This window comes from Aquimarina sp. AD1 (assembly GCF_003443695.1).
GTDB classification, from domain to species: domain Bacteria; phylum Bacteroidota; class Bacteroidia; order Flavobacteriales; family Flavobacteriaceae; genus Aquimarina; species Aquimarina latercula.
In genome coordinates this window covers 5169361-5227031 of the sequence record NZ_CP031966.1, presented here as the reverse complement: position 1 = coordinate 5227031, position 57671 = coordinate 5169361, and the positions used below count along the sequence as shown (strand labels likewise).

Below are 57671 nucleotides of genomic sequence, written 5' to 3'. Positions count from 1 at the left end.
AACCAAAAGGCCATATTAAGATAAATCACAAATCCTAATCCTGCCGTAGCAAAGGTTAAATAAATAAAGAACAAGCGTACATTTTTAGCACGCATTCCTAACCTATCTGCAAGCCTACTGGAAACATAAAATCCATTGCGCTCCAAAAAATGTCTTAAATTATAAAGCATAATGCAAAATAATTATATTATCCTAAACTACCTTCTCTATTCAATAAATAATTACCTATGGAACATTTTAAACAAGCTTTTTTATCACAATAATTGTTTTTAAGTTCAATCATAGATTGTGAATGTAATGCATCATCCATACGCACTCCCAAATCAATAAAATGATTCGTAATATTATTCTTTTCACAAGGTAGTTGTGACATTAATCCAAATATTTCCTCTTCTACATCTTTTCCAATATCCCTAGCATATAAAAATTTCAAAGGAATAATCGTATTTATCAAAATCAAGTTTATAAATGACTTTGTTATTTTTTTACCTCTCGAACTGGATTCCTTATCAAAAGTATAATGCGTTTCCCAGAACTCACTCGCACTTACATCAAATAGTTCATAAAACATATCGAGATTATTCATACTCATAACCTCACTAAAAAGTTGGTTATTTTTAAAATAAAGACTTGCTAATTGAGATATTCGAATTGTTGGAAAATTAGAAGGTCTTAATCTAAAAAACTTAAAAGGTATCACTCCTTTATTTTGTAATTTAAATTTATTTTTCAAAAAGGCATACTGTTTTAAAAGCTTCTGTACATATGGAACACTAGAGTCTACATCTAGCAAATTAGCTTGTCCAAAAAATAGCGCTTCTAATTGTTCTACATTTGTACTACATTTCCTTAAACAAGGGAACCCAAATGAATTAGCTAGACTTAAAAATGCATCACCATTAACTTTTAACCCAAAATTTTTTGCTAATAACTTAAAAAGCACCTCTTCCCAATCGTTTGATGATTTTTTTAATAATTTTCTAATTTCGGATGACTTATACTCCAAACGTTCTATATATAATCTTTCTTGCCAATTAGAAATTGTAAAACTTGACACTTCTGGAAGTTGTTTCTCACACTGAATCCAGTTGGTAGTTTTATTCTGAAAAATTTTTTGATACTGAATAAGTAAAGATGTACCTACATAATCTTTAAGTTGCAAAGTAGGTAAGCGAGAATTATCGTTTCTAAAAACTTCGATATCATCATCCCATACCACATGCAATATAACATTATCGTATGCCGGATCTATCTCATGATGATGCACATACCAATCACTAGACTTTATATGAATCTCTAAATTTCCTGCCCATTTCTGATCATTAATTATTAATTGTGCATTAAAAAAATCTGGCCCAGAATTCAATTGATTATGATCTCCAACCCTAAGAAGCACTAAAGATTGATTATCAGTAGTTTTTAGATTCGAAAAATTGATTTTTTTGTATTTCCAGATATAATGTAGAAAATCTTCATTCATAAATAAATCATTCATTTAAAAAATTATCACAGTTGATATAAACATTATCATTTGTTCATATACTGTAGATGTGTCTTAAAAAGATGAAATGTTACCCCGCTACGAATAACTTATAAAGAATATTATATAATTTTACTCTTTTATTGTAAGTGAATTAACGCTACTAAGACTACTCACAAAACAATCACATGAACGGTATATTAAAATCTATTTTCATTACGCTCCTACCCTTATCGGGCCTTTACTTTACCATACTTGGCGCAATACATATTATTAAACATGGGCTATCTGCTCCTCAACTCTTTGGACAAATAATAATAGCATCAACTATTACTCTGTTTTTTGTTTTACTTTTTCTAAAACCAGTAGCCAGAACCGACAAGAATTTAAAAACCCATACTACGTTAATTATTATTGGTCTTTTGATAAATCTTGGGTTTAGTATTCTTAGAGAAATAAATCTAGGTGAAATATTACCCAGTCTAGCTATGTTTTTAAGCTGGATTTTATATTTAAAATGGTATTCGATTTTTAATAACCGTTCCGAAAATGCCATATTAAAGAAAGGCGCACAATTTCCGAAACTTGATTTTTTAGATATTAATAAAAACAAAATCACTACAAGTACATTTTCGGGAAACCCTACTATATATCTATTTTATCGTGGTAACTGGTGTCCTCTTTGCATGATGCAAATCAAGGAAATTGCATTACAATATAAAGAACTGGAAAAAAGGAATGTACATGTTGTTTTAATAAGTCCGCAACCCCATACACTTTCTAAATCTTTAGCAGAAAAGTATGAACTAAACTTTCATTTCTTACAAGATTATAAAAGTGAAGCATCCAAAAAACTAAATATTTTAGCAAAAAATGGATTACCAATGGGCCTTCAGGTATTGGGGTATGATAATGATACAGTTTTACCAACAGTTATTATTACAGACTCTAATCAAAAAATCATCTTCGCAGATTTAACCGATAATTATAGAGTAAGGCCAGAACCGGATACTTTTATAAATATTATTGACAATATTAACTAGATAGCACACTAAAAAATAACAAAGTGCATAACACTAATAGACGAAATTGTCTCTTGAAAATTTCTTGAAATCACCTAAACACTCTTAAGTACTGACTAAAAACCTATTACGGGATATTTCAAACTAAAAAGTTAAAGAAATCTCAAAAAAATCACACTATTCACCTACCAATAGTACGGTTTTACCTTTGTTTTTCTTAAAAAAATCACAAAAATTACAAAAATGTACTATTGGTAAGATTTTATGTATTAATGGAAATTATTACAACCTTATCATTTCTTTTCTTTGTTAACGAAATAGGGAAGATAATTTCAAAAAAAATATATAAAGATTTCAAAATCCTAAGCTTAGTTGAGTTTGTGTTAGGTTATAGATGGTTGTCATTTTTTGACGACCATCTTTATTTTATATACTTTTTTTTCAAAAAAACTTATCGAATTTGTATATCTGGATAAACATCAAATTTATTGAAAAACGCCTTTTTAAATTTTGATGAATTCGAATAATTAAGATTATCCATAACTTCTTTGATAGATAACCCTTCTGTAAATATCATATTATAAGAACTTTCTAATTTTTTATTATTAAAAAATTCCAAAGGTGTTTGATCATGAATCTCTTTAAACATATTAAAGAAATTTGTACGACTCATATGAGCCATCGAAGCCAAATAATCTACCCCTACAAAAGGTTCATGGAGGTTATGTTCTAAATAATTACTTACCTTATAAATATTACCAACCTGAGCACTATTTATATTAAAAGGATTGCTTTCTGTCTCCCACATTAGGACATCTTTCCAGAATGTTTCTAGTAGGCGAATTCCTCTTGCAATAAAAAACAGGTAATTTTCAACTTTCTTTATATCCGGGGATACTATCTGGTCAAATAAAAGAGATTGTTTATACGAAAGGTAAAACTTATTAATATGCTGATGGGAGTATCTAATATATTGATCCACTTTATCAGCCATATTACTATTCTTGAGAAAATAAGGTTTTGTATACTTACTTTTCAATACTATCATAATTGATTTCACCTCTGCTCCCTTGGTTATGTAGACTCTCTCTCCCTGTTGCGCATCCATACATCTCATATTTCCGGGAGTATATCCATCAGAATATGAGCTTATTATTTCATTTTGTTCAATCTGATGATCTAATGAATATTTCCTAAAATGTAAGATAATATCTTTTTCTCCGATAGGTTCTCTTACATATTCTATATCTACGTGTGCTTTATAATTATTGATGAAAAGAAAAACCTCTGGAGATATTTTATAATAGCTAAGATATCCTTCTCCAATTTCTGAAGGAAAATAAATTCTATCGGTAGTACCATCAGGATCCAATTGGGATCTAAAATAGCTCCTTAATACATCTATATCAGAAAAGTCAAATGAATATTTTTGCATACACCCTCGATTTTATACGAATCTTTTCTTTATAGATTGTTTTTTTTGCATAAAGTTGCGCACAAAAATAAAGAAGTTCAGATTTTGGTATAAAAACAACCCCTAAATCAGTTTAAATACTAATAAAGGGGATACCTTATATGATATAAATATAAATAATTTATTTTATATGACTTATAACATCATATTTTGTAATGATATGATGCTTTCCATTCTCCAGTGCAACTAGAACAGCAGGATTACCATTTTTGATTAAACTTGATATCTCATCTAGTGATGTATTTGCTTCTACAATTGGGAAAGGGTCATTCATAATTTCTCTGATTGGAGTATCCGCAGTGTTTTTATCATCCAAAAACGCAGAAAATAAAGCACTTTCATCTACCGACCCTACAAAACCTTCGCTATCTAAAACTGGTATCTGCGAAATTTGAAATTTACGCATACGTTCTATTGCATGAGAAACCAACTCTTCAGTTTTTACTGTAACTAAAGGTTTCTCTTCATGATTTTTTACCAAATCCACTGCTGTCGACACTTCTTCTTCCAGAAAACCACGTTCTCTCATCCAATCATCATTAAACATCTTACCAACATATCTACTGCCGTGATCATGAAATAGTACAACTACTACATCATCCTTTTTAAAATGATCTTTTAATTGTAATAATCCTTTAATAGCTGCTCCAGCACTATTTCCAAGGAACATTCCCTCTTCTTTTGCAAGTCGTTGTGTATAAACTGCAGCATCTTTATCAGTTACTTTCGTAAAACCATCGATAATAGAAAAATTCACATTTTCTGGTAAAATGTCTTCTCCAATACCCTCTGTAATGTACGAGTACACCTCATTTTCATCAAATATTCCGGTTTCATGATATTTCTTAAATACCGAACCGTATGTATCAATACCCCAAATTTTGACATCTGGGTTTTTCTCTTTTAAATATTTACCAACACCAGAAATTGTTCCTCCTGTTCCAACTCCAACAATAAAATGTGTTACTTTACCTTCTGTCTGTTCCCATATTTCTGGACCCGTACTTTCGTAATGAGCCTTTGCGTTAGACGGATTATCATATTGATTAACATACCAAGAATTAGGTGTTTCTTCTGCCAACCTTTTAGAAACAGAATAGTAAGATCTAGGATCATCTGGTTCTACATTAGTTGGACACACCATTACTTTAGCTCCTACAGCTCTAAGGATATCCATTTTTTCTTTGGACTGTTTATCCGCCATAACGCAGATCAACTTATACCCTTTTACAATTGCAACAAGAGCAAGTCCCATCCCGGTATTCCCAGAGGTTCCCTCTATAATTGTTCCTCCAGGTTTTAATCTTCCATCAGCTTCAGCATCCTCGATCATTTTTAAAGCCATTCGGTCTTTTACAGAATTCCCAGGATTAAATGTCTCGTATTTAGCTAACACTAAAGCATCAACATCTTTTACCAGAGCATTCATTTTTACCATAGGTGTATCCCCAATGGTTTCCAAAATATTATTTGCGTACTTCACAAGCTTACTAATTTATTAGAGTCTCTTTAATTGTTTTTTATGCGGTGCAAAGATACAAATACAAAGCCATTAAGTTAGAGGAAGATGTACTAATTCATGCTACTGGAATCGAATAGCCTTAGAAGGCGATATTTTAGCAATCACATATGATGGAATAAGAAGCATGATAAGACATAAAACCATGGTCCCCAAATTAAGTAAAATTATATAACCAATATCTATATAAATAGGAGCTGTACTCACATAATATGTAGCAGGATTCAATCCAATTATACCATAATATTTCTGTAGAAACAACAATCCTACACCTATGAGATTACCCCAAAGCAATCCTATCAATATTAAATATCCCGCGTTATACAAAAATACTTTTCGAATACTCCAGTCATTTGTTCCTAACGATTTTAAGATACCAATCATAGGCGTTCTTTCTAAAATAAGAACCAGTAATGCCGTAATCATATTAATTCCAGCAACTAATATAATTATACTAATTATACCGATGATATTAAGATCAAAGAGTTTTAACCATTCGAAAATACTACCATATTTTAAAGTAATCGTTACGGCTTCTAGGTCCGAAGGAATATTTTCATAAATCTGTCTCCCTTTTTTGTCAATATCATCAAAGTCATCAATAAACACCTCAAAACCTCCGACTTGATTCTCTTTCCATTTATTCATTTTCTGAATATGCCGGATATCTGCAAAAATAAATTTCTCATCAAACTCTAGAAAACCAGAATCATAAATACCAACAATCTTAAAAGCTCTAATATTGGCCGGGATGTTAGAACTAGAGTTTTTCTTCAAAAAAACAGTATTTGCATTATCCCCAATCCCCAATCCTAACCTAGAGGCAGTATATGCGGATATTAATATTTGATTATTTCTAGGATCTGTAAAATCCGGTAAAGTACCCTCTATCAAATATTCTTCAAAATATGACCAATTATAATCTTCTCCAACTCCCTTAACTACAATTCCTTCAAAGTCATTCTCTGTTCTAATAAGTCCGCCCTTAGTAGCAAATCCTTGAACATGTTTAATTCCAGAAACGTCTGTAAAATTAGGATAGAAATGCTGATCTTTTTTAATAGGGATCATAGATTCTAAGCTGTTATTATTATCATAACTGGTAATAATAACATGACCATTAAATGCAGCAACTTTTTCTCTAATTTTACGTTGTAACCCTATACCAGTAGCTACAGTTATCAACATCATAACCATACCAATGGCTATAGCCAAAATGGCAATTTTTATGATTGCTGATGATATGCTACTTTTATGTTCCTTACCTTTGATAAGGCGTTTGGCAATAAAATATTCGAAATTCAAAGTTACTTATGGTTTTTATAAGAAATGCATTCAAAAATACGTTTTTATTCTTTTTTACACTGCTTATTTCTTGCGGAAGCGGAACAAAAACATCATCACAGACCACTTCTGATCAAGAAAAGTCTGAAATAAATAAGAAAAGTGTTATTTCAGAAAACCAACAACAAGACTCGCTAAATGTTTTAGAACCTGTTATAGTTGGAGCAAATCAAACTGAATTATACTTACCATTACTGCAAAATAAAAAAATTGCAATCGTAGGGAATCAAACTTCTGTAATTTTCAAATTTCCTAATATCAGTCCATTATTACAAACTGAAAAAGTTGCTACAAACACTTTAGGTCAATATACACATCTTGTAGATTCTTTATTATCCAAAAACATTGACATAAAAAAGGTATTTGCTCCTGAACATGGTTTTAGAGGAAAAGCAGATGCCGGAGAGCTCGTTGCTGACGAAAAAGATATAAAAACGGGATTACCGATCGTATCATTACATGGTAAAAGCAAAAAACCTTCTGCTGCCTCGCTTTCTGATATTGATATGGTTGTTTTTGACATTCAGGATGTAGGTGCTAGATTTTACACCTATATTTCTACACTTCATTATGTAATGCAAGCCTGTGCAGAAAATAATATTCCTTTATTAATTTTGGATAGACCGAATCCCAATGGGCATTATATAGATGGACCAACTTTAGAAATAGAACATAGCAGTTTTGTTGGGGTGCATCCAATTCCATTAGTTCATGGGATGACAATCGGAGAATACGCAAAAATGGTAAATGGAGAAGGTTGGTTAGGAAATGACCTAAAATGCGAAATCCAGATTATTCCTGTTAAAAATTACACACATCAAACTTATTATAGTTTAGCAATACGACCCTCACCTAATCTACCAAATGATAGATCGATAAACCTATATCCCAGTTTAGGTTTTTTCGAAGGTACTACTATTAATGCTGGTCGAGGTACGGAAATGCAATTTCAGATTTTTGGATCCCCAGATTTCCCAATTGATCAATACGATTTTGCTTACACTCCACAACCTAATTTCGGTGCTAAATACCCTAAACACAAAGGAGAAGTCTGTTATGGAAAAGATCTTAGAAAAATCAAAAGACTTGGCAGTATTAATATACAATGGCTCCTTAACGCATATAATAATTCTAAAAACAAAGAAGGTTTTTTCAACAATAAATCATTCACTATACATGCAGGAACAAAAAAGCTACAACAACAAATAGAACAAGGATATACTGCTCGGGAAATAAAAAAGACGTGGATAAAAGATCTAGAAAAATTTAAAAAAATAAGATCTCAATATCTTCTGTATAAATAACCCTAAAATAGAGATCTAAAGTTCCCTGTTTTCAGGGATATTGATGATTTTTGAAATTAATATCTTTGACTATAATAAATTATAAAACATTGTAAAATAGATATTTCAATATAATTTTAACTTTAAAAGTTATTTATTATAACGAAATAGAAAAATATTCTCCCCCAGAATAATTAAAGCAAAAATGAAGTTCGTCAATTACAATATATTATCTTATCTAAAAAACAGTATTGCCATAGTCACGCTACTGTTTTCTTTAAATATTCAAGGGCAAATTGACGTTAAAAAAACATTTCCTTATTCTTATAAAGGTGAAAGGGAAATTATAAATGAACTAAAAACTATATCTAATATACCAGATAGAAGAAAAGAAAGTTATCTTATTGCTAAAGAACAACTACATAAAAAAGCTGTTAAGAGTGATCGATTTAAAGCTGACTTGAGCTTAATTATAAGTTCTTATTTTAGAAGTATATCCCAGATTGATTCGGTAAAATACTATGGACAAAAAATACTTGAACTAAATAATTTCAAAAATGACACTCTTAAAAATAATATTTATGGTCTTGCATATTTCACTCTAGGCCAAGCTAATAGTTTTATTGGCCTGAACGAAAAATCCAAAAAATGGTATTTTAAAGGAATTAATATTTCACAACAACATAATGATGAACGTATTTATTATGTAAATTCTTTTGGTTTAGCTAATGTCTATATCGCCACGAGTGAGTATGATCTCGCTCTAGAGATCTTAGAAAAATGCCAAGAGTATAAGAAAAACCCAGAAATGGTATTTGGTTCCATTGTAAATATTGCCAACATATATGGCTATAAAGAAGAATTTGACAAAGCTATTGAATATTTCGAAAAAGCCAGAGAAATTTGTATAAAAGCTAATAGAACAAGCTGTATCGGGACAATTTCTATAAATATGGGTATTACCTATAAAAAAATTGGAGCTTTAGATAAATCACTGGTTTCTTTCGATAAGGCCTTAGAAATTGCTAAAGCCAATAATTTTGAACGAATGCAGATTATTGGTAGTGTAGAAAAAGGGCGACTTTTAAATGAATTAAAAAGATACCAAGAAGCAGAAGATATTACGCTTTCTGCGTTAGATATCGCAACAAAAATAGGTTTCTTAAATGAACAAGAAAAAATCTATTTCCGCTTAAAAGAAATTGCAGTTTCTAAAAATGATTATAAAAAAGCATTAAGCTATTACGAACATTATGATCAAATCTCTGATTCTGCCCGAACACTTGATAAAGATAAAGAGATTAACGAACTAGAAGTAAAATATAAAACATTACAAAAAGAAAAAGAAATAAGGTTTTTGCAAATTGAAAACACCAATAAACAACTGGAATTAGCGAATCAACAAGAAGCTATAAGTAACCTTAAACTTGTACAAGAGATAGAAAATAAAGAATATGAAATTCTTAGAAAAGAAAATGAAAACAAACTGTTAACTTTTCAAAACACTACCGAAAAAGCATTAAAGGATAATATTATTCTAAAGAAAAACCAAGAACTTAAGGATGCGCAATTAAAAATCCAACAAGACGAAACTGCAAAACAAAAAGTTTTTAAAAATATCATACTATATTCTTTTTTAATATTACTCGTACCAGTAATTGGGTTATTAGTGACTTACTATCAAAAAATTAAAGTACAAAGTGAGCTTAACCAAAAACAAAAAGAAATAAACGAAACAAAAATTTCATCCTTATTAAAGGATCAAGAATTAAAAGTAATCAAAGCTTCCGTAGAAGGGCAAGACAAAGAAAGAAAACGTATCGCTCAAGAATTACATGATAGTATCGGTGGAAATCTTGCTGCTATTAAACTTCAATTGAACAACTCTGATCAAAAAAACCAAAGCACATTAAAAGCTGTCAATACTCAAATTGATGACACGTATGAATTAGTCCGTGATCTTTCTCATAACTTAATTCCTAAAAAGTTTAGTAAAAACAATTTTTCTGATGTACTAGAAGAATATTTTAGTAATATTGGAGGGGCAAGTAAGCTAAAAACTGGATTTAGTGTGTACCCAAGAAGAAGAGTTGATCTTCTAGAAGAAACGTTACAAGTCGAAACTTTTAAGATCATACAAGAATTAGTCACTAATAGTATTAAGCACGCAAAAGCATCCTCTATTGCACTTCAAATTAATTTATTAGATAATGAATTGAATATTCTTTTTGAAGATGATGGAGTAGGATTTGATGTAAATAAAAATACCGAGGGTATTGGATTCAGAAATATAAGGAGTAGATTAGATAAAATTGATGGAACGATAGATATCGATTCTAGAATAAAAAGAGGGACAATTATTAATATAGCAATAACCAGCTTAACAACAACCACAGATGAAGTACAACCTAATTATAGCTGATGATCATAAAATGTTTTTAGATGGATTATTAAGCATCTTAAATTCTGAAAACGATTATAATATTCTTTTAACAGCTAAAAACGGCAAGCATATTGCTAAATACCTAGAAATCAACCCTGATGAAAAAATAGATTTAATCATCACTGATATTACTATGCCAGAAATGGACGGTATTGCTCTAAACAAGATCGTAAAAGAACGAAGTTCTACTATAAAAACACTTGTCGTAAGTATGCATAACAATCCAGATATGATTGATAACCTAATCGAACATGATGTGGATGGTTATGTTCCTAAAAACGCTGAAAAAGAAGAACTTCTAAAAGCAATACAAACTATATTGAGTGGAGAAAAATATTTTTCTCGTGAGATAAAGGATATTTATATGGAAAATAAGTTTTCCAAAAAGAAAGATGAAGAAATAAAACTTACTCAAAGAGAAATAGATGTTATTACATTAATTGCTCAAGAATTCACCACTCAGGAAATCGCGGATAAATTATTCTTAAGTAAACATACTATAGAAAGTTATCGAAAGAACTTAATTGCTAAACTTAATGTAAGAAACCTAGCAGGTCTTACAAAGTATGCTATAAAAATGAATTACGTAGAGCATTAAAATTCTTAAGACAAAAAGTTAAGTTACTCTCATACCAATCTCTATTTATTTAAATATTTCTTCCCCATTATTACGCCCATCCTATTGTTGGTGACACTAGGTGTGTACCCAAAACGGCACACACTTCTCTCCTATTTTCAGACTTAAAAAAGTAATACATCCCTGTTTTCAGGGTACTCATTTTCACCAGAAACTGTGTTTCTAACAGCTTATATAAATCACATCTTTGTACTGTAGTTATTGATAAACAAAATATCAAAACGTACAGCATTAAACTAATTACTAACCCTATAAAACCATAAAGACATGATCTGGGGAATCTCATTAATTTTATTAAGTATTTTAGCAGTACCATCACTATTGCTTTCAAAAAAACCAAACGCAAAAGAACTTTTAGAAAAAATAGAGCCTTATCAAGGATGGATTGGTCTAGTATTCTGTTTCTGGGGTGTTTGGGGAATTATTTCAGCAATCTTAAATCTAGGATGGCTTACTACCTATCCTATCTGGTGGGTGACTTTATTAGCCGGTAATATCATCTCTGCAGTACTTGGATTTATGTTAGGTTTCGGACTTATCAATAAATTTTTCTTATCCAAAAATGAAGCAGCAAAGGAAAAAGCAAACGAATTGAGAGCAAAACTAGCTCCTAAACAAGGTAAACTAGGAGTATTTGGATTGATCGTTGGTGGATGGATGATCGTAGCATCATTCCTTTTCTTTACATAAAATGTTAGTTAGTTGAAGAATGGGGAGAGAACATCGTGTTTAGAGATATCATTCTCTCCTCAATTCTGAACAACCAAAATTCATAAAAATAAATATCAAACTTATACTCGTACCATGATAATCTTCGGAACAAGTTCTTCTACAATTCATCCTGCAAAGCTTGATGGAGGTTGTTGTCCTTTTTGCAAAACAGAAAATCAGATGTGGATTCAAGGATATAGAAAATACTTTCACGTATTCTGGATTCCGTTCTTTCCACTGTGGAAAAAAGTATACTCTGTGTGTAGTCACTGCAAAGGTGCTTTTGAAAAACAAGAATTCGACAACGAAAAACTAATTAATAGCTTCGAACATTTTGAAAAAAATCGAATCAAAATTCCGTGGTATCATTTTACAGGTATAATCATCTTTTTATTACTAATTACACTAATAACAGTGTTACCATTATTTACTAATTAAACAAATTTAAATTACACAAATTACTACATTATGAAAACAAAAGTTTTATTTCTATTAAGCCTTATTGTTCTTGGAACTACAACCACTTTACAAGCTCAAAAGTTAAAAAAATTCGGAAGCTCTATTGAGAAAAAAATAGGTCCAAAAACAATTAAAGTACCTTATACAGATGTTGTATCATATCTTGGATATGCTGCTCCAGGAAATGAGGATGAAGTAAAAGATGGAAAAAAGTTCTATTATATTTATGTATGGGTTCCTGCAGTTGCTCCAGAACTTGGAGTAAGAATGATGTCTCCTGTAGGTAAAGCTAAAGTAAAAAAAGCAATCAAATCCGAAGCATATACTAAAAATGCAAAATCCGGAGATTATTTTGACACATACATTACATTAGAAAGATCCGATATCATTAGCACAGCCAATATCAGTCAAGATGCTGTAGATGGTGCCAACTGGACAATTTTAGAAAGAAATGATGATAGCGGTGAAATGCCAAAGCAACCAAGTGGTAGCTCTTACAACTCCCTATTGAGATATAAAAGCGATGTTAATGATCCTTTAAAAGCATTAACTGTTGGTTTATACCGTATCGGTTTCACTACTTACAAAACTGGAGAAGTAAAAGGTACTTTCTTGGCAGAAGTTGCTGCACCGGTAAAACTACCAGGTGTAGTAATGGCCAAAACTATTAAAGATTTAAAAGCCGGATTAAGCAAATAACATATTGTTATTAGATGATATAAGGAGCAGTTATTCCTACATGGATTTATAACAACCATGTAGGGATAACATCCTGAATTTAATCGCTTACCTATATGGAAGAAGACAACAATAAAGATGAAAAAAAGAAAAAAAATATTCTAGATGACATCTTAGGGAATGCTATTTCTTCTACAAAAAAATATGAAGAAACGAATGCTGGCTTAGAAACAAAAAAATGCATAAACTGTGGTGCTGCAAGACCAAGTGACACCGATCTCAAATATTGCGATTTCTGCGGAAATCAATTCTATTAAAACCTAACAAATTCAGATAATGTCTTTTATTTCTACGCAAAACAGATGGGATACTTTTCTTTTAAAAATAAAAGATAGATTTCACGAAGTACTTAGTAAAACAGAAGAAGCATTACCATTACTATTTGAAGCTACAGATTTTGAAACTATCACATTTCAAAATGCTTGGCAAGGAATATACTCGCAGGCATCTGATTTGATATCAAAAATAGATGATACCTGGTTTGATAAAGTAGAACAAACATTTTTAGATTCAGATTTAGAATATGGTTCAACTAAATTTATCAATGAACGAAATAAAGGATTTAAGTTACAGCACGATTTAAATCAAGAGCTAAAATCATATGAAGTACGAATTTTTGAAAAAGCTTCAAAAAAACTATTGTCATCTGTAAAAGAAACATTATCAGAAGATTTTTCGTGTACTCAATGTCAGGCAAAACTTCCTGTAAAAAGTAATTTTTTCAGATCTTATTATAGCACCTGTGATTATTGTCAAACTGTAAACACCTTCGAACCAGGAACCAAAGCAAGAAACATAGAACATTTTGCTGTTGATGCATTAGGACAAGCAGCAGCGCTTAAACATCACCTAACTTACGAAGATCTTAAGTTTCAAAACTACCTAAGTGATCGAGATATAATTAGTAAGGACGAATTAATCACTCAATATCGAAAATACATCGAAACCTTTCTAAAAAAAAGAATAGAAATCATTCCTGATTATCAAGATAGGTACGAAAAAGATCTCACGTCAAAAATGTCATTTCTAATCGATTATATATAATTCAAAAACAAAAAACATGTCAAACTCTTTTAGCAATCAACTGCGCTCAGTTATTGAATGGAATAATCCAAAATCTGATATACTTTTTGAAAAGTGGACACAAAGTGGAGATGAGATTAAAAATGCTTCAAAACTTATTGTCGGACCAGGACAGGGATGTCTTTTTGTATACGAAGGTAAAGTTGAAGGCTTTTTTGAAGAAGAGGGGCTTTATGATCTTAAAACAGGTAATATCCCATTTTGGACTACCATAAAAAATCTTATGTATAAGTTTGAATCTGCACATAAAGTAGGTATCTTTTTTTATCGAAAAGCAGAAATGCAAAACATACGTTGGGGTACACCTTCTCCTATAACCTATAAAGATCCTGTTTATAATTTTCCTGTAGGTTTAGGTGCATTTGGAAATTTTTCCTTTAGAATAACCAAAGCTGTTGATTTCTTTACCAATGTAATCGCAGGTGATGACTACTATCCGGTGAGATCCATACAAAAAGTAATTTTATCAAGGATTACACAACCAATTAGTGATTTTCTTGCCAAAGCATCTTTTAGCTATATTGATATTGATAAACATCGCAACGAGATTGCAGAATTTTCCAAAACAACCAGTAAAGAAATTTTTAATGCATTAGGATTCGAACTACTTGATTTTAGAATTGAGGGAACCAGTTTTGATCAAGAAACAAAAACTAGAATCGGTAGAATTTCGGACATGAGTGCCGAAGCACAAGCAATGAAAGAACTTGGTGTAAGTTATCAAGATTATCAACAGCTAGAGGCTCTTAAAAACATGGCAAAGAACGAAGGTGGTGGAAATTTAGGTATGCAAATGGGAGCTGGACTAGGAATGGGACAAATGATGGGAAATATGATGAACAGTCAGAATCATCATCAACAATCTTCACAACAGCAACAAAATACTACTCCTGCACAACCAAATCCAAACGATCCAATGGAAAAACTTGAAAAACTAAAAAAGATGTTTGACGCTGGATTTATTGACGAACAAGAATACAAGCAAAAAAAACAGGAAATCCTGTCTCAATTTTAATAAAAACCAATCACAAAAATTTAATAAAATGAGTAACATACACAAATTCACGGATCACGATAAAACAGAACAAGGTCAAAAAGCGATCGCCTTAGGAATAAAAAACAAACAATCTTCATCAGAGATTGATTATGATTATACTTCTCAGGAAGCTGCAGATTTTAACTGGCCAGATATCAATCCTGATCTTATTGGACATATAGAACCTTGGTTATGTTATGACAAGAAAAACGATGGAACTACTGGTGGATGGGTAGATCTCAATCAGTTTGCGAATGGACAAGAAAGAAAACTTAATGCATGTCTACAAACATTAGGTTTTCCAGAGGCTTTAAATACAGATTCTGATAGCGCAAGAAATATATTAGATGAAATTAATAATAGTGAGAACTTCGAAACTGTAGCGAAGCAATATGGATTCAAAAATAATCAGCACTTTTCGTTAGAAGATCACGTAGCATCTACTCTTATAAAAATAGAAAAAGCAGAAGGAAAAGCTTTTGACGCTGCAGACGATTTTTTAAAAGAACAAAAGGTAAAACTTGATGCGCAAATGGATGCTCATATAGAGGCTGCCACAGAAGGAGGCTTACTTGATCCAATTAAAGGGATCGATATGGAAACTTGGGCCGCTGCAAATGCAAAAATCGCGGGAGGTATGAATCTAGAAGAAATGCTAAAAGTAGTAGGAACCGAAAAACCTATTTGGGATGAAGTTTCTGCAGAATGGACTGCTAGAATGTCTCAAGATACTACATTTGCCATCTCAAAAGTATATGGAGATGCTTTTTTAAATTCTGATATCGGTAAGTTCGCATCGACAGCAACAAATGAAACTACAGAAGCAAATACTTCAAATGGTGGAAGCGCTCTTGATAAAGTTACCGAAGATTTTGAGCTTTATATAAAGATAATGTGCCATCAAAATATGGGAGCGTCACAAGGAAAAGATGCAGCTTCTATACTTGGTGAATATGGGCTTAGTGTAACCGATTGGAGTTCAGTTGGAGCACAATGGAGTACAAAAATGGCTACTGATACCCGTATGGCCTTAAAAATGGGAGAATTAATGGAAAAATACAACTCCGAGTTTGCTACTGCGGGTGCAGGAGATGATATAGATTTCTAGTAGTATTGATTTATAGAGAACAATGGCCTGATAATAATCAAGAGGGTTTCTTGACATTAGATATAGTTTATACTTGATAAAATCAGGTCATTTGTTTTATGAATTAGCAGTATATTTCTAATCCTTATAATTAACATTAGGAATTTTCTAAACGATCAATACAACAAACTCAAAAAATGAAATCAGTTCTTTTATTAATTCTACTATCTATTCAAGTGACATATTCTCAAAATGCCAAACCAAATAAAGAAGTCGAGCGATTAGTTAAATTAGGAAGAGAACATATTATTGAATCTGCACTAAAAGAAATAAATGAATCAGAGGTGCCGAAAATTAAAAAAGATGATTTTCATTTTATTACGGTAAAAGCAAGTGATCAGAGAATACTTGTAGAATTTGGGTATAACGTACTATATCTGCCCAAAAACACCAGCTATTACTCGAGTATTATTGTCGAATTGCCTTCAAAAAATGTATCTAAAAGCTCTGAAAGTAATGGAAGTCAAAATACTGCATTTTATAATCCAACGGCAGAACATCTTAGAGTAATTAATCTTATACTAAATCCAAACGGAAAGAATTCTGATATTTTTCATAAAGGAACGCCATATTCTCCAACGATTATTTATGAAGAAGAAAAACATTATAAAGTAGATTTTTCTTCTAGAGATCCTTATCTAGGTGGAAGTTTTTCTTCAGAAGAAATAGATAAGGAGACTGGAGAAATACTTTCTACTATCAGCGGACATTATGAACCTGCTCCAATATTTCCTGAAGATACAATCGATCAAGAAGAGTTTACAGAAATAAAAAATTAAAATATTACTAAGTAATGAAATTGAAACTTAAAACCTATAAATTTATTTTCTTCATACTTGCTAGTATAATTATTTATGGATTTAACACCTACCCATTAGATAATACTAATACTCCTATAAAATCAACTAGTATAACAGCTGAAAAATATCAAAATAAAATTCTCTACATAGAAGGTACTGGAGAAGGTACTGGTGCAGAAATACGTCTAAATGATATTCCTATTGGATATCTTTCTCCTAAAGGAGATTCTGAAATGAAACACATCCAGGTTGAATTGAATATAGTAACTGGAAAAAACAAACTATCTGTTTATCCTTCGTCAAATAAAGGGAATATTGCAGTACGACTAGTTAGGTATACTGAAGGAGATTGGATAGACGGTGTAGGAGGAGAAACTTTGCTATTGATCAAAACCAAAAATGATGATTCTCCAGTCCATAAAGAAATAACGTTATCAGGAAAGAAACCACATTGGTCCTGGTTAAATGCTGATGTCATATCTGATCCTAAAAGTCATAAGGAAGCCATTGCTTTTGCAAAATCATTCTATAATAATCTAAAAGATTTAGAAAATTTGGATGAAATTATTACTGCATTGAATCCAATATATTATGATATGTCAGCTATTGATCCAGAAATAACACTATCAATTAGAAATAAAGAGCTAAGAAAAAGTCTTTTAGAGAATTCTAAAAAGAACATCTGGCAATTTGATGATATTGACACCTTATCATTTATGGCAATTCCAGTTGGTAATGGTAGATTATATGATCTTCGAAGAACTGATGGATCTCCATTAATTCGTACAAGTCAAAATAGTAAATGGGATCGTATAACCTACAGAAATATAATAGGACGCAAAAATGGCATTTGGCAATTTTATAGATAATTATGCACGTCTATTACTTTTATGCTCTAAAGGCATAACTTCTTTCATCTTTTCTACAATATTATACGCTGCCGGGCAAACAGTAATATTTTGCATAGTTAAATCAGAAATTTGATGAAACTTTTTTCGATCTGTATGTGGAAACTCTTTACAAGCTTTCGGTCTTACATCATAAATCAAGCAATAATTATCAGAAGCCAAAAAAGCACAAGGCACTTCCTTAAGAACAAAATCACCGTCTTCATCCTTTTTTAGATACTGTTCTTCAAAATCATATGATTTCATTTTTAAATGCTTAGCGATTCGATCTACATCAATATCTGTAAATAAAGGTCCTGTAGTTTTACAACAATTAGCGCACTCTAGACAATCGGTTTTCTGAAACTCTTTAGTATGTAAATCTTGCATAAACCTATCCAAATTCTTTGGTGGTTTCTTTTTTAGCTTTGCAAAATACTTTTTATTCTCGTTCTGTGTATCTTTGGCCAGTTTCGGTAATTGATCTATGAATTCTTGCATAGCGCAAAATTACGAATTATGAATCACGAATTTCGAATTGAGAACTATAATGATGAACAAAGATATTTTTGGAGAAGCTATTAAAGATTTTTACAATAAAAAACATCAAGAAGATATTGTAGTCCAAGCTCCAGATTTTGATGATGATATCATACCTGTTTCTTATTTATTTAGAAATTATTCTGAAATGCCTAAAATCGAACAAAAAGCATTAGAACTTGCTTTTGGAGAAGTCCTCGATGTAGGTTGTGGTGCAGGAAGTCATAGCTTATTTTTATCAGAAGAGAAAAAACTAAAAGTACACGCAATTGATATTTCTGAAGGAGCCATAGAGATTTGTAAAAAAAGAGGAATCATAAATGCTAATGTTCAGGATATTTTTGATTTGAAAAAAACACAATATGATACCCTTTTGTTTTTAATGAATGGAAGTGGAATCATAGGGAAATTAGGAAGTATTGATCGTTTTTTTTTACACATTAAAAATTTATTAAAACCAAATGGTCAAATACTTATTGATTCTTCTGATATCTCTTATTTATTTGCAGAAGATGACGGAAGTTTTTGGGTAGATGCTTCTGCAGCATATTACGGAGAAATGCAGTACAAACTAAAATATAAAAATTTAGAATCTGATTGGTTCGATTGGTTATATGTCGATTACAATACCTTACAAAATGCTGCAAATGCTAATGGATTTATTTGCGAACTTTTACTAGAAGGAGAAAATAATGATTTTTTGGCTAAATTAACTATGGCATCTGATATCCTTTAGTCTTTAATTTCTTAATAGTCTCGGTATATAAATCTCTACTCCATAACTCACTAACCTCAGCAACCATTGTTCTTAATGAATCACCTTGATTCTGAACTTTTTGACCAACTTCGGAACTAAAAAAATCCGACAATGCTACTTTTTGACTATCGCTAAGCTGTGTTCTATCTTTTACCATCTGTTGTCCTGTTTCTGATTCGTAAAAAACGATAAGCTTTTTTATATCTTCATGAGAAAAATTACTGCGATATGCAGATACTAATAATGATTTAATATTTCTTAATGGCTCTGTTTTATCACCCATTAGTTCATTCCAAATATCGTCAGGAACATTCTGGGAGCTATATTGCTGTTTTAATAATGTAAACATTTGATCAATCGCTTGATCATATTGTTGTTCTGTTCCGTTTAAAGAAAAGTATCGCATCGCATCTTCATGGTACGATCTTTGTGCAAAATTTGCAGTAACTGTTAAAAATAACGTTAAAACAAAAACTAAGTTTCTCATAAATTCGTTTATTTACTAACCAACACCTCTGGAAAATCAAATTTTATGCAAATTACAAAATTCTTAAGTATTCTTTTATTCGCTTCTTTCATTCTTGTTGGATGTTCTGATGATGATGATAATACGCTTATTCCAGACGGCGAGTCACCTAACACACAGCCTTTAGGAACATCTGCCAATGATTTATTAAGTGATGCTAATTTTAGAGGATTAACAGTAGAGATTGTTTCTGTAGAAGGGTTTGCTCCAACAACTACTGCCGTAAATACTTTTAGAACTTTTTTAGAAGAACGTCTTTTTAAGCCAGATGGGATTACAATAAACCAACGTACTGTTTCTTCTTCTGGATTATCCCCATTTAATATTGATAAAATAAAAGAAATTGAAACTAATACAAGAACCGAATTTAATGAAGGTGATGAAATTACGGTTTATATCTATTTTGCAGATGGCACTAATGATAATGATGATGGATCTAGAGTTACCTTAGGTACCGCTTATTTAAACACTTCTATTGTTATTTATGAAAGCACACTTCGTAATCTAAGCAGTAATCCTAACGCTCCTATGTTATCTACCATAGAAGCCGCTACACTAAATCACGAATTTGCACATTTACTAGGACTTGTTAATATTGGAACCCCCTTACAATCGCAACACGAAAACACCGTGTCTAGAGGACATTGTAATGTACAAAACTGCCTTATGGAAGCAGCTATCGAGTTTGAAAGCGGTATGATGGACATGATGGGTAATGGAGTACCTGAACTTGATGCACAATGCATAGCAGACCTCCAAGGAAATGGAGGTCGTTAAAAGCTACACTAATTTTATCAATTATTAATATACTTTTTCTCCTCCTACATAGGTAGCATTCACCTTAATATTAGGGATTTTGTCTTCATTGATTTCCATAATATTTTCTTCTAAGATCACAAAATCGGCAAATTTACCAGTTGTAATGCTTCCTTTTTCAGATTCTTCAAAATTACTATAAGCAGCCCAGATAGTCATTCCTTTTAGGGTTTCTTCTCTGGTTAGGGCGTCTTCTTTTTGAAAACCATCTGCAGGGTATTGTTTTAGATCTTTACGAGCTACTGCTGCATAAAATGTATAAAATGGACTTACATTCTCTACAGGGTAATCAGTCCCTAATGCTAATTTACCTGTTTTATTAAGTAATTGTTTATACGCATATGCTCCTTTAATACGTTCCTTACCTAATCGTTCATCCGCCCAATACATATCGCTCGTAGCGTGTGTTGGCTGCACACTCATTACTAAATTATCGTTTAGTATTTTAAATTCTTCTGGAGCTACTACTTGTGCATGTTCCACGCGCCATCTTCTATCAGACTTATCTTTTAATACATCATAATAGGTGTTCATCACTACGGCATTAGCAGAATCTCCAATGGCGTGTGTATTCATCTGAAAAGGAGAAGCCGCTAATTTCACTGCTAATTCCTTAAATTCTTTTGTCCCAATAACCATTGCACCATAATGATCATGTTTATCTGAGTATGGTTTCTTCAATACTGCTCCTCGAGATCCCAATGCTCCATCTGCATATACCTTAAAAGAAGACACATTAAGCTTATCTGTTTTATGCACCCCCTGCATTAAATAATAATCTACATATGCAGGTACATTACTAACCATAGCATACATCCTTATTTTTAGTTCTTCAGCTTTTTGTAAACTGTCAATAACCTTAATAACATCTGGACTTAAACCTGCATCATCTACAGTTGTTAATCCATAACTAAAATTAATTTTTTCGGCATCTTTTAGCGCTGCTACTTGTTCTGCAACTGTAGGCTGTGGAAAAATTGCTTCTACTAATTCCATTGGATTATCAATCAACACACCTGTTAATTTTCCTTCTTTTTGGATAATTTCGCCACCAGCAATTTTTGTGTCAATAGTGATTTTTGCTAAATCTAATGCAGCTTGATTAGCAAGCATTGCGTGACCATCTACTCTGGTCACTGCTACAGGGATTTCTGGAAATAGACTATCTAGTTTCTCTTTGGTTGGAAATTCTTTAACTTCCCAATCATTTTGATCCCAACCTCGACCAGTTATAAATGATACTTTCTTTTTATCCTGAAAATCTATAATACGGGATAATACATCATCATAGCTAGTAGTACCTACTAAGTTTACTTTTTGCTGTTGCAGTCCTAACCCGTAAAAATGACAGTGAGCATCTATTAAACCGGGAACCACTGTCTTGCCTTTTGCATCTATAGAATCTGTAAAGGAATATGTTTTACTTACTTCTTCTAGACTCCCTACTGCTATAAATTTATCGTCTTTAATTACAAAGGCTTCTGCTTTAGGTTTTGATTCATCCACAGTATATACATTGGCATTAAAAACGAGTAAATCTGCTGTTTCCTTAGGTTGTTGACAAGAAATAAAAACAAGTGCACTAAGCGTACCTAAAAGTACTTTTTTCATGATATGTTGAGTTTGAAATGTGTTATCGGATAAAAATAAAGATAAAAAAGATGATATTCCTTTTTTTTCAAATTCTTAACTTTTGTAGAGCTATGGAAGTCATTGTTTAGTTAGTAGTACTGTTTATAAATTAACCACTCTTTTATAAATAATCCCTTCTGATCTATACACTATCATCAGAACATTAGTTCCTTGTCTATTATATAGCTCGGGACTACTCGTTGTTTTCCATTTTATTTTTCTTTTCTCAATTATATCATTCATCCAATCTTTATCATCTTTACTAGATAGAATCTTCTCCATTCCATCTGTCCATGTATTAACATCAGATGGATTTATCTTAATTACAAACTTATAATCCCAAGAAGATGCCCCTTGTAGTACAGTTCTACTATCTGAAAATCCATTTACATTAAATAATTCGAACTCTGCGTCTTCAAAATCGCTAAAATATTTAATTTCTTTTTTTAGAATTTCTACGCGTTCAATCTTAGAGTCATATTCATCACTATCTAATATAGTAGTATTAGGTTTTGAATTCGATGAATCAAAACAACTATTAAATATGAAAATTATTAGTAAAAGTAAAACAGTTAATTTCTTCATTACAATCAGAAGGTAAATCACTAGATGCTATGTGTTATGACAAATCATATATACTACAAAAATATTTAATAACTAATGGTTCAAAATATCATTGCGCAGTGAACGTATTTGAATGTTGTCATCAGCAAGATTTAGGAATTGAGTTTTATTCATGATGACTAAATTAATGTCGGTTAATCCATTTGGTCCATAATTATTTTCTGTAATAAACTTTCCATTATCCAATTCTAATATTGCGCTAGAATCGCTTATTTGCTCATCATCCAAGAATTTAAAATGTATATCTTTTATCTGTTTATTTCTAAACATTAGTCTAGATGTTAGACCGTATCTTTGAGCTTTTTCAAAACTGACACGTTTATTGTTTGAATAATCTTCTATTAAATCAAGATCATCGTCTGGATGCTTAGGCAATAAAACAACTTTACCACTGGATAATCTAATCTGAGACTGAAACTCTTGCATTCCCTGTTCGTTTTCGACTGTATAATTAAATCGAATTTTTGAGATTTTTTCATCAATTAAATCAGATAGTTTCATGGCTTAGTGTAGTATTAGTTAATGATTTGTGTTTTAACGTAGTAAGCTTAAATATAATAAATTTTCGAGTCAACGCATAACTCAATGCTGTGCACCTCTATTTTTATATATTATTCTAAAACATCAAATTAGAAATACTTCTCTAAATAATAGTTACAGATCTAGTAAATACAATCTTATTTTTATAATGCTTATAAAAAACTCTATTAGCTTTTGTAGTATTTCACAATATAAACATCCTCTATTCCAATTACGAGCTCTTTCTTTTCATTTTGAGTAAATTGAGCGTAGCTTTTCACACAAAGAATTAATAAGTTTTTAAATCACATCACGGACTTACTCCTAAAAAATTTCAACAGAAATTTTTTAGCTAGATCTCATTAAAAATTCTTTTGGACGCTATTAATTGGTTCAATTCTTTATAAAAATCAGATTTATTAATGAAATCCCCATGGTTGCTATAAATTCCTGTCATTGAATTTAATTCTTCCATTTCTTCATTGTACACATCTATATTATCCACAAAATTAAGATCTCCTTTTACAATTCTTTTAGAAGCAATAGCTATATGAATTCTTTTATTACACCTACATTTATTAGCAATATTATAAACACCACAATTAGAATTTAAAAAACTACCAATTAGTTTCCTAGATTTTTGGAGTCGTTTCCTAAAATTTTCGGGAGAAATTTCGATTATCTCACAGGCAACATTACTTTTTATTTTAAGAATACTGCCTAGTATAAAAACTATTCTCAATTCTCTGGATAAACATTGAAGCATCGCTAAAGTGCACCCTGTTTTCATCTCCTTTTCTAACAAACCACTATCAGGCAAGTCATAACTCACAGGGTCATTAATCGAGTTTAATTCTTCTGAGAACTGACTAAATGAGATAGGTCTTTTTTCGAACGAAGTTTTCTTTTGATTAATTAAATAGTTTGTTGCAATTCTATAAACCCAAGTATTAAACTTACTTTTCCCTTGATATTTACTCAAATTAGTAATTACTTTTAATAAAATTTCCTGAGTAGCATCTTCAGCATCAGCCTTATTCCATAAAAAACGTATTGATAGATTATACACTAATTGATCAATGGACTTAATGAGTTTTTCAAGACTCCTTTTATCACCTTCTAAGCAAGATTTTATAAGTTGTTCTTCCATAATATATAATAAAAAGGCTAAGGCTTACCTTAGCCTTTTTTTGTTTTTCTTTAATCCGCTAAAATAGTCTGTAACAATAGTAATTCTTCTTTTAACTGACCAATTTGTGCACTTAATGTACCTTCCACTTCCTCTAATGGGACTGGAGGAGCAATTAATACGAAAGAGTAAATTGCATTATTGTCTGGTCCAGCTGTCACTCTGGAATACGCAACTCCTATACTATTGTCAGGCATTGTCATATACCAATCAATAGTCCCCAACTCTTTATTTATCTTTGTTTCTAAACCAATTTTAAGTTCACCATTAGGGGTTACTAATAATGCTGATTCTTGATCAGCTTCTTTAAATGCGCCAGTCCATTTAGAAAGATTAAAAGGGTTTGCTATATAATCAAACGCCTTTTCTGTTGATGTTGTTAAATTAATGCTCTGAACATCATGATTCTTTATTACCATCATTCTTATATTTTTTAATAGCCAATTTATTTTGGCTACATTATATTAGACAGCTAAGAATGCGTACTGTGAATATTTTTTACATGTTTTTTTTCTTAGATAACAAACCATAATTAGAATGACTGTATTTTTAAACTAAATCAAGATAATTTACAATCTTCTTTAAGCTGAGGTATCTATTATTTTTCAGAAAAATAGTTCTTAGAATTTTCTTCTATTAATTTTTTTAGATTTTCTAAATTTTCGTCTTCTTGCGTTTTCATAGAACTTGGCATAAAAGAAAGTAATGATTTTGCCCACATACTATTTCCCTTAATGTTGGATTTAGAAGTAATTATTGTCTTTCCACCTGCTTCTTTAAAAAACATTTCGTAATCTATATCCATAAAATCCATCGTAAAAGTCATTGCCATATGTTCATGAAGTTTCATGGCAGTTATGGTCTCTTCCATAACCATTTCTTCTCCACTATTATCGACATATACATTAGAAACTGCTCCAACCGTATTAGGAGTGCCACTAACTAATTCTGTTCTTTTAAATCCCTTAATCCACTTAGGTAAATTAGCGACATCAGACATCACTTCCCAGGATTCACTCGCCGGTTTATTAACTGTTATCTCGTTTTCATAAGATACAGATGGCGTAAAAAAACCAATTCCAAAAAACACTAACGTTAATACAATAATTAGATATAATAAATATTTTAAATACTTCATAATCAAAATGTTTTGTGTTCACTATAAATTTATCAAATTAAATTTAAACAGCTTACTCATAAAACCTGTAAATCAACACATTACTTTAATTCGAATAATCACAGGCTTCTGGCACTGAAATGTATTTATTTTTAATATCCAAAACATTAATTAATTTATAGATGTATTCCTTCCCATTCCTCTTTATCGCATATTGTTCTTTTATAACACCTAAATCAAAATTATCTCTATTGATCATTTGTCTCCAAGTTAGGTACACATAATTAGTTCCAAGAAATGGATATTCTTGACTCTCATTCTGATATGTAATAAAGTGAACATCATACTCTTTTCTTTGTTTAGGAGGTGTATGTTTCTTGCTTTTTCTTTTGAATAGTATATGATTAAATACCGTATCATTGATAATAGTATCTTTTAAATTTTCGAAAATAAATTTTCTAGAATACTTAAGATCTCTTTTTTTTATTTTAACCTTTTCAACCAAATCACAATCCAGATTTATCCTATTAGCTTCTAAAAAGGCTTTCTTGTCTAAATAAAAAGTAGATTGTAAATTATTACGTTCAAGAAAATATAGTTTCAAATTGTTTTTCCCATCGTCTCGAACCAAAAGAAAGTAGTCATTATTTTTAGAATTTGTTAAAACCAATTCCTTTACTTTTGGCAAATTGAGAGATCCCTGATAGCTAAACTCAAACAATTTGTCAAAAGTATACGTACGCTGAGCAGAAATTAATTGTATTGAAAAAATTGTAACTATTAATAGTAATATCTTATACATTTTAGCTTTTCCAGTTATAAAGTCAAAACTAAGATATTTTAACTTTCTACACAGGTATTAAAATGTATACTCTTCTTTATCTTTATTCCAAGTTAAATCAATTTTAAAACTAATAAGATTTAATATACCTCTTCCTTTCTTCTAATTCTAAGAATTGCTTCCCATTACCAACAAGAAATTTTGTTGGAAGTGTTTCTCTATCATTAAATCGCTGTAGAAATACTATAAAGTGAAGATGTGGTCCTGTAGACCATCCTACATTACCGCTATATCCAATATGCTGTCCTTTTTTGATGACTTCACCTGGAGTCACTTTGGATCCATTTTTTTTGATATGCGTATATTCTGCAAAAGTACCATCAGAGTGATACACTAGTATATAATTATTAAACTTAGCACAATCGGCACCTGTACACGTTTTATTATTCTCTTGTTCTACTAAAACCACTTTCCCTTCTCTAGACGCATAAATGGGTGTCCCTACAGGCATTCTAAAATCTAATGCATATTCATTATGATGAGATATCTTGCCATTATAACCTTGAGTTACCATATGCTCCGTACCTTTTTTAAATGGTAAGTGATATGGATAATCAGTATCATAAGATTCTTGTAAATGATTTCCATGATTATAGCGAACACTAAACCCTAAACGAATGGCTTTTTTTCTATCTACCACTGTTAAATCAGCAATATAAAATTTGGTTGTTTGTTCAGGGACTTCTATGATCTTAATATCCCCAATATTTGAAGTAAGATTCTCTATCTTAAAATCTATCTCTACCGAAACTGGGCAAAACTCCCCATTATCTGCATAAATTGTATATCCATTATCTGTTTCTTCGTAATAGACTTTAAAATTATCTTGACTAAAAGTAGTTATCCATAATAAATTTACGATCCAAAATACAGCGCTCCTCATATTCAATTCATTTCCAATTACTAGCAGAAAATAAGCTTTTTATTTTGGAATTACTAATGGATTATATTTTTAATAAACCTAAACAAAAGTTAGATTAATAATTAAACTTATACGTTACTCCACCTAACACCTGTACTCCTTGTACAGGAAAGTTCACCCAACGTTCATAGTTTTGACCCGCAAGATTATTACCTTTTATAAAAACAGAGAGTTTGTCATTAAATCGATATCCAAGGTTCACATTAGCATCAAAATAGCTATCCAATGTTATGGTAGCTTCTGGTGTAGGCGGAGTAAAAGCAACGGCAGTATTGATATCCTTTCGCTCACCGACATAAAAAAGTTGTGCTCCAGCGAACCATTGATCAGTAATCTGATAATCTAATAGCACAGATGCTTTTAACTCTGGTAGATTCCAAGCTTCTTGTTCATCTTCGGTATTATAGCTGAAGTATTCTCCAGAAACTCCCAATTTAAATTTCTTATTGATATTAAAATTTAACTCTCCATATCCATTCAGTGTTAGAATATCATCATATCGATATGCAAATGAATTACCAAAATCATACCCTTCTAATTGTAATATTTCTGGTCTATTATTTACAAACAAAGCCTTATCGTTTTCTGATGTATATCCTCCTCTAAAATTATAGCTTATTATATCAGAGATTTTTCCTTTTAACCCTACGTATGCATCAAATTGATTATGAGTAGGAGTCAACACCAATGTTGGAGAAACATATGGATTTGCCTGTACCGCATCTCTATATGTGTTTTGTTTTAATCCTCCTTCTAATCCTCCATAAGCAATTACTGCTTCATCTAATAATCGATAAGATGCTGTAACTTTAGGATAGATAAAAAAGTCATTATCATTATTCTGGCTATCAATACTATAAAAAACTGAAGCACCCAAATTTAAAGTTAAATTATCTCTTAGCACTACAAGACTTGGTTGTATTCCTAGATTAAGAATACTAAAATCATTTGGAGTTTGTAATACCAGATCTAATGGTCGATCAAAACTTCCACCCAAATAATCAACGATGAAATCCGTAGTAATTAATTCATCTACAATTTCGAACTCAAATGTAGGTGTAAAAACTGCATGATGTTCTGTAGAGCTTAATGCATCTCCAAAATATCTATAATTTAACGAAGCTCTTTTAAAATATAAGTCATCAAACTGCAATTTGCCCCCCAACTTGGCCCCAAAATAATTTTGTTGAGGGTCAATTGCATCAATTTGTGCCTCTGTTAATGCAGGAGTTTCGGGTATACCATACCAATTATACAATTGATGCTCTGCTCCTACTTCTATTCCATATGTAAAGTCCTTGGTTCGTGAAGTATAATTAAGATCCAAAAACGTATTATAAAATTTATCGTCTAGCGCTACATCTTCTATTCCTCCCTGAGAAGAATTATGATGTAAGTACAATCCCATATTATCTGTACGATTTATCTGAAAATTGCTATAAAACTCCGCTAATACAGATGTAAAATTACCAAAACCTAAAGTAGCATAATTATCATACAATGGTATTTTCTTTGGTTTATCAATACTAGCCGCTCTTCCTTTTGCAGGAGTAAATGTTGACGCTACCGGAACTGAAAAAATACTATATCGCAGCTGTTTTTTCTTTTGGGTAACAGAATCATTAAGAATCGGTGTAGACTTTATTTTAAATGCATCACTAATCGTAGGTGTATATGTTTTAACAATAACTACACGTTCTGTTTCTATGGTTTCCTCTTCTTCTTTTTCTTGGGCCACTATTGCGGTAACACTAAACGCAAAAACACAAGTAAAGGAAATTAATTTCTTGATATATCTCGACATAAATTGCTAAGAGTTTATAACTGATTATTATTGTTCGGTTTGGATGGATGAATTTGTTTTTGCCTCTTCAGCTTTGATTTTTTTGAGTTCGGATCGTGCTTCGTCAATTACATCTTGATAATCAGTAAAGTTTTTGATAACACTTTCTAAAATATAAGTTGCTTGATATGCATCTTCTAGTCCATAAAAGTTTTTAGCCATAAGCACTAAACCTTTAGCTCCATATAATTTATATCCTGAAAAATCTTTTGCTAATTTTTGTACAGTTTCGTTTGACTCTTTATAGTTACCTTCTTTATTTTTAAAATACGCTTCGTAATATAAAGCTTCTGCGGCTAACTCACCTGTGGCAATTTTTCTAACTTCGGCATATGCTCTTTTTGCTCGAGTATCATCTGCGGTTTGTAAAGCAGCACGAGCAATAAAAATCTGAGCATCACTTTTTACATCATTCTGGATTTTTGGATTACTCAATACTTTTTCTGCGTATGCAATTGTTTCTTGATAATGTACTAGTTGATAATGCGATTTCATCAAATTAGATTGCGCAAATATAATGTTCTGAGGAAAATCGGCTGATTTTTCTAATCGTTCCAATACAGGAATTGCTTCATTATAATTACGATTCTCTAAATAGATCTGAGAAAGTCTAGCCAATGCTTGCTCCGTAAACTCCGTTCTATCTTTTTCTAACACATATTTATAATGTGGTATGGTCGCTTGCTTATCCCCTTTTTTATAAAACAACTGTGCTATATAAAAGTGACTTTTTAATGCGTGTAATCCATTAGGAAACTCGCTTAAATATTTTTGAAAACCGGTAATTGCAGCATTATCATTATTTTCCAAAAACTGTTTTTCTGCTGCCTCATATGAGGTGTTATCTAGATCTGCATCTGTAACATCCACAAAACTCAATCCTTTTACCCAACTCGAATACTCATCCGTTCTACCTAAATCTACATAAATCAATCTTGCGGTATTAACGGCTTGGATTGCTTCCTCTGTTCCAGGATAATCAGCAACTACACTCTTAAACTTTGTTAAAGCTCTATTTCCCTGATCACCATTATAATAAATTAATCCTTGTTTTAACAAAGCCTTTGGCACATAAGAACTTCTAGGAACTTCTCTGATTAATCGATCGTATGCTTCGATACCTCTTTGAGTATTATTTTCTGCCACATATGTATTTCCTAGAGCAAACATTGCATCATCACGATATGTGGATCGCGTATATTTTTTAATAAAAAGCTCTAAATCACTAATCTTCTTATCATTCTTTTTTACAAAACCATAACTTATTGCTTTCTGATAATGTGCATAATCAGAATCAGCACCACCATTTTTAATTGCCTTATTATAAGCTTCCATTGCTGGCCAATATTTTCGGGAAATAAAATGACTATCTCCTAACCTTAAATAAGTATCAGTTAATTGTGTTTCATCTATACTTCTTTTTTTAGAATAGGTATCAAAAAACTCTGCAGCCTGTGGGTATTGTTTTAGTTTAAAATAAGTATAGCCAATATTATAATCTATTCCTTCATATTCAATTGTTCCAGCAGCTCCTTCTTTTCCTTTAAATTGTTTAAATCCTATAAGTGCTTCTTCAAAACTATTTTGCAAATAATCACATTCTGATTTCCAATAAATTGCTTTTGCTGTAAATTTCGAATCTGTTTGTTGTGCCAACGATTTATCAAAATACAATTTCGCCTCCGCATAGTTCGCTTCATTATACAACTCTATTCCACGAAAATATGCTACTTTTTGATATACTACTTTATCACCAAAATTGCGACTTCCTTCTAACAAATCCATTGCTTCCTTGTAATTCTTAGAAGTAATATAAGAGCTAATTAACAATTCCTGAATTTCTTCTTTAAACTCAGAATTAGGATATGCTTCTGCATAAGACAATAATACTTTTGGAGTACTCTCATATGAATTACCAATCTCATAACTTAGCTTAGCATAGTTATATAAAGCATCTTCTTTTATCTTAGCTTCAAAATCCATTTCTGAAGCATTCTTAAATGCGTTTAATGCTTGTTGTTTCTGATCTGTTTTTAAATAAGATTCTGCTAAATGATAATATGCATTCTGTGCAGTTTCATTACGCCCATCTACTATTTTATTAAACTCCGAAATAGCATTAGTATAATCTCCTCCTTTATAATACGCGTACCCTAATTGATAATAATCCGTATTATTCCATTTCCCTTTTCTACCTCTATATGCCTTTAGATGCGGAATTGCTTTATCATATTGTCCTAAATTAAAATAACTTTCTCCAATGATTTTATTCAATTCCGACTTTTCTGAAGGTTTAGATCTAGAAAGTTGACCTAACCCATCATTAATTGCATCCTGAAAATTTCCAGATTTAAAATTCATATCACTCTGGAAATAGGATAAATTCTTATTGTACTTATCAAGATCTTTAACCTCATCAAACAATTTATCTGCTTCTTGATAATTATCTCCTTCATATGCTATGAAACCAAGATAGTACTTGGCCTGAGCTCCATATTTATCAGTTTCTTCTACTTTAGTTAAGAATTTTTTAGCTTCATTAAATCGTTGAATCTTAAAATATGCATATCCATTATTGAAGTTGAACTTTTCTTTTTCGGAACGACTCATATTCCCCTCATCTACTTTGTCATACCACTTACGAGCATATGCATACTTACCATTATCAAAATAATAATTTGCTACATCCAGATATGCAGCATTACGTTTTATACTTGTTGGATACTGCACCACAAACTCTTCCATCAAATCGTCCGCACCTTTTTGATTTAACCATACAGCACAATTTGCTATATAATAAGTACATTCTGCATCGATATTTTCATCGTCTACAGCATCTCTTACTTTATCAAAAAGATTTTGAGCAGCTAGAAATTGCTTATTGTTATAAAGTTCTAATGCCTGATTGTACAGTACTAGTTCATTTGTGTAAATTGCTGATTGTTGTGCAGAAATCTTCGAAGATAGGACCGCTACAAAAAGCATCAAAGTGATGTATTTGTTCATGTAAATATTTCTTTCAAAGTTTAGACTCTGGATAATACCAAAGTTCCAGTTTAATAGAAATCTCAAGGATTGACCTTGACCAATTTTTCTTAAAGTAAATATCGTTTCCCGCGAATAAATTTTGTGTTAAAGATACCCTAATCTTCATACTAATAACGAAATATTTTGGAGATAATTACATTAACCTTCATTTTTTGGATCAGATATAATTTGATTTATGATTTTAGTATATTTTTTTGCCCCTTTATGGTTAAGATGATCAGGGTCGTAAAAATCTGTATCTTCTATCCTAATATCTTCTCTTAGGTTTATATAAGTTACATTCTTATAATGACTTGCTAGATCTTTACACGAATTGGTAATTTTCTCTAATTTACTTGGGTTAAGTAGTTTTAAATACTCATTATATACTGGCATATCAACTAAATAAACATTGCATTTTATTTTTTTGCAATAGGCTATAATCGATTGAAGTCTAACTAAATTTTCATCGAAATCCATTAAAAAATCCTCATGTCTTTTTGCCGTAGCTCTACTTCCTTCTACTAAAGGTATATTGTTTGTGCTTTTATAGTATGTACCCCAACCCCAATTATCGCACCCGACAATTGTCCCTTTATACATATAATCGTGAAGTAGAGTAATCGATTTATCAAAACGACGAGTTAGTGCTAGGCTATATTTTCTCACATCTAGTGGATTAATAATGGGAACATCTAATTCCATTTGATGATGGTAAAAATATTTACGCCATCGATCTTCTTTTGTATTTTCTAATTGACTTAAACTATAATAACCGATGGTAATAACTACATTTTTTAGATTAGGAAGACTATCTACATGTTTATCAAACAATAATTGATCAAAATACAAACTCTGACTTATATTAGATACATTAAAAGTTTTGGTATCCATAAATTCTGGATTAATACCGAAAAAAGCATGGGAATCCCCTAAAACCAATGTCTCTATGTCATTATAAGAGTTACTAATCATTTTATGCTTATAAGAATAATTAGATTCTACAGTTCTATAAAAACACTCTAGTGCTACCCAAATAAAAAGCAGTGGTAGTAGAAATAAGAATATTTTTTTTATAAAAACCATCATAGTTTAGAATTGAAAATAAATAAAGGTTTGTAAATCCCCTGCATAGTAAAACACGACGAATACCGTAACATAATAAATTAGATATCGAATGCTTTTAGATGATATATACTGAATATCCAATAAGTGTTCTCTTTTTTTCTGAAACCATTCTATGCCTAGATATCCAATCAATAAAATCAAAAACAACTTATTCCCTTGTGGAATAGAAAAAAGTGTTGATGAAAAAATACGATCTAGATACCCAAAGGCTTCCGTGATTGAATCTGCTCTAAAAAAAACCCAAGCAATAGTAACTATAAAAAATGTAATACTCATTCTTAAAAAATCAACTACTATTGAATTTTGATTTTGGAGAAAAACCCCAAATTTTGTTTCATTATTTATAAAAACTGTAAATATCAATATGATTCCATGAATCAATCCCCAAAAAATAAATGTAAGATTAGCTCCATGCCATAATCCACTTAGCAGAAAAACAACAAGAATATTAAATACCAATCTAAATTTTGAAACACGATTACCTCCCAACGCAATGTATACGTAATCTCTAAACCAAGTAGAAAGCGAAATATGCCATCGTCTCCAAAACTCAATTAAGTTCTTTGATAAATAAGGGAAATTAAAATTTTTCTTTAAATCAAACCCTAACAATCTTGCAGAACCAATAGCAATATCCGAATAACCTGAAAAATCTCCATAAATCTGAAAACCAAAAAATATGGCACCACATAACAAAGTGCTTCCTGAATATGCTGTATAATTTTCGAACAGTCTATTAACTATTACCGCACAATTATCCGCAATTACCATTTTCTTGAATAAGCCTCCCAAAATTAATCGCAAGCCATCAATACTTTTACTATAATTAAAAACTCTACTTTTATTAAACTGAGGTAACAAATTAGAAGCTCTTTCTATAGGTCCCGCAACTAACTGTGGAAAAAATGAAACAAATGCAAAAAATGAAACAATATCATTAGTAGCGCGCATTCTTTCTCTGTATACATCTATTGTGTAACTCAATGTCTGAAACGTATAAAAACTTATCCCTACGGGTAAAACGAGTTGCAATGAACCATAAGATATTGGCTTACCAAATAACAAAAATGCTTCTGTGAACGTTTCTATAAAGAAATTAAAGTATTTAAAGACGAATAAAACACCTAGATTAAAGAATAAGCTAATTCCCAAAAGTATTTTTTTTCTAACTCTAGTTGTGGTCTGTAATTGACTTGAAACCAAAAAATCAATTATTGAACTTAAAAATATAAGCGATAAAAATCTCCAGTCCCAAAAAGAATAAAACAAGTAGCTTACCGTTAGAAGAAAGATATTTTGAATCTTTTTTGAGCTGTTAAAGACGAACCAATACAAAACAAAAACGATTGGAAAAAACAACGCAAAATCAACGGTATTAAATTGCAAAATATGAGCATATGAATTCTCTGGAAAAATACTTAAAATCTACGTGGATAAAAAAACATTTTTAATAAATACATTATTGCATAAACTTTTTACTTTTACTAAAATTAATAAAATCAGAATTTCATACTATGTCCGATATGGTTTTAAGCCTTAAAAATGCTTCAATTTATCAACGAGAAAATTTAATTCTTTCAGATGTTAATGTCGAAGTTAATAAGGGAGATTTTGTATACCTGATCGGTAAGACCGGTACAGGAAAAAGTAGTTTCATGAAAACACTTTATGGAGATATCCCTCTAATAAAAGGAGAAGGAAGTATTGTTGATTTTGATTTAAGTACTTTAAAAGAAAATCAAATTCCATTTCTTAGAAGAAAATTAGGAATCGTTTTCCAAGATTTTAAACTTCTTAATGACAGAACTGTAAAGGATAATTTATTGTTTGTACTAAAAGCGACTGGATGGACAGATCAAAAAGCGATGGATAGTAAAATTGATGATGTCCTTGATAAAGTAGGCATGAAAACAAAGGATTTTAAATTCCCATACCAATTATCTGGTGGAGAACAACAGCGAATCGCTATTGCCAGAGCATTACTTAATGATCCAGAATTAATACTTGCCGATGAACCAACTGGAAATTTGGATCCTCAAACTTCTGTAGAAGTTATGGAAGTACTGCAGGACATCAATAAAAATGGTAATACAATTTTAATGGCCACTCATGATTATGCACTGCTATTAAAATATCCATCTAAAACTTTAAAATGTGAGGGTAACAAGGTTTTTGAAGTGGTTCAACGAAAAGGATAACTCTACAAATTAATACAATAATGCGACTAGTAACCCTCGATGATTTTATAGAGACTTACACTAAGTTTAGACAAAGAGGGTTGTCTTTTATTACCTCTAAACTAAACATTAATAGTATTAAAAGAACTAAAAGCGCTTTTAATGAATTAGATATACAATCCTCTAATTGGTGGATCATTCCTAAAATTCAAGAACGATGGAATCAACTTATTACTGGGGACTCCAAAGTTGAATATGAAGACTTTGTGATGAAAAAGTTCTTATCAAATTCTAAAGATCTAAAAATGCTTTCATTAGGAAGTGGAATTTGTAGTCATGAACTCACATTTGCAAGCTATAAGAATTTTAAAGAGATCGTATGTATTGATATTAACGAAGTACTTTTTGATGCCGCAAAAAAATCAGCATCAGAGCGAAAATTAGACAATATTAGTTTTAAGATTCAAGATTTGTATTCCTATGATTTTCGAGAGAATTATTTTGACATTGTTTTTTTTCATGCTTCATTACATCATTTTAAAAACATAGAAGAGCTCGTAGGACAAAAAATAAAAAAAACCTTGAAAACGGATGGAAAGCTCATAATTAATGAGTTCGTGGGACCAAATAGATTACAATTCCCAAAACATCAAATAATGGCAACAAATAATGCTATAAAACTCATTCCTAAACCCTATAGAAAAAGATTCAAATTAAATTTATTTAAAAATAGAATTTATGGCTCAGGCATTATTAGAATGATCTTGGCTGACCCATCAGAATGTATAGAATCAGAAAAAATACTACCTGCAATTCATAAAAATTACATGACTATTTATGAAGCTTCTTATGGTGGTAATCTTTTAGCAAATGCACTTAAAGACCTATCGCATCATTTCTTAGAACTGGATTCAGAAAAGGAAGCTGTACTAAATAAACTATTTGATTTTGAAGATAATTATTTAAGAAACCACTCTAGTGACTTTGTATTTGGAATTTATCAAAACACAACTAATTGATTGATTAGACTAATCAATCATCTTTCTTATATACGTGTGGGTTTTCTCGAATTCCCTTTTTAAATATTTTTCGAACCCCCATCCGTATTGATGAATCGATTTTCAATATTTTATCTCTAAAAAACTGACCTGGCCAACCTCTAAAAGTCGTTACATGAAAAGATCTTTTTGCATCTACTGGTTCTGTCGAAAAATAATAATTAGAAATACAACATCGTACCTTATCTACTTTTACCTTACCAACAGAATGCCAAGAATCCTTATGAGTAGACATAACCACTAATCTATTATAACGAGAATTTATAGATACTGGTTCACTTTTTAGTCCTTTAGGCCATAGTTCTAAGTTCCCTCCATTTTCTGGCATCCAATCTGGTGTTACGTAATATAATAAATTAAGTACACGCCATAGTTTGACATCCTTATCATGAGAATTATCCAGATGTGGATTCAAATAATTTCCTTTTCCCATCATCGAAATTCCTCCTGCATATAAATCTCCATCAGGTTTTACACTGCAATATCCGCATATTTTGGAGATTAAATCAACAATCCTCTTATCCTGAAAAGCATAAATAGTCTCCTCTAATAAAGGGTGATATCTATTCATTTGAGCAGCTACATATTTATACTCTCTCAGACTCCTTTTTACCTTTATATCCTTCGTACTAGGAAACTTATCAAAAATTTCATCAGTTAAATGTTTTGGTAGTAGATCATCTAAATAAAAATACCCAATACCCTCACTGGTATGAGCAAAGTGTTTTTTTAAAACTTCTTCATTATCTTTGAGCTTTAAAAAAATGAGATCAGCAATTTTATCTCTATTAGGGTGATTCATCTATCCAATTACAATTTTGTCTTAAAAATAATTATAAACTTCTAGTAAAACATCTATAAATGTTATCAATTTTGATCCCTGTCTATAATTATAACATTATTCCGTTGATTAAAGAGGTTCATCAGCAAATTTCATTACGTAACGTCTCTTTCGAAATATTAGTGTTTGATGATCATTCGGATCATTTTATAAAAGAAAATAATGATGTTCATGAATTATCAAATTGCTCTTTTAAGAAATTGCCAAAAAACATAGGCAGAAGTGCTATTCGGAATCTACTAGCTTCCGAAGCAACATATGATTCCCTTCTCTTTATCGACGCTGGGACATTTCCAGAACGCAAAAACTTTATTAAAACATATCTAGATAATATAAACCATAAGGTTGTAACAGGAGGAATGACTTATTTAAAAAAGCCTCCCAACAAACCTTATCGCCTTCGATGGATGTATACCAAAAAAAGGGAATCTTTATCCAACAGAAATAAAAGATCTATTGTTTGTTCATCGAATTTCTTAATTCAAAAAGAAATCTTTGAAACCATAAAATTTGATGAATCTTTAGAGAAATATGGATGTGAAGATGTAGTGTTTTTTGATGCTATTACCAATAAAAACATTCCTATTACATATATTGACAACCCGGTTGTACATGATGCTAATGATAATGCTGAGGCTTTTATTATAAAGACAGAGCAAGCCATTGAAAACCTAATTGTTTTAATTAATACTAATAAACTTTCTTATGATAGATACAAGGTTTCTAGTATGTACTACAAAATGAATAAAATAAAAACCGATAAAATCATTTCTTTTATCTTCCGAATCTCAAGAAATCTTCTTAAAAGAAATTTCAATTCCTCTTATCCTTCTATAGTATGCTATGATTTTTATCGTTTAGGTTACTTTTGTTTAATCAAAAACAAGATATAGTGCCTTTTTTCTCCATTATTATCCCACTTTACAATAAAGAAAAAAATATCGCGAAAACGATACAATCTGTATTTGCCCAAAACTACACAAACTATGAGATCATAATCATAAATGATGGTTCTAGTGATAACAGTGAAAAAAACGTAAATACTTTTAGCGATGAAAGGCTGCGATATTTTTTAACAGAAAACAAAGGAGTTTCTAACGCTAGAAATTTTGGGATTGACAAGGCGAATGGTGAGATCATTGCCTTTCTGGATGCAGATGATTATTGGTATCCCAATCATCTCGAAATATTATTCCAATTATACAAAAAATTTCCCGATGCTGGTATATTAGCGACATCTTATGAGAAAAAATTTAGCACAAATTCTATCTTTTTAGCTGACTTTAGGAACATAAAAACAGATAGTAATTCTTTTATAATTATTGATGATTATTTTGATTCTAGTTCCATTGATGCTATTGCATGGACTTCGGCCAGTGCAGCTCCCAAAACTGTTTTAAATGCAATTAAAGGTTTTGATTCTTCTATAACACACGGTGAGGATACAGATCTTTGGATTCGTATTGCATTAAGATATAAAGTAGCTTTGGCAACATATGTTACTGCCACATATAACCTAGATGCCAAAAATCGATCAAAAGAAATAAACATAAAGAACAAAAACTTTATGAAGTTTGAAAAATTTGTAGAGGAAGAAAAGCATAACCGTTCTTTAAAAATATATCTAGATGCTAACCGGTATTCTATAGCATTAGAATATAGAATTGCTGGAGATTATTTGACTTCGAAAAAATATTGTGAAAATATTAATTGGAAAAACCTACATTGGAAAAATAGGTTTTTAATAAAACAACCTAAAATAGTATTACTCTTGTTTAAAAAAGTCCAAAGTAGTTTAATTTCTATTTTTAGGCTAAAACTATCTAGTTTTAAATAGTTTAAATTCAGTGAATTTTCTGATATAATCTTCCTCTTTATATACATCAGAAGCTAATACTAAACAAACTGATCCAGAAGAAAAATTTTCTAACTCTCTCCATATTCCAGATTTAATCAATAATCCTTTATTGGGTTTATTAAGAGTTATTTTCTTTTGATTTTCCCCGTCATGTAAAATCACATCAAAACTACCACTTAATGCAATCAAAAATTGTTGTAAATTTTTATGCGCATGACCTCCTCGACTAGCATCACTAGGGACATCATACAAATAATATACTCTTTTTGTTTCAAAAGGTATAACATCCTTCTCTACTACCGCAATATTACCTCTAGGATCTTTTATTTTAGGAATTTCAATAATTTCACAATCCTCGGCGGTTGTCATATTTTCTATTTTTTGAAAGGAAGTATTGCTTGCCATTGTGGTATTATATTTTCTATTTCAAATTTTGAAACGCTAGAGATCGTACCATTTTTACATTTTTGATAAAAAGCTTGATCTTCTATCATTTTATTTAAAGCTTCTGTAAAAGCCATTTCTTTATTTAAAGGCACTAATATACCATTCTCACCGGTAACAATCACTTCTGATGGACCTGATTTACAATCTACCGAGACCACTGGTGTCCCCATAGCTAAAGACTCTATTAACACCATGGGAAAACCCTCATAGTTACTTGTTAAGGTTGTATACAGAGCTTTTTTTACATAAGGAAATGGATTTTCCGAAAATCCTTTAAAAATCACACAATCTTCAATCTTTAATTTTTTAACCAGATTTTGAATCTTTATTTTATCAGGGCCATCACCTAATATAAGAAGTCTTACACCTTGTTTCGGCAATCTTGATGCAGCATATGATTCTACTAGAAAACTATAATTTTTGGAATCTTCAGAAATTCTACCATAAGATAAAATGTAAGGATAACTAGGTGTCTCTACATTTACCTCAGACATCGTATCCCAACGTTTTCTATCAAATGCATTATAAATACAACTTCCTTTACTTAAACCATATTTCTCTTTAAAATGACATACTGCTTCTTTAGAAACTCCAATCAATTCATATGCATCCTTATATAACAATTTTCCTAAAAATCTATTATCAGGAAAATAAATACCGATATTATAACTGTGAACAATAAAGACTGTATCTGTCTTTTGATACACAAAAGTATTAATAAACCATTGTCTAAACCACCAAGGTCTTGGAGCCGCATCTATGATATAATCAAACTTATTTTCTCTAATGAGTTTTCTACTAATTACAAATTTTCTCCAACGTTTGTGCAACCCCTTATTAGAAGAAGTGAGTAATTCTAAATTTACTAGATTTCCTTTATAATCATAAACAATATCATCAAGAATACTAACAATTGTAACATCATACCCAGAATCTTCTAACATTCTCGACAAAATAGCACTTGATCGTTCGGCTCCTCCCGCGCCTAAGGAAGAAACCATCAAACAAACTTTTATTCTTTTGTTTTGAGTCACACTAGTTAAATTTTCCTATCAGGTCCAAAAAATGATTTTCTAAACACTAAAATCAACAATAAAAAATAAACGACATAATTAAAAAAATACGCCATAGAAGCACCAATAAATCCGAATTGGTTTATCAAATAAATACTTGCAAAATATAAAAATGTAAACGAAATAATTTCTGTAATTATATAATACCAAAACATTCTTTTAGCCAAAAATTGATATGCTATCACCAAAGATGCTATTTTGAAAAGATCTCCAAACAACTGCCAGATAAACAAAGGTTCCATTGCAGTAAAATCATTTGAAAAAAGAATTCCAATTATGATATTTCTCAAAAAATAAATAATCAAAAACCCAATAACAAATATTGGTAAAATCGTCTTGTAAAAATTAAATACTTCTAATCTAAAACTTTTACTACTATTTATTTCAGATAGTCTAGGTAATAAATATATAGTTAATAAAGTCGTTATAAATAACATATATTGACTACTAATACTCTGTATTGCTTCCCAATAACCGGCTTCTTCTAAACCTTCATTAGCAATAATAAAATTTCTTATTCTGATCAAAATAGCGGGTAAAACGGTTACAGAAACCAATGTCATAACAGCAAATGAGCTTAATCTTTTTAGATATTTTGGCGATATCTTAGTAGATGGCAAAAATTTAGTAACATCCTTTTTATTCAGCATGATTACAATGGTAAAACATAATGATACCGCTGGATTTATGATAATAGCCCAAAATGCACCTTCTAGTTTATATTCCCAAACTAAGAAAACCGTAATTAGTAAACCTAAAATACTACTAACAATATTAAGTAGTATATACATCTTATATTTAGAATATCCGTTAATTATTGCCAAACACAAGGTGTTTACTGAATAAAAAGGAAGTGCTATAGCTATGGCTTTAAAAACAAAATTATACTGATAACTATTTCCAAAAACCAAATTATTCCAAAACGTTGGAAACAAATAAAGCCATGTAGACAAGAAAATGATTATTATTAAACACAAAAGATAGGAAGTTGATAACACAGATCTAATTTCCTTTTTATCACTCTTAAATTCTGCAATATATTTTACAATTCCATTATATAAACCTAGGGTACCAATCGATTGAATAGAGGTCAAAACATTTCGAAGATTACCAATCAACGCTAACCCTTCTGGACCTAAAAATATTGCAACTACCTTAAGACTTATAAAGCCAGTTATCATTTTTACGAATACACCTATGGCATTAAAAGAGCTAACTTTAATTAAAACATTGTTTTTTAGTTTATCAAAGTATGAATCCACTCCTTTAGTATTCGTTTAAGGTTTTTATAATCTTACTAACCTCCTGATCGGTTAAGCCCGTATTAAGCGGAATACTAACAACTTCTTTGTGCATTCGTTCCGTTATCGGTAATGAAAGTTCAGAAAACTCTTTTAGAGCGTTCTGTTTATGCGGAGGAATTGGATAATGGATATGATATCCAATTCCTAAATCATCTAAATATTCACAAAACTCTAAACGATTTTTGACTCTAACCACAAAAAGATGAAATACATGATTCTCTGAACCATCCCAACCAGGCAACACAATTTTATCATTTTCAATTTCTGACAGATACCTTTTAGCAATTTGTCTTCGCCTTTGATTATCTTCCTTTAGGTCTTTTAACTTCTCCAATAAAAATGCAGCTTGCAGTTCATCCAATCTAGAATTAACCCCTAAATAATCGTTTTGATACTTTTTAGAAGAACCATAATTCCCAATACTCCTAACAACATCTGCTAATTCTTTATTATTAGTAGTTATTGCGCCCGCATCCCCCAATGCTCCCACATTTTTTGCCGGATAAAAACTAAAAGAAGAAGCATTACATAAATCACCTACCAATCTATCATTGTTATAAATTGCTCCGTGCGCTTGAGCGGCATCATCAATTATAAGTAAATTATATTTCTTAGCGATTTCATTGATTTCTTTCATTTTCGCTAGCTGACCATATAAATGAACAGGCACAATCGCTTTGGTTTTATTAGAAATATGTTCTTCAATTCTATTAATATCTATATTAAAAGTATCTCTATCAGGTTCCACCAACACAGGTTGTAACCCAGCATATTTAATAGACAAAATTGAAGCTATAAATGTATTTGAAGGAACAATTACTTCGTCTCCAGAATTAATTTTTCCAAGTTCAATATATCCTTTAAGAATTATTGTTAACGCATCTAGTCCATTACCAACACCAACACAATACTTAGCTCCACAAAACTTAGCATAAGAATCCTCAAACTCTTTAACAAAAGTTCCTTTAATGTATCTACCTTCATCCAAAAACTTGGAAAAACAATCTTTATATTTTTCATGATAACGACTATTAATTTTATGAAGATCTAGAAATGGAATCAACTGTTTAGGGTTTGTCATTATCAAAAATATCTATCTACATTTATGAATTATCTTGTACAAAAAGAATTCAGTAGGATTCAGTTTTTATTATTACAGTATTAAAAATACCTTTACAGCAAAGATATTTGTTTTTGTGAAAGCCCATAAAAACGTATGATAATTTTTTAAAGTCTTTAATATAGGGACTTAACGTTACTTGAATGAAAATATTATTAGTAGGAGAATACAGTCGATTACACAATTCGCTTAAAGAAGGTCTAATAAAAAATGGACATGAGGTAACTATTGTGGGTAATGGTGATGTGTTTAAGAAATATCCAATTGATATAGACGTTGATGGAAGTATTGTAAAAAACAATTTTGTGCTTAATAAGATTAGACACTTAATTTTTAAAATTACTTCGATTGATATTGCATCTGTGGAATCCTACATTAAATTCAAAAAAAACAAGGCCTCTCTATCCAATTATGATTTTGTTCAATTAATTAACGAAACTCCTTTTAATATTGGACAATATTTCGAGAAAAAACTCTTAAAATTTCTTTTTCAAAACAACAAGAATGTTTTTTTACTTGCTTGCGGCGATGATTTTAGATTTATTTCTTATTTACTTTCTGGAAAATTTCCATACAGCACGGTAAGTCCTTTTTTAAAAGACAAAACTCTAAAAAAAGAATATAAAAACACTTTGAAATTTGTTTCTAAAAAACAAAAAAAAATACACGATTTCGTCTTTAAAAATATAAAAGGGGTTATTCCAGCAAGTGTGGAGTATCATATTGCTTATAAAAACACTCCTAAAGTATTACCACTGATTCCAAATCCTGTAAATATAGACTCTATCAAGATAATTCCTTTCGTAAAGCATAAAAAGATAAAAATACTTCACGGAATCAATACTTCAAATTACATAAAAAAAGGAAATGAATATTTTGAAAACGCCTTAACTACCATTATAAACAAATATCCTGATAAAATCGAATTAATTACCACCAAAGATCTCCCGTATAACCAATATATCAAACACTTCTTATCTGCAGATATTATATTAGACCAAACTCAGGCACACGATCAAGGGTATAATGCCTTAGAAGCCATGGCAATGGGCAAAGTGGTTTTTACAGGTGCTGGAGAAGATTTTAGAAAATATTATAATCTTAAAGATGTCGTAGCAATCGACACATCTCCTGACAGTGCTAAAATAGCTCAAGACCTAGAAAAATTAATTCTTAATACTGATCTGGTTTTTGAAATAGGAAAAAATGCCAGAGCATTTATCGAAAAAGAGCATCATTACATTAATGTCGCAAAAAAATATATTGAAACGTGGAAGACATACAGTTGACATCTAAACGACCAACTCATAAAAATCCTGTGTATAGATTTCGCATCCTAACTCCTCCTTCTGTTTTAACAATCCAAAATTATTTTCAGTAACTGTACCCATATCGAAAAAACGAAACCCTTCTTTTCTATATTTATTAATTAAAGAGATAAAAAGAAAATCCAACGCTCTATATTGTTCACCTTTATTGGTCACAGCTCCATATTGGGACTTTACTACTCCTTCACTTTTAAAAATGGTAATTCCTGCAAGAACTTCTTTATCTAAACTTATGACAAATTGTTTTATAGATTCGGGAAACCTTTTCTTTAATAAATCAATCTCTTGCAACGTATGAACAGGTTTTACATTATGCTTTTCTTTCAGCCTTGGTATCAAGACACTATTCCAGAAACCTGAAAAGTCATTTACTTCTTGTATTTCAAAACCAATATCTTTTCTTTTTTCATAATGCTTAAGTTTACTCTTATGAATGCTAGATGGTAGACTATAATCTATAGCTAAATTTAGATCTCTACGATAAATTTTCCCTCCATGTTCTGACAAAAAAAATGTAAACTCATTGGTTGGTTTTTTATTGTAAAAAATTGGTATAGTCTTAACAAATAGATTACGAACTTTATAAGAATCAAGAAATTTAATTATTTCAGAAAGAATATTTCTTACTTTTTCTCCTCCAATACTCTTTTTAAGAATTATACCTCCATAGGTTAAGCCTTGATGTGAATAAACCGCTTCATTCTTGATGTTAGCAGGAAAAACAGCTATCAACGTTGAATTATTAAAAACTAATAAAGAGAAATCAAGGAATCTATCAGAATGATATTCCATAAAATCTCGGTTAAAAAGAAAAGTACCGTTCTTAGAATTATCTATAAAATCATTCCATAACGAATAATCTTCTTTTTGATATTTTTTAATTGTATACGTTGACAAAATAAGTATTTATGAAAGTGAAAATAGCTAATTTGTTTGAGTATCTGGAATATAAAACTTACTTTTAGATGATTAAGTAAGAAGTTATGCTTCTTTTCTTAAGAAAAGGTAATAAAAGTTTATACCCGCAATTGCTGTATTAGTAATTATTATTGGCAATGACCAGTTGAGTAAGACCCCATAAATTACAAAAGCCACACACCCCACAGTATTTATTAGACGAAGTTTTTTGATATTACGCATCAGAAACGATATAAGCACCATAAATGATGCAAAATAACCAACCAGTTCTATTACTAAATTTTGATCTAAAGACATAAAAAAATGTATTTTATCGATAAAAAATGTATTTTACCGTTATTTTAAAGGTTTTTACAAGTTTACAGTTATTTCAAAAAATTACATTTGCGCGGACAAAAAAATTATACTAATAAACAATTACTCCTACAAACGAATTAATCCCAAAACCACAATTACCCCAAGATTTCGACAAAAAATCCCGAGTTACCTCGGGATTTTTTAATTATATATTATAAATAAGAAGTTTTAGACTTATACAATTTTATTTCTCTTACGCTCAACTTCTGTTAAGAATACTTTTCTTAATCGTAAATGATTAGGAGTAACTTCTACATACTCATCTTTTTGAATATATTCCAAAGCTTCTTCTAAAGAGAATTTAATTGCAGGAACGATCTTAGCTTTATCATCAGCTCCAGAAGAACGCACATTACTTAACTTTTTAGTTTTAGTAATATTAACTGTCATATCATCTCCTCTAGAATTCTCTCCTATCACTTGACCTTCATAAATATCCTCACCTGGATCTACAAAAAACTTCCCTCTATCTTGTAATTTATCAATAGAATACGGTATTGCAGAACCTTTTTCCATAGATACTAAAGATCCATTAATACGACCTGGAATATCACCTTTAAGCGGCTGATATTCTTTAAATCGATGCGCCATAATCGCCTCTCCAGCAGTAGCCGTTAATAACTGATTACGTAATCCAATAATACCTCTAGATGGGATCATAAACTCACAAACCATTCGCTCTCCTTTGGCTTCCATGCTTAACATTTCTCCTTTACGCATTGTTACCATTTCTACCGCTTTACCAGATACATTCTCAGGTAAATCAATAGTTAATTCTTCAATAGGTTCGCATTTTACACCATCAATCTCCTTAATAATTACTTGCGGCTGTCCGATTTGTAATTCATATCCTTCTCTACGCATTGTTTCAATAAGTACAGATAAGTGAAGTACACCTCTACCAAAAACCAAGAATTTATCCGCACTATTAGTTTCATTAACTCTAAGTGCTAAATTTTTCTCTAATTCTTTTTCTAATCTTTCTTTGATATGTCTCGAAGTAACAAATTTTCCATCTTTACCAAAAAACGGAGAATCGTTAATTGTAAATAACATACTCATCGTTGGTTCATCAATTGCGATCGTTTTTAAACCTTCTGGGTTTTCGATATCAGCAACGGTATCACCGATTTCAAATCCTTCTAAACCAACTAAAGCACAAATATCTCCTGCCTCTACTTTATCGACTTTCATTCTTCCTAAACCTTCGAAAGTATGAAGTTCTTTTATTTTTGATTTCTTTATTGTTCCATCACGTTTTACTAACGAAACCTGCATTCCTTCTGTCAATGTACCTCTTTGTAAACGACCAATCGCTATACGACCTGTAAATGAAGAAAAGTCTAATGATGTAATTAACATCTGCACTGTCCCTTCTTGGATCTTTGGCGCAGGAATATGCTCCATCACCATATCCAATAATGGTTCTATACTATCAGTTTCTTTCTGCCAGTCATCACTCATCCAGTTGTTCTTTGCAGAACCATAAACTGTTGGGAAATCTAACTGCCACTCCTCTGCTCCTAATTCAAACATTAGATCAAAAACTTTCTCGTGCACTTCATCAGGAGTACAGTTCTCCTTATCTACTTTATTAACAACTACACAAGGTTTTAATCCTAAATCAATTGCTTTTTGAAGTACAAAACGTGTTTGCGGCATTGGCCCTTCAAAAGCATCTACTAATAATAGAACACCATCAGCCATATTTAATACACGCTCTACTTCTCCACCGAAATCGGCGTGACCTGGTGTATCAATAATATTGATTTTTGTTCCTTTATAAGTAACAGAAACATTCTTAGAAGTAATTGTGATTCCTCTTTCGCGCTCTAAATCATTATTATCTAAAATCAAATCTCCTGTATTCTCGTTTTCACGAAATAATTGACAGTGATACATAATTTTATCTACCAAGGTAGTTTTACCGTGATCTACGTGAGCAATAATAGCAATGTTTTTTATAGCAGTCATATACGCCTGAATTTAAGGGTGCAAATGTACGTTATATTTTAATAGGTTGTATATTAAAACAAGAATAATAAAACAGCTTCAAAATCAAACACTTAAACCTCTCTTGTAAAGCTTCTTAAATTTCAGTTAACAATTAAGTATTCGAACAATAATATCTTGGTAACATAGGTTAAGACGACTAATATTCAACATGATAATAGATACAAAACTTCTTGATAGATAATCTTTTCATTCAATCATTAAAACGCATATCTTTGCATTCTTAAAATATTGATATGGAACTTTCAAAGATTAAAAACCTAAAAAACCTTGATGCTAATAATTTTTTCCTTCTTGCAGGACCTTGTGCTATTGAGGGAGAAGAAATGGCTTTAAGAATTGCTGAAAAAGTAGTAGAAATCACTTCTAAACTTAAAATTCCATATGTTTTCAAAGGTTCTTTTAAAAAAGCAAATCGAAGCCGTATTGATAGTTTTACGGGTATTGGAAATGAAAAAGCGTTAAAAATTTTACGTAAAGTAGGAGAAACTTTTGAGATTCCAACAGTAACTGATATCCATGAGAATGATGATGCAGCTATGGCTGCAGAATATGTTGATATTTTACAAATTCCTGCATTTTTGGTAAGACAGACTGACCTAGTAGTTGCCGCAGCCAAAACTGGAAAAACAGTAAACCTTAAAAAAGGACAGTTTATGAGTCCCGAAGCAATGCAACATGCAGTAAGAAAGGTTAATGATAGTGGTAGCGACTTAGCTATGATTACAGACAGAGGAACTATGTTCGGATATCAAGATATGATTGTAGATTTTAGAGGAATACCAACTATGAAACAATATGCTACTACAGTTCTAGATGTTACACATTCTCTACAACAACCTAATCAGACTAGCGGAGTAACGGGTGGAAGACCAGATATGATAGAAACAATAGCACGTGCTGGAGTCGTAACTGGTGTTGATGGTCTATTTATGGAAACGCATTTTGATCCTTCAAATGCAAAAAGTGATGGTGCTAATATGCTAGATCTACAATATCTAGAAAAGTTACTTAGTAACTTGGTTGCTATTAGACAAACCGTTAATTCGTTATAATTTTTTTATTTCTATGTAAATATGCTTGCTCAAGGAGGTCAATAAGCGTGTCTTCTTCTATTTCCTTTGGCTCAAAATAGCGTAAAGATTTAACGTATTTTCTTTTATCTGACACTAGCTTATCCATGTGCTTGGTAAAATATTGTGCTCCCCAAAAGCCAATATCCACATATCCTTTAGTTACATTTAGATAGCAAATAGGACTTTTATCTATGTAATAAAAAGGAACTTTCCACTTAAATAGCAATTGTACCTCTGGCAAAGTAGTTTCAATAAGTACCTGTAAATGAAGTAACATAGATCGAAATGGTTCCGGTTGGTTAAGAATATAATTTTCTGCAGGATTCAATAAAAAATGGTATTTTTAAAATAGTTAATTTTACAATTATTAACCCCAAGATATCTAATCACATTGAAACCTCAAAACTCAATTCAATTAATCTTCTTTTTCCTTTTTTTATTACCTGGACTAGCTGAAAGTCAGGTAAAAAAAAAGAAACAAGAAACATATACCATAGAAGCAACTGTTCTGGATAAGAGCACCAAAACTCCTTTGCCTTTTACGAATGTTTTAATTGACGGAACATCAATAGGAACTATAACTAATGAAGAAGGAAAATTTGAGTTAACTATTAGTAAAAAATATGAATCCCGTAAAGTTGTATTTTCTTTTGTAGGTTATGAAAACAGTAGTATATCAATAAAAAAATTAAAAGATACTTCTAAAAAAGTATACCTAAATCCAGTTTCTACCTCATTAGATGAAATTGTTGTAACGGTAAAAAACAAATACAAAGAACTGATTGATCAAGCTATTTCATTAATTCCAGAAAATTACTCTCAGCAATCCACTGAACTAGAAGCATATTACAGAGAATTAACAAAAATAGATAACAATTACACAAAATTCTCCGATGCTGCGAGCCTTATACATTACTCCGCTTATGATTCTAATTTTGATTATTTATTATCTAGGACAAATTACATGCAGTTTAATCGTCTAGAATATAATATTAACCAAGTTCCTTTTCCTGAGCCCCAAAAATTTGTAGCTGACACCAGAGACAAGGCCAAAATAATAGCCTTAAGAAAAAGTAATAATCTACAAGATTATAAAATTTTAGAACAATCAAAGAAATTAAAATCTATCGACACTTTAAATCTAAAATGGTTGGAAAATAATGAAATAGGTGGAGGTCCTCTTCGATTAACTGGAGCAGATAAAGTAAAAAGGAAAGAAGATTTCTTTGATTCTCAAATAAATAACAAATATCTTTTCACCCTTTATGGAAAGAGCACTTATAATAATAAGTTAGTTTATATTATTTCTTTTAAGCCAAAAGATTTCTCTGATATTGAAACTCCCTATATTGGTGAAGTGACTATAGAAGAAGATAGCAAGGCAATTATTTCATATCAATATAAACTTACTAACGAAGCAAAGAGTACTTTAAACCAGCGATTCGCAGCCCAACTAAAAACTCCAGAAGTTATAGAAAAAAGTAGCAAAAAAGCATTTATTACGCGCATTACCAGTCTAAAGAACTATCAAGTTTATGTTACATTCTCTGACTATAAGAGCACATGGTATCTAAAGCGAATTAAAGCAATTAATTCGTATGAAAACACAGGTGATTTATTCGAAAACTATAAAATAACTACAGAGTCAGAATTAATAGTTGGCGCGGTTAATATTGAAAAAATTTCTTCTTTTACTAATGACGAAATATTTAAAAATAATTTTTCTAATGCCCTATTTAACTACCCGCTTTCCTATGATAGCAATTTCTGGAATAACTACAATACCCTTATAGCTACTGGTGTTGTAGGAGAGGCATTAGAAGATTTAGAAGTTAAAGGAAGTTTAGAATCACAATTTAAACGTAAAAACTAATTCCGGATTAAGTTCAAAAAAATTTGTGAGTTTCAATATTTTAATTTTACTTTGTATTTCAAAGTACTTTTAATATGAGCACAGAAGATTATTTAAAAGATATTACGGAGATCAAGGATATGATGAATAAATCATCACGATTTTTCTCCCTTAGTGGTTTATCAGGAATATTAGCAGGTGTATATGCAATCATAGGTGCAGCAATTGCTTATTATCTTGTTAGTATCAGCGGTATAGATTATGTTATCGCCGAAGGAAAGATATTTAACTATATTCTAATTGACCTTGTAGCAGTAGCGCTTTTAAGCATTATAACCGGTATCATATTAAGCAACAGAAAAGCTAAGCAAAATAACGAAACCCTTTGGAATGGAACTTCCAAAAGATTACTCACTGCTTTTTTAATTCCATTGGTTACTGGTGGTATTTTTATTATCATCAAAGTTTATAATCATCATTATGGCCTTACTGGATCATTAATGCTAATTTTTTATGGATTAGCCTTAGTAAATGCGTCAAAATATACTATTGGAAATGTAAAATATTTGGGGTATGCAGAAATTATATTAGGTTTGGTGTGTTCTGTATTTCCAAATTATGGTTTCTGGTTTTGGGTTCTAGGGTTTGGGATAATGCATATTGTCTATGGTAGTTTAATCTATTTAAAACACGATAGATAAAATTCTTCGAAACACTTAAAATTTAAGCTTAAAAGCTAAGAAATGAGCAGTATTATTGGCAACATAAATAAAGCATTTGATCACCGAATACGACTAGGTATTATGTCCGTATTGGTGGTTAATGAATATGCCGATTTTAAAATGCTAAAGGACTTGTTAGGTGCAACGGATGGAAATTTAGCTAGTCACACCAAAGCGCTAGAAAAATCGGAATATATATTGGTTGAGAAATCATTCATAGGAAAAAAACCAAACACGCGATATAGTGCCACTAAAAAAGGGCGTGATGCCTTTAAAAAACATGTAGAAGCTATTGAAAAATTACTAAAGCAATAGCTATATTTTTTTATTTATTTACTTTGAATTTCAAAGTACTTTTAAAAATTAAAAATGAGATCAATATTATTAGAAATACTATATGAATGGAGTAAAATTCCATATCAAAAATGGTTCAAAAAAGAAGATCCTTGGGACATTTCAATATCACAACTGTTAAGATATCCTAAAACAAGTCTTGGATTTCACTTAGGGAGCTTTTTGCTACAACATGATTTCACACCTCAGCCTAAATTAGAAAATCATGATGTATTTCACGTACTAACAAAAACTGGAATTACAGTTCCTGAGGAAATATCAATGCAGTATTACCTTCTTGGTAACGGTAAAAAGAGTACATACTTATATACTGTTATTTTCATAGGAACCTTACTCTATCCTGATAAGTTTAAAGTATTTAGAAATGCATTTAAACAAGGGCGTAATGCCTATTCATTTCATCAATTGGATTTCAAAAAATTACTAGATCAATCACTGGACACCATAAGAACAACTTTTTTAATATCTACACCATGCAAATAACACAATCAGCAAATCGAAACGCCCTTATGATAGCAACCTTTAGCTTTCTTTTAGGCACGATACTCTTATTACTACATCTAATTGTTCCATGGGAACAAATAACCACAATAGGTCTATTTTATGTTATAATTGCCGTTGTTCTTAACGGAATAACTTTTATAGGATTATTAGCAAATACAGTTATCAATTATCACTGTTACAAGGAAAACTTAACCACTGTATTAGTTTTCTTATTAAATATTCCTATTGCTATTGGATACTTCTTAATCGTTATCAATAACCCTTTTCATACTATTATTTTATAATGAATTCTTTACAAAAACAACTCCCGTTTATTAAAGGTTTTAGTATAGCCGTAGCATTTAGCATAACACTTTTAATTATTAGAGTTACAAAATTAGATTCTGTTTTCTTTCTATTTTTAATCTGGAACTTATTTCTAGCCTGCATCCCATACGGAATAACAACCGTGCTTAGTTTTGACAGAATACACAAAAATAGATTTCTATTCGGATTAGGTTTTATAGCCTGGTTAGCTTTTTTACCTAACGCGCCTTACATACTAACCGATTTACAGCATATTAGACTTAGTTCTCTACATTCTGTATGGTTCGATGTGCTTCTCATCTTATCTTTTGCCATTAACGGATTAATAATTGGATTTGCTTCTTTGCGAACAATGCAGCGACTACTTCGGGAACACTTTTCTAATAAGGCCACCAATTTCATCATACATCTAACCCTATTATTATGTGGGTTTGGTATATACATGGGACGTATACTTCGATGGAATAGTTGGGATCTCATTCAAAATCCATTACATATTCTAGGTGACATATTTAGGCGAATAATATCACCTATCGAACATATACATACTTGGGTATTTACCATTGGTTTTGGTAGTTTTTTAATCATCACCTATCACTTAATACAACATTATCACAAAGAAAATAACTAAAAAGACAATCATTATAAATTTAAACAGTCATGGAAAATCAAAAACCAAAAAAATCCTTTGGACAATGGATAAAAACCTCAATTACCATTCGTATGCTTATGGTAGGCATATTAATTTTAGTTCTATTGATTCCACTTTCTTATATCAAAAGCCTAATACAGGAACGTTCTATAAGACAAGAACAAACGGTAGTAAGTGACATCAACCAAAAATGGGGGAATCAAGTAATGCTCTATGGACCTATTCTAAAACTTCCATATCAAACTCATAATATCAAAAAAATATGGGATGAAAAAACTAAATCATATACTGAAGAAGACATTATTACGGTTCGACATGCTTTCTTCTTTCCTAATTTATTAGATATCAAAGCAAATGTTACATCTGACACACTAAAAAGAGGTATTTACAAATCTCCAGTATACACTTCTGACATGAAGATTAAAGGATCATTTACAATACCATCTTTTGATACTCAAGATATTCCAGAAGAAGATATTTTATGGGATAAATCTACTATTATTCTTAACTCTACAAATCTAAAAGGAATAAAAAGTAATCTCCAATTAAAACTCGGTACAGAAAATTACTTACTCCAATCAAAATACTCAAAAGATTCATACACCAATACGTTAGAAACTAAATTTCTAAACGAAAACTCATGGCCAAAAGAAAAAGCAATTGACTTTAACCTAGATCTTATCATCAACGGAAGTAATCAACTAAAATTCATCCCGGTAGGTAAAGAAACTAATGTAAGTATAACTTCTGATTGGGCTTCTCCAAAATTTGATGGAAACTATTTACCAGATCCAAAAACTAAATCAATTACCGAGAAAGGTTTTAAAGCTAACTGGAAAGTATTACAGGTGAACAGAGAATTCGAACAAGAGTTTTTTGGAGAGTTACCACATATTAATTCATCTGCCTTTGGAGTAAAATTTATTGTCCCTGTAGATGATTATCAAAAGAGTGAAAGAACTGCCAAATATGGATATTTAGTTATAGCACTTACCTTCTTAGTCTTCTTTTTAATCCAAACTATTAGCAAGATAAATATTCATCCATTCCAATACTTAATGATAGGGTTAGCACTGACCATGTTTTATACTTTACTGATATCAATCTCCGAACACTCAAGCTTTTTATATGCTTATCTAATTGCTGGTATCTCCGTAATAGTATTAATTTCTGTATATACTAAAGCAATTCTTAGAAGTTTTAAGTTTATGGCCATGATATCAGCATCTTTGACTGCTCTGTACGCCTTTATATTTGTAATTATTCAGTTAGAAGATTACGCATTATTAGTAGGTAGTATTGGATTGTTTTTAATACTGGGAACCATTATGATGGTATCTAGAAAAATTGATTGGGGGAATGATGGAGTTTAATTTTTTTTATATAAACCACATAACTATTTTTTAAAATAACAAACAAAAATGCTGGTTAGTTAGTTGAGAAAAGTCGTGCTTCGAATTTGTGAAGTGCGGCTTTTTTTTAACAAAGATTTGTTTCTTTTAGAAATTGTGTTTCACAAAGAAAACCGTTACTTTTCGTTCTTAAACAGATCTTAACTCATATTGGACCAACAAAAAGAAAATACTAATGAAAAAAAACATATTTGTGTCAGTAATACTGGTTTTCAGTTTATTTATTTTCTCTTGCAAAAAAGAAACCGATAAAAAAATAGTCACAGAAGAGATAAAATTCACAAAAGAAGGAGAACTATCTATTTATAACTTACAAGATTCAATCCCAAGTCAAATTGTTTCGTTAGGCATAGAAATCGCGGATAACGATTATGAAAGAGAAACGGGACTGATGTATCGTAAAACTATGGAAGAAAAAAGAGGTATGTTATTTATTCAGGAGAAGTTTAAACTACAAAGTTTTTATATGAAAAATACATTGATCCCTTTAGATATTATCTACATTGATGATCAATATAAAATCGTGAGTTTTCAAAAAGATGCAAAGCCATTAGACGAAACATCTCTTCCTTCTGGAAAACCTGCTAAATATATTTTAGAAATAAACAGTGGGTTATCTGATCAATGGAATTTAAAAATTGGTGATTCTATATCCTTTAAAAGAAACTAAACTTATCTGAGTCAAATAAAAACCCTTGAAAGATTATTCTTTTCAAGGGTTTTACCCAGGGATAAATCGGAAAAATTATTTAATAATCTTCACAACCTTATTAATAGTTTTACCACTGAATTTCACAAAATATATTCCTTTTGTCACATTAAGAGGTATTGATATCACTCCATTTTTACTTGATATCACATCAGAATAATACAATCCTCCTTTTACATCTCTAATCGTAACACTAAGAGACCTATCCTCTCCCGATATATTAAAGTTAATCTCATCTTTAAAAGGATTAGGATAAGGTGAAGAAATCCTTACCGCATTTTTTTCTGGTTCTTTATTTAAAGGCTCATTTACCCAACCATTATCATACCATCCTTCACCGCATATTTCTAAATCTCCTGTTTGTTGTTCTCCATTTATACTAAAAATAACTTTTGCACATGTTACCCCAGATAATGTATACTCATACCATCCATCTCCATCTATATCCGTCATTTGGACACCAGGCCAAGAAGTAGTCAAAGATGTGGGAGTTGTTTCCCAGTAATATAATGTTACAGAATTCCAATTGGTATTGTTATTATTAAAATGAATTGTCAATTCATCATCAGAAACATCTCCAGGACAAGCTGTTGGACACTGATCATACCATTGATTAGTAGATGAATCATACCATCCATCTACTTCTCTCATCAAATCATATGATTGCCCTCCATTGTTGTTGTTATTAAACACAATACCTATGTCAGCATTTTCTTCGATCAAAAATGAGTACCACTGTGAGGATTGTTCTCTATCCATTGATCTACCTGGCCAATTCCAACCAGGTAATGGTTGATTTGTATTTTTATCAAATAAATACACATATACATCATTCCAGTTAGACATATTTCGATAATAAACAGTAAATGATTGAGCCTCGGTGATATTATAATCTTCAGAAATAATCGATGACTGACCGCTACTATTGTAAGCAATAGCCCTTAATGTAGTATCTTCTGTAAAAATCAATTCATTTTGATATAAAGAACTAGAATCCGAAGGTTCTGATCCATCTATGGTATAATAAATTACTCCTTGATTGGTAGTCGATAAATTTACCGAAACGCTTCCTTCATAAGATCCTCCTAATGGAGTAACTGACAATTCAGGCAATCCTAAAACTCCCGGACAATCCGAAGGGCATTGATCATACCAAATATTTTCTGAATACACATACCAACCATCTACATTTCTAAATTGATCATCTGACTGTTCTCCATTTCCATTTGTAAAAACAAGACCAACCTCTACTGACTCCGCTATGGTTGTAATGTACCAAGGCGAATCTTGTTCTTTAGTCATTAATTTACCTGGCCAATTCCAACCGGGTAATGCTGCATTATTATTTTTATCAAAAGCGTATACATAAACCTGACTCCAATTAGAAGTGTTCTTAAAGTGAATACTATAAGAAGGCAGGTCACCAAATGTATAATTCCTAGTGATTACTTCGGAAGAATTTCCATCTTCATCAAATGCTATTGCTTTTAAGATGATTGGTTCACTATCAGCATTACCAATATCGAATGAATTCGAATATTCAGTACTTGATTGATCAGGATCTGATCCATCTATAGTATAATAAACAACAACCCCATCATTAACAGATGTTGTTGAAGCTTCTAACACTACTTCAATCGTATCATCATAATTTCCAGAATCAGGGGTTACAGTTAGAGTTACCTGATCACTACTATTAAATTCTCCAACATATACATGTTGAATAGGGGTCTTAAACACATTCCCCTTGGTATCCACAGCTTCTACATAATAATCTACCAATACATTAAAGAGGCCTTTAATCTCTGCATAACATAAATCTGCAATAGCTGTTGGTTCTATAAATAAATCAATTTCTGGATCTTGTGTTACATTACCTTTTGGAAATTCTTTCTGTATCATAGAGATACTATTCCAAGAACTCACACCTTCACTAGTTGAATATACGTCATTCACATTATCAGAAATAGGATTTACGCCATCATTATCTGTTCTATATTTTAACTCTACTGAAGCCAGACCATTTACATCATGTGCAAATGTCCA

Annotated in this window: 57 protein-coding genes (2 of these 57 only partly in view); 29 read left to right on the top strand and 28 right to left on the bottom strand. The window is 31.0% G+C overall.

Annotated elements, in window-relative coordinates; all coding sequences use genetic code 11:
- Both D1815_RS22545 and D1815_RS22540 read right to left on the bottom strand, forming a co-directional pair.
- A protein-coding gene (locus tag D1815_RS22545; protein WP_035085698.1) for a PspC family transcriptional regulator crosses the window boundary here: on the bottom strand, positions 1 to 170 show its 5' portion. Its footprint begins 52 nt before the window's first position; only the first 170 of its 222 coding nucleotides appear in the window; it begins with the start codon at positions 168 to 170; the stop codon falls past the left edge of the window.
- Positions 171 to 187: 17 nt separating this feature from the next.
- Positions 188 to 1495 carry a DUF2851 family protein gene (locus D1815_RS22540; protein ID WP_233557499.1) on the bottom strand — a complete coding sequence of 436 codons (1308 nt, stop codon included), beginning with the start codon at positions 1493 to 1495 and terminating at the stop codon, positions 188 to 190.
- A 173-nt stretch (positions 1496 to 1668) separates the two neighbouring features.
- Here D1815_RS22540 and D1815_RS22535 point away from each other — a divergent pair, with 173 nt between their 5' ends.
- Positions 1669 to 2523 carry a peroxiredoxin family protein gene (locus D1815_RS22535; RefSeq protein WP_118389599.1) on the top strand — a complete coding sequence of 285 codons (855 nt, stop codon included), beginning with the start codon at positions 1669 to 1671 and terminating at the stop codon, positions 2521 to 2523.
- A 430-nt stretch (positions 2524 to 2953) separates the two neighbouring features.
- Here D1815_RS22535 and D1815_RS22530 read toward each other — a convergent pair whose 3' ends face one another.
- The 3 genes from D1815_RS22530 to D1815_RS22520 all read right to left on the bottom strand — a co-directional run bounded on the left by D1815_RS22530 (position 2954) and on the right by D1815_RS22520 (position 6800).
- Positions 2954 to 3937 (bottom strand): AraC family transcriptional regulator, encoded by a 984-nt coding sequence (locus D1815_RS22530; protein WP_118389597.1) that lies wholly within the window; start codon positions 3935 to 3937, stop codon positions 2954 to 2956.
- Between the two features lie 160 nt (positions 3938 to 4097).
- Complete coding sequence (locus D1815_RS22525) at positions 4098 to 5459, bottom strand: pyridoxal-phosphate dependent enzyme (RefSeq protein ID WP_027393781.1); 1362 nt, start codon at positions 5457 to 5459, stop codon at positions 4098 to 4100.
- A gap of 99 nt (positions 5460 to 5558) precedes the next feature.
- Positions 5559 to 6800 (bottom strand): ABC transporter permease, encoded by a 1242-nt coding sequence (locus D1815_RS22520; RefSeq protein WP_118389595.1) that lies wholly within the window; start codon positions 6798 to 6800, stop codon positions 5559 to 5561.
- Between the two features lie 8 nt (positions 6801 to 6808).
- On the opposite strand from D1815_RS22520, the gene D1815_RS22515 reads away from it, so the two are divergent.
- From D1815_RS22515 to D1815_RS22460, 12 genes are all read left to right on the top strand, one after another.
- Entirely contained in the window at positions 6809 to 8143 is a 1335-nt protein-coding gene (locus D1815_RS22515) for an exo-beta-N-acetylmuramidase NamZ domain-containing protein (protein ID WP_118389592.1), read from the top strand.
- Between the two features lie 184 nt (positions 8144 to 8327).
- On the top strand, positions 8328 to 10544 hold the full coding sequence (locus D1815_RS22510; protein WP_118389590.1) for a tetratricopeptide repeat protein: 2217 nt from the start codon (positions 8328 to 8330) through the stop codon (positions 10542 to 10544).
- Complete coding sequence (locus tag D1815_RS22505; protein ID WP_027393778.1) at positions 10519 to 11163, top strand: response regulator transcription factor; 645 nt, start codon at positions 10519 to 10521, stop codon at positions 11161 to 11163. The genes D1815_RS22510 and D1815_RS22505 overlap by 26 nt, the downstream gene beginning before the upstream one ends.
- 306 nt (positions 11164 to 11469) lie before the next feature.
- Entirely contained in the window at positions 11470 to 11892 is a 423-nt protein-coding gene (locus tag D1815_RS22500; protein ID WP_027393777.1) for a hypothetical protein, read from the top strand.
- 114 nt (positions 11893 to 12006) lie between these two features.
- The gene (locus D1815_RS22495) at positions 12007 to 12351 is read left to right on the top strand and encodes a zinc-ribbon domain-containing protein (protein WP_035085696.1); all 345 of its coding nucleotides are present in this window, start codon (positions 12007 to 12009) and stop codon (positions 12349 to 12351) included.
- Between the two features lie 30 nt (positions 12352 to 12381).
- Entirely contained in the window at positions 12382 to 13071 is a 690-nt protein-coding gene (locus D1815_RS22490) for a Lipl32 family lipoprotein (protein WP_027393776.1), read from the top strand.
- A 95-nt stretch (positions 13072 to 13166) separates the two neighbouring features.
- Positions 13167 to 13367: a hypothetical protein gene (locus tag D1815_RS22485; RefSeq protein WP_118389588.1), complete on the top strand. Its 201-nt coding sequence runs from the start codon at positions 13167 to 13169 to the stop codon at positions 13365 to 13367.
- A gap of 19 nt (positions 13368 to 13386) precedes the next feature.
- Entirely contained in the window at positions 13387 to 14154 is a 768-nt protein-coding gene (locus D1815_RS22480) for a hypothetical protein (protein WP_027393774.1), read from the top strand.
- 16 nt (positions 14155 to 14170) lie between these two features.
- Entirely contained in the window at positions 14171 to 15208 is a 1038-nt protein-coding gene (locus tag D1815_RS22475; RefSeq protein ID WP_027393773.1) for an SPFH domain-containing protein, read from the top strand.
- Between the two features lie 28 nt (positions 15209 to 15236).
- A complete protein-coding gene (locus tag D1815_RS22470) occupies positions 15237 to 16337 on the top strand; it encodes a DUF6620 family protein (RefSeq protein ID WP_118389586.1) in 1101 nt (366 codons plus the stop codon).
- A gap of 176 nt (positions 16338 to 16513) precedes the next feature.
- Positions 16514 to 17155 carry a hypothetical protein gene (locus D1815_RS22465; protein ID WP_027393771.1) on the top strand — a complete coding sequence of 214 codons (642 nt, stop codon included), beginning with the start codon at positions 16514 to 16516 and terminating at the stop codon, positions 17153 to 17155.
- A gap of 14 nt (positions 17156 to 17169) precedes the next feature.
- Positions 17170 to 18045: a hypothetical protein gene (locus D1815_RS22460; RefSeq protein ID WP_118389583.1), complete on the top strand. Its 876-nt coding sequence runs from the start codon at positions 17170 to 17172 to the stop codon at positions 18043 to 18045.
- Here the strand turns inward: D1815_RS22460 and D1815_RS22455 are convergent, their stop codons facing one another.
- Positions 18046 to 18564 (bottom strand): YkgJ family cysteine cluster protein, encoded by a 519-nt coding sequence (locus tag D1815_RS22455; protein WP_027393769.1) that lies wholly within the window; start codon positions 18562 to 18564, stop codon positions 18046 to 18048.
- A gap of 52 nt (positions 18565 to 18616) precedes the next feature.
- Here D1815_RS22455 and D1815_RS22450 point away from each other — a divergent pair, with 52 nt between their 5' ends.
- Positions 18617 to 19339 carry a bifunctional 2-polyprenyl-6-hydroxyphenol methylase/3-demethylubiquinol 3-O-methyltransferase UbiG gene (locus D1815_RS22450; protein WP_027393768.1) on the top strand — a complete coding sequence of 241 codons (723 nt, stop codon included), beginning with the start codon at positions 18617 to 18619 and terminating at the stop codon, positions 19337 to 19339.
- Here D1815_RS22450 and D1815_RS22445 read toward each other — a convergent pair.
- Positions 19317 to 19847 (bottom strand): DUF2059 domain-containing protein, encoded by a 531-nt coding sequence (locus D1815_RS22445; RefSeq protein ID WP_118389581.1) that lies wholly within the window; start codon positions 19845 to 19847, stop codon positions 19317 to 19319. The genes D1815_RS22450 and D1815_RS22445 overlap by 23 nt on opposite strands.
- Positions 19848 to 19892: 45 nt before the next feature.
- On the opposite strand from D1815_RS22445, the gene D1815_RS22440 reads away from it, so the two are divergent.
- Positions 19893 to 20663 (top strand): hypothetical protein, encoded by a 771-nt coding sequence (locus D1815_RS22440; protein WP_118389579.1) that lies wholly within the window; start codon positions 19893 to 19895, stop codon positions 20661 to 20663.
- Between the two features lie 24 nt (positions 20664 to 20687).
- Here the strand turns inward: D1815_RS22440 and D1815_RS22435 are convergent, their stop codons facing one another.
- The 12 genes from D1815_RS22435 to D1815_RS22380 all read right to left on the bottom strand — a co-directional run bounded on the left by D1815_RS22435 (position 20688) and on the right by D1815_RS22380 (position 34696).
- Positions 20688 to 22313, bottom strand: coding sequence for an amidohydrolase (locus D1815_RS22435; RefSeq protein ID WP_118389577.1), 1626 nt, complete (start codon positions 22311 to 22313; stop codon positions 20688 to 20690).
- 123 nt (positions 22314 to 22436) lie between these two features.
- Positions 22437 to 22919: a hypothetical protein gene (locus tag D1815_RS22430; RefSeq protein WP_118389575.1), complete on the bottom strand. Its 483-nt coding sequence runs from the start codon at positions 22917 to 22919 to the stop codon at positions 22437 to 22439.
- A 72-nt stretch (positions 22920 to 22991) separates the two neighbouring features.
- On the bottom strand, positions 22992 to 23459 hold the full coding sequence (locus D1815_RS22425; protein WP_027393764.1) for a hypothetical protein: 468 nt from the start codon (positions 23457 to 23459) through the stop codon (positions 22992 to 22994).
- Positions 23460 to 23829: 370 nt separating this feature from the next.
- Positions 23830 to 24627 (bottom strand): RNA polymerase sigma factor, encoded by a 798-nt coding sequence (locus D1815_RS22420; RefSeq protein ID WP_118389573.1) that lies wholly within the window; start codon positions 24625 to 24627, stop codon positions 23830 to 23832.
- A gap of 50 nt (positions 24628 to 24677) precedes the next feature.
- Positions 24678 to 25088: a hypothetical protein gene (locus D1815_RS22415; protein ID WP_199726773.1), complete on the bottom strand. Its 411-nt coding sequence runs from the start codon at positions 25086 to 25088 to the stop codon at positions 24678 to 24680.
- A 176-nt stretch (positions 25089 to 25264) separates the two neighbouring features.
- Entirely contained in the window at positions 25265 to 25804 is a 540-nt protein-coding gene (locus tag D1815_RS22410) for an SRPBCC family protein (RefSeq protein ID WP_118389571.1), read from the bottom strand.
- An 85-nt stretch (positions 25805 to 25889) separates the two neighbouring features.
- Positions 25890 to 26585 (bottom strand): hypothetical protein, encoded by a 696-nt coding sequence (locus D1815_RS22405; RefSeq protein WP_118389569.1) that lies wholly within the window; start codon positions 26583 to 26585, stop codon positions 25890 to 25892.
- Between the two features lie 109 nt (positions 26586 to 26694).
- Positions 26695 to 27507 (bottom strand): M23 family metallopeptidase, encoded by an 813-nt coding sequence (locus D1815_RS22400; RefSeq protein ID WP_118389566.1) that lies wholly within the window; start codon positions 27505 to 27507, stop codon positions 26695 to 26697.
- Positions 27508 to 27601: 94 nt separating this feature from the next.
- Positions 27602 to 29350, bottom strand: a complete 1749-nt coding sequence (locus tag D1815_RS22395; protein ID WP_118389564.1) for a TonB-dependent receptor — start codon at positions 29348 to 29350, stop codon at positions 27602 to 27604.
- 27 nt (positions 29351 to 29377) lie between these two features.
- Complete coding sequence (locus D1815_RS22390; protein ID WP_118389562.1) at positions 29378 to 32395, bottom strand: tetratricopeptide repeat protein; 3018 nt, start codon at positions 32393 to 32395, stop codon at positions 29378 to 29380.
- A gap of 180 nt (positions 32396 to 32575) precedes the next feature.
- Complete coding sequence (locus D1815_RS22385) at positions 32576 to 33505, bottom strand: hypothetical protein (protein ID WP_118389560.1); 930 nt, start codon at positions 33503 to 33505, stop codon at positions 32576 to 32578.
- A gap of 3 nt (positions 33506 to 33508) precedes the next feature.
- Positions 33509 to 34696 carry an MBOAT family protein gene (locus D1815_RS22380; RefSeq protein WP_369899338.1) on the bottom strand — a complete coding sequence of 396 codons (1188 nt, stop codon included), beginning with the start codon at positions 34694 to 34696 and terminating at the stop codon, positions 33509 to 33511.
- 362 nt (positions 34697 to 35058) lie between these two features.
- On the opposite strand from D1815_RS22380, the gene D1815_RS22375 reads away from it, so the two are divergent.
- Positions 35059 to 35742 carry a cell division ATP-binding protein FtsE gene (locus D1815_RS22375; protein WP_118389556.1) on the top strand — a complete coding sequence of 228 codons (684 nt, stop codon included), beginning with the start codon at positions 35059 to 35061 and terminating at the stop codon, positions 35740 to 35742.
- A gap of 20 nt (positions 35743 to 35762) precedes the next feature.
- Positions 35763 to 36740 (top strand): class I SAM-dependent methyltransferase, encoded by a 978-nt coding sequence (locus D1815_RS22370; protein WP_118389554.1) that lies wholly within the window; start codon positions 35763 to 35765, stop codon positions 36738 to 36740.
- Positions 36741 to 36753: 13 nt separating this feature from the next.
- Here the strand turns inward: D1815_RS22370 and D1815_RS22365 are convergent, their stop codons facing one another.
- A complete protein-coding gene (locus D1815_RS22365) occupies positions 36754 to 37581 on the bottom strand; it encodes a 2OG-Fe(II) oxygenase (protein ID WP_027393753.1) in 828 nt (275 codons plus the stop codon).
- 59 nt (positions 37582 to 37640) lie between these two features.
- Between D1815_RS22365 and D1815_RS22360 the strand changes: the two genes are divergently transcribed.
- Both D1815_RS22360 and D1815_RS22355 read left to right on the top strand, forming a co-directional pair.
- The gene (locus D1815_RS22360) at positions 37641 to 38513 is read left to right on the top strand and encodes a glycosyltransferase (protein ID WP_118389552.1); all 873 of its coding nucleotides are present in this window, start codon (positions 37641 to 37643) and stop codon (positions 38511 to 38513) included.
- Positions 38513 to 39457, top strand: a complete 945-nt coding sequence (locus D1815_RS22355) for a glycosyltransferase family 2 protein (RefSeq protein ID WP_158594436.1) — start codon at positions 38513 to 38515, stop codon at positions 39455 to 39457. Before D1815_RS22360 ends, D1815_RS22355 begins: the two co-directional genes overlap by 1 nt.
- Here the strand turns inward: D1815_RS22355 and D1815_RS22350 are convergent.
- From D1815_RS22350 to D1815_RS22335, 4 genes are read right to left on the bottom strand one after another with little or no spacing between them, the layout of a single operon-like run.
- Entirely contained in the window at positions 39440 to 39847 is a 408-nt protein-coding gene (locus tag D1815_RS22350) for an FdtA/QdtA family cupin domain-containing protein (protein WP_118390100.1), read from the bottom strand. The two genes, D1815_RS22355 and D1815_RS22350, sit on opposite strands and share 18 nt — an antisense overlap.
- 5 nt (positions 39848 to 39852) lie before the next feature.
- Positions 39853 to 40926, bottom strand: coding sequence for a glycosyltransferase (locus tag D1815_RS22345; RefSeq protein ID WP_118389548.1), 1074 nt, complete (start codon positions 40924 to 40926; stop codon positions 39853 to 39855).
- Positions 40927 to 40964: 38 nt separating this feature from the next.
- Positions 40965 to 42260, bottom strand: a complete 1296-nt coding sequence (locus tag D1815_RS22340) for an O-antigen translocase (RefSeq protein ID WP_233557592.1) — start codon at positions 42258 to 42260, stop codon at positions 40965 to 40967.
- A gap of 4 nt (positions 42261 to 42264) precedes the next feature.
- Positions 42265 to 43383 carry a DegT/DnrJ/EryC1/StrS aminotransferase family protein gene (locus tag D1815_RS22335; RefSeq protein ID WP_233557591.1) on the bottom strand — a complete coding sequence of 373 codons (1119 nt, stop codon included), beginning with the start codon at positions 43381 to 43383 and terminating at the stop codon, positions 42265 to 42267.
- Positions 43384 to 43565: 182 nt separating this feature from the next.
- On the opposite strand from D1815_RS22335, the gene D1815_RS22330 reads away from it, so the two are divergent.
- Positions 43566 to 44711 (top strand): glycosyltransferase, encoded by a 1146-nt coding sequence (locus tag D1815_RS22330; RefSeq protein ID WP_118389546.1) that lies wholly within the window; start codon positions 43566 to 43568, stop codon positions 44709 to 44711.
- 3 nt (positions 44712 to 44714) lie between these two features.
- On the opposite strand, the gene D1815_RS22325 is transcribed toward D1815_RS22330, so the two are convergent.
- Positions 44715 to 45647, bottom strand: coding sequence for a GNAT family N-acetyltransferase (locus D1815_RS22325; RefSeq protein WP_233557590.1), 933 nt, complete (start codon positions 45645 to 45647; stop codon positions 44715 to 44717).
- Between the two features lie 552 nt (positions 45648 to 46199).
- Positions 46200 to 47999 (bottom strand): translational GTPase TypA, encoded by a 1800-nt coding sequence (typA, locus tag D1815_RS22315; RefSeq protein WP_027393743.1) that lies wholly within the window; start codon positions 47997 to 47999, stop codon positions 46200 to 46202.
- Between the two features lie 275 nt (positions 48000 to 48274).
- Here typA and kdsA point away from each other — a divergent pair, with 275 nt between their 5' ends.
- Positions 48275 to 49093 carry a 3-deoxy-8-phosphooctulonate synthase gene (gene kdsA, locus D1815_RS22310; RefSeq protein WP_118389544.1) on the top strand — a complete coding sequence of 273 codons (819 nt, stop codon included), beginning with the start codon at positions 48275 to 48277 and terminating at the stop codon, positions 49091 to 49093.
- Here kdsA and D1815_RS22305 read toward each other — a convergent pair.
- Positions 49080 to 49442 carry a DUF1801 domain-containing protein gene (locus D1815_RS22305; RefSeq protein ID WP_108802387.1) on the bottom strand — a complete coding sequence of 121 codons (363 nt, stop codon included), beginning with the start codon at positions 49440 to 49442 and terminating at the stop codon, positions 49080 to 49082. The two genes, kdsA and D1815_RS22305, sit on opposite strands and share 14 nt — an antisense overlap.
- Positions 49443 to 49505: 63 nt before the next feature.
- Here D1815_RS22305 and D1815_RS22300 point away from each other — a divergent pair, with 63 nt between their 5' ends.
- The 8 genes from D1815_RS22300 (at position 49506) to D1815_RS22265 (ending at position 55586) form a co-directional block, all read left to right on the top strand.
- A complete protein-coding gene (locus tag D1815_RS22300; RefSeq protein WP_162897378.1) occupies positions 49506 to 50987 on the top strand; it encodes a carboxypeptidase-like regulatory domain-containing protein in 1482 nt (493 codons plus the stop codon).
- A gap of 74 nt (positions 50988 to 51061) precedes the next feature.
- Complete coding sequence (locus D1815_RS22295; RefSeq protein ID WP_118389539.1) at positions 51062 to 51667, top strand: hypothetical protein; 606 nt, start codon at positions 51062 to 51064, stop codon at positions 51665 to 51667.
- Positions 51668 to 51709: 42 nt separating this feature from the next.
- On the top strand, positions 51710 to 52003 hold the full coding sequence (locus tag D1815_RS22290) for a transcriptional regulator (protein ID WP_118389537.1): 294 nt from the start codon (positions 51710 to 51712) through the stop codon (positions 52001 to 52003).
- A 54-nt stretch (positions 52004 to 52057) separates the two neighbouring features.
- Positions 52058 to 52525 (top strand): Coq4 family protein, encoded by a 468-nt coding sequence (locus D1815_RS22285; RefSeq protein ID WP_118389535.1) that lies wholly within the window; start codon positions 52058 to 52060, stop codon positions 52523 to 52525.
- A gap of 26 nt (positions 52526 to 52551) precedes the next feature.
- Complete coding sequence (locus D1815_RS22280) at positions 52552 to 52830, top strand: hypothetical protein (RefSeq protein ID WP_147404134.1); 279 nt, start codon at positions 52552 to 52554, stop codon at positions 52828 to 52830.
- Positions 52830 to 53483, top strand: coding sequence for a DUF1361 domain-containing protein (locus D1815_RS22275; protein WP_051336175.1), 654 nt, complete (start codon positions 52830 to 52832; stop codon positions 53481 to 53483). The genes D1815_RS22280 and D1815_RS22275 overlap by 1 nt, the downstream gene beginning before the upstream one ends.
- A gap of 29 nt (positions 53484 to 53512) precedes the next feature.
- Positions 53513 to 54877, top strand: coding sequence for a cell envelope integrity protein CreD (creD, locus tag D1815_RS22270; RefSeq protein WP_118389532.1), 1365 nt, complete (start codon positions 53513 to 53515; stop codon positions 54875 to 54877).
- A gap of 214 nt (positions 54878 to 55091) precedes the next feature.
- Complete coding sequence (locus D1815_RS22265; protein WP_118389531.1) at positions 55092 to 55586, top strand: DUF192 domain-containing protein; 495 nt, start codon at positions 55092 to 55094, stop codon at positions 55584 to 55586.
- 75 nt (positions 55587 to 55661) lie between these two features.
- On the opposite strand, the gene D1815_RS22260 is transcribed toward D1815_RS22265, so the two are convergent.
- On the bottom strand, positions 55662 to 57671 hold the 3' portion of the coding sequence (locus D1815_RS22260) for a starch-binding protein (protein WP_118389529.1). It continues 1677 nt past the right edge of the window; 2010 of the gene's 3687 nt are visible here — the last part of the coding sequence; its start codon lies beyond the right edge, outside the window; the stop codon is at positions 55662 to 55664.

What these genes read in the sequence shown, in the direction of transcription:
- D1815_RS22540 (WP_233557499.1), bottom strand. Translation starts at nt 1,495, where the DNA reads ATGAATGATTTATTTATGAATGAAGATTTTCTACATTATATCTGGAAA.
- D1815_RS22535 (WP_118389599.1), top strand. Translation starts at nt 1,669, where the DNA reads ATGAACGGTATATTAAAATCTATTTTCATTACGCTCCTACCCTTATCG.
- D1815_RS22530 (WP_118389597.1), bottom strand. Translation starts at nt 3,937, where the DNA reads ATGCAAAAATATTCATTTGACTTTTCTGATATAGATGTATTAAGGAGC.
- D1815_RS22515 (WP_118389592.1), top strand. Translation starts at nt 6,809, where the DNA reads ATGGTTTTTATAAGAAATGCATTCAAAAATACGTTTTTATTCTTTTTT.
- D1815_RS22510 (WP_118389590.1), top strand. Translation starts at nt 8,328, where the DNA reads ATGAAGTTCGTCAATTACAATATATTATCTTATCTAAAAAACAGTATT.
- D1815_RS22505 (WP_027393778.1), top strand. Translation starts at nt 10,519, where the DNA reads ATGAAGTACAACCTAATTATAGCTGATGATCATAAAATGTTTTTAGAT.
- D1815_RS22500 (WP_027393777.1), top strand. Translation starts at nt 11,470, where the DNA reads ATGATCTGGGGAATCTCATTAATTTTATTAAGTATTTTAGCAGTACCA.
- D1815_RS22495 (WP_035085696.1), top strand. Translation starts at nt 12,007, where the DNA reads ATGATAATCTTCGGAACAAGTTCTTCTACAATTCATCCTGCAAAGCTT.
- D1815_RS22490 (WP_027393776.1), top strand. Translation starts at nt 12,382, where the DNA reads ATGAAAACAAAAGTTTTATTTCTATTAAGCCTTATTGTTCTTGGAACT.
- D1815_RS22485 (WP_118389588.1), top strand. Translation starts at nt 13,167, where the DNA reads ATGGAAGAAGACAACAATAAAGATGAAAAAAAGAAAAAAAATATTCTA.
- D1815_RS22480 (WP_027393774.1), top strand. Translation starts at nt 13,387, where the DNA reads ATGTCTTTTATTTCTACGCAAAACAGATGGGATACTTTTCTTTTAAAA.
- D1815_RS22475 (WP_027393773.1), top strand. Translation starts at nt 14,171, where the DNA reads ATGTCAAACTCTTTTAGCAATCAACTGCGCTCAGTTATTGAATGGAAT.
- D1815_RS22470 (WP_118389586.1), top strand. Translation starts at nt 15,237, where the DNA reads ATGAGTAACATACACAAATTCACGGATCACGATAAAACAGAACAAGGT.
- D1815_RS22465 (WP_027393771.1), top strand. Translation starts at nt 16,514, where the DNA reads ATGAAATCAGTTCTTTTATTAATTCTACTATCTATTCAAGTGACATAT.
- D1815_RS22460 (WP_118389583.1), top strand. Translation starts at nt 17,170, where the DNA reads ATGAAATTGAAACTTAAAACCTATAAATTTATTTTCTTCATACTTGCT.
- D1815_RS22455 (WP_027393769.1), bottom strand. Translation starts at nt 18,564, where the DNA reads ATGCAAGAATTCATAGATCAATTACCGAAACTGGCCAAAGATACACAG.
- D1815_RS22450 (WP_027393768.1), top strand. Translation starts at nt 18,617, where the DNA reads ATGAACAAAGATATTTTTGGAGAAGCTATTAAAGATTTTTACAATAAA.
- D1815_RS22445 (WP_118389581.1), bottom strand. Translation starts at nt 19,847, where the DNA reads ATGAGAAACTTAGTTTTTGTTTTAACGTTATTTTTAACAGTTACTGCA.
- D1815_RS22440 (WP_118389579.1), top strand. Translation starts at nt 19,893, where the DNA reads ATGCAAATTACAAAATTCTTAAGTATTCTTTTATTCGCTTCTTTCATT.
- D1815_RS22435 (WP_118389577.1), bottom strand. Translation starts at nt 22,313, where the DNA reads ATGAAAAAAGTACTTTTAGGTACGCTTAGTGCACTTGTTTTTATTTCT.
- D1815_RS22430 (WP_118389575.1), bottom strand. Translation starts at nt 22,919, where the DNA reads ATGAAGAAATTAACTGTTTTACTTTTACTAATAATTTTCATATTTAAT.
- D1815_RS22425 (WP_027393764.1), bottom strand. Translation starts at nt 23,459, where the DNA reads ATGAAACTATCTGATTTAATTGATGAAAAAATCTCAAAAATTCGATTT.
- D1815_RS22420 (WP_118389573.1), bottom strand. Translation starts at nt 24,627, where the DNA reads ATGGAAGAACAACTTATAAAATCTTGCTTAGAAGGTGATAAAAGGAGT.
- D1815_RS22415 (WP_199726773.1), bottom strand. Translation starts at nt 25,088, where the DNA reads ATGATGGTAATAAAGAATCATGATGTTCAGAGCATTAATTTAACAACA.
- D1815_RS22410 (WP_118389571.1), bottom strand. Translation starts at nt 25,804, where the DNA reads ATGAAGTATTTAAAATATTTATTATATCTAATTATTGTATTAACGTTA.
- D1815_RS22405 (WP_118389569.1), bottom strand. Translation starts at nt 26,585, where the DNA reads ATGTATAAGATATTACTATTAATAGTTACAATTTTTTCAATACAATTA.
- D1815_RS22400 (WP_118389566.1), bottom strand. Translation starts at nt 27,507, where the DNA reads ATGAGGAGCGCTGTATTTTGGATCGTAAATTTATTATGGATAACTACT.
- D1815_RS22395 (WP_118389564.1), bottom strand. Translation starts at nt 29,350, where the DNA reads ATGTCGAGATATATCAAGAAATTAATTTCCTTTACTTGTGTTTTTGCG.
- D1815_RS22390 (WP_118389562.1), bottom strand. Translation starts at nt 32,395, where the DNA reads ATGAACAAATACATCACTTTGATGCTTTTTGTAGCGGTCCTATCTTCG.
- D1815_RS22385 (WP_118389560.1), bottom strand. Translation starts at nt 33,505, where the DNA reads ATGATGGTTTTTATAAAAAAAATATTCTTATTTCTACTACCACTGCTT.
- D1815_RS22375 (WP_118389556.1), top strand. Translation starts at nt 35,059, where the DNA reads ATGTCCGATATGGTTTTAAGCCTTAAAAATGCTTCAATTTATCAACGA.
- D1815_RS22370 (WP_118389554.1), top strand. Translation starts at nt 35,763, where the DNA reads ATGCGACTAGTAACCCTCGATGATTTTATAGAGACTTACACTAAGTTT.
- D1815_RS22365 (WP_027393753.1), bottom strand. Translation starts at nt 37,581, where the DNA reads ATGAATCACCCTAATAGAGATAAAATTGCTGATCTCATTTTTTTAAAG.
- D1815_RS22360 (WP_118389552.1), top strand. Translation starts at nt 37,641, where the DNA reads ATGTTATCAATTTTGATCCCTGTCTATAATTATAACATTATTCCGTTG.
- D1815_RS22350 (WP_118390100.1), bottom strand. Translation starts at nt 39,847, where the DNA reads ATGACAACCGCCGAGGATTGTGAAATTATTGAAATTCCTAAAATAAAA.
- D1815_RS22345 (WP_118389548.1), bottom strand. Translation starts at nt 40,926, where the DNA reads ATGGTTTCTTCCTTAGGCGCGGGAGGAGCCGAACGATCAAGTGCTATT.
- D1815_RS22335 (WP_233557591.1), bottom strand. Translation starts at nt 43,383, where the DNA reads ATGACAAACCCTAAACAGTTGATTCCATTTCTAGATCTTCATAAAATT.
- D1815_RS22330 (WP_118389546.1), top strand. Translation starts at nt 43,566, where the DNA reads ATGAAAATATTATTAGTAGGAGAATACAGTCGATTACACAATTCGCTT.
- typA (WP_027393743.1), bottom strand. Translation starts at nt 47,999, where the DNA reads ATGACTGCTATAAAAAACATTGCTATTATTGCTCACGTAGATCACGGT.
- kdsA (WP_118389544.1), top strand. Translation starts at nt 48,275, where the DNA reads ATGGAACTTTCAAAGATTAAAAACCTAAAAAACCTTGATGCTAATAAT.
- D1815_RS22295 (WP_118389539.1), top strand. Translation starts at nt 51,062, where the DNA reads ATGAGCACAGAAGATTATTTAAAAGATATTACGGAGATCAAGGATATG.
- D1815_RS22290 (WP_118389537.1), top strand. Translation starts at nt 51,710, where the DNA reads ATGAGCAGTATTATTGGCAACATAAATAAAGCATTTGATCACCGAATA.
- D1815_RS22285 (WP_118389535.1), top strand. Translation starts at nt 52,058, where the DNA reads ATGAGATCAATATTATTAGAAATACTATATGAATGGAGTAAAATTCCA.
- D1815_RS22280 (WP_147404134.1), top strand. Translation starts at nt 52,552, where the DNA reads ATGATAGCAACCTTTAGCTTTCTTTTAGGCACGATACTCTTATTACTA.
- D1815_RS22275 (WP_051336175.1), top strand. Translation starts at nt 52,830, where the DNA reads ATGAATTCTTTACAAAAACAACTCCCGTTTATTAAAGGTTTTAGTATA.
- creD (WP_118389532.1), top strand. Translation starts at nt 53,513, where the DNA reads ATGGAAAATCAAAAACCAAAAAAATCCTTTGGACAATGGATAAAAACC.
- D1815_RS22265 (WP_118389531.1), top strand. Translation starts at nt 55,092, where the DNA reads ATGAAAAAAAACATATTTGTGTCAGTAATACTGGTTTTCAGTTTATTT.